This window comes from Fimbriimonadaceae bacterium, from assembly GCA_019638795.1.
GTDB lineage: Bacteria > Armatimonadota > Fimbriimonadia > Fimbriimonadales > Fimbriimonadaceae > JAHBTB01.
This window is the reverse complement of sequence record JAHBTB010000007.1, coordinates 1-55029: the sequence shown is the minus strand read 5'-3', so window position 1 is coordinate 55029 and position 55029 is coordinate 1. Positions and strand designations below refer to the sequence as shown.

Sequence of the window (55029 nt, the reverse complement as noted above, 5' to 3'; positions counted from 1 at the left end):
TCGCCCTTCCTCTTCTCTTGCCTTTGCTCGCCATGGGCGTCGCGTCGGGCCGGAGTGCCCTGGAAGGAAGCCAACTGGCCTCAGGGTGGCAGGCCTGTGCGGGGACGTGGCTGTATACTCTCGTCGTGTTCGCGGTGGCCCCACACCTGTTCGCCGCGATCTGGCGCGAACCATGAGCCGTCTCTCCGCACCACTCAAGTGGCTGCTGATGTTGGCCATGGCGGCCATGACGGTCTACTACTTTGCCGTCCCACCGGCCCAAAGTTTCAAGGAACCTGACCTTGCCCGCGTGGTCATCTTCCACCTGCCCTGCGCCTTCACGTGCACGGTCTACTTTCTCTATGCGTCGTTCTGCTCCGGTTGCTTCTTGGCCAAGCGTGACCTGCTGTGGGAACACCGGGCGGCGGCGGCGACCGCGGCAAGCTTGACGACCGCCTGCGCCACGATGGCGACGGGGATCCTGTTCAGCAAAGTCCAGTGGGGAGAGTGGTGGCACTGGGACGCCAGGCAGACGTCGTTCTTGATCGTCTTGCTCCTGCTCGGGGCCTATTTTCTGGTCCGTATCGCCTTCGACGAGCCGGTGATGCGGGCCCGTGCCGCCGCGGCCTACTCGGTGATCACGGCCCTGCCGATCGTCTTCCTCACCTTTGTGCTGCCGCGCATACCCCAGGTGGCGGCCACATCCCTCCACCCAAGCGACACGGTGCAGCAGGGCAAGTTTTCACCGGAATATTGGACTGGCGTCTTGGGTGTTTTCACCCTGGTCATGCTGTTCACGACGTGGGTGTACCGGACCCACGTCCACGTCGCAGTTCTCGAAGAAAAGGATACGTTTGACGATGGACCCCACAAAGCTTCTGATGGCCGTGCCCCCGCTTCTGGTGTGGTGCGCCCTGTTCGTCCACATGAGTAGGATCGACGCCCGGGTCAAAAGCCTGGAGCGCCGCCGCCAAGACCCATAGTCTTGGCCCGACCACTACACGTGAGGGCCGGCTAAGCGTCCCGTCCCGGCGGTACCCTGCAGCACAATAAGGGAAGGCAGACATGAAACCTGGCATTATCGTCTCCATCGCCCTCGCCGCGGTCGGTGTCGTCGGTCTCGGGATGGTGTTCGTCAGTAACGCGAGTCCCTACGTCACGGTGAAAGAAGCCCAAAACCATGGGGCGGGAGTCCACGTCGTCGGGGAGATCGTTCCGGAGACCCTCCAGGAGAAGACCCTGGACCGTCAGGTGAAGTTCAACCTTAAGGACGCCACGGGCACGATGCCGGTGGTCTACACCGGCCCGCCGCAATCAAACCTCGCCTCGGCCAAGCAAGTCGTCGTGATCGGCACGATGAAGGAAGGCACGTTCCATTCCGAGAAGATGCTCGTCAAATGCCCGTCCAAGTACGAGAGCGAACTCCCGGCCGGCTCCGGGCCAACCAAGGAATAGCCTCCCTTGGAGTCCAGGCGCGGAACAAAGCGCCGACCTGGATGAAGAAGCGAACCTGGCGGCCTTTCGGCCGGCCAGGTTCATCAATGGCAGGAGTTTGACCTGTCCGTCAGGATTGGTCAAGCCGCACGACGAGTCTGGTCGCCATTCCCTAGGTGGAACCGGGAAGTCATCTCCCTCAAGGTGTCCGACATACCGGAGAGGTCGTGTGCCTTCTGCTCGATGTTGTTGACCAAGGTCGACTGAGTCCGGGCGCGCCCCGCCACTTCGTCGGCCTGCCCCGCCACTTCGGCGGCGGTCGCGGTCAGTTCCTCGGCGGCGGCCGCCGTCGACTCCGAAATCGCGCCGATCGCCTGCATCGTCTGATGAAGGTCTTTGGTCTTCTTCGTGATCGCCTGGGCCGCCTCGCTGAGCAAGGAGGTCGCTTCGGCCATCGACGCGGTATGGGTCTCGACCGTGGCCAGCGCTTGCTCTGCCGTCGAGCTGACGTCACGGGTCACGCCCAACTCCTTCACACTGCCCTCCATCGCCCGCAGGGCGTCGTCCACGCCGGAGCGGACGTCCTCGATCAGCGAAGCGATCTCGTTGGTCGCCTCCGACGAGCGTTCGGCCAACTTGCGGACCTCGTCCGCCACGACTGCGAACCCTCGGCCCTGCTCGCCGGCCCGTGCCGCCTCGATCGCGGCGTTGAGCGCGAGAAGGTTGGTCTGCTCGGCGATGTCGGAGATCGTGTCGACGATCGAACCGATCTTCTCCGATTTCTGGCCCAATGCCTCGACGGTCGCCGCCGAGTGCTTCATTTGGGTGTCCACGTTTTGGACACTGGCGAGGGTCGCCTGGAACGCCTTGTTGCCGTCCTTCACGTGGCCCGACGCGACGACCGCGGCGGCACCCTGGGACTCGACCGCTTCTTCAAGGTTTCCGATGACGACGTTGACCTCCTTGATCAGGTTGTTGACCTCGTCGATGCTGGCGGCCTGCTTTTCGCAGCTCACGGCGATGTCTTGGCTCGCCCGGCGTGACGCCTCGCACATCTCGGAGACTTCACCTGCCGAAGCTTCGATGGCCTTGGTGCTCGTGCCGGTCTCCGTGGCCGCTTCAGTCAGGACGCGGCTGGCGTCGGTCAACGACTCCGATTGAAGCGTGAGCTCGCCGATCACGAGCTTCAGGTTTTCGAGCATCTTCCGCATCGCGTGGCCCAGGACGTCCTCATCACCACGCACGTCGACCCGCGTCGTCAGGTCGCCCTGGGCGACCTTTTCGGCCGAAGCAGCCAATTCACGGAGGCTCTCCGACATCTCCTGAAGCTTCGGAAACACGTCGCCCACCTCGTCGTTGGTGCTACGCACCAGGTCATGGTTCAGGTCCCCGACCGCCATGTGACCGGCATTGACGATCAACGAGTCGACGGAGGACTTTGTCGAACTGTAGAACCCGCCGAACGCCAAGGCGGCAAGCACCAGGAACGTCGAGACCGTGGTCAGGAACATGCCCCGCTCGCTCAGTTTCGCGTCAAGCCGGTCTTGGGTGATCTTGCGTGCCTCGGCCAGGCTCGCCTTTTGGATGGCCAGGGCGCTCTCGGTCAGACCACGAAAGTCGGCGGTCCCGTTCGCCTCAATGGCTTTGGCCGCCTCTCCGACGTGGGCAATGAAATCTGCTGACGGCCCCGCGAGCGAACTCTTGAGGCCACCCTTAGACTTGATCGCCAAGTCGATGTCGGATGCGATGTTGTCCGCGTCCAATCGCAGCATCGCGGCGATGACGGCCCGGTCGCCGTCAGAAGCCTTCTTGTCGGCCATGAGGGTCTTGGCTTGAAACGACCGGGGAACGGCCTTGACCATCTGGTTAGTCGCCACGTCAAACGTGTAATAAGACTCGGAGACCGGGTCGAGGACGATCCCCGACGCCAAAGCGACCTTGCCGATCAACTTGGCGCACGAGTCGATCGCCGCGCTGACCGCCGCCGCGTCACCATTCTCCGCCTTGGACAACGCCTCCTTGGCCGCGTTGAACTCCGACTCACAGTCGAAGCCTTTGCCGAACTTCTGTTGGGCGTCCGCGAGCCGCCCGGCCGCTTCACTCACCGCCGGGTTGCTCGTGCCCTCCGATTCGGCGAGCTGGCCCACCACCTCGTTGGCCACGGCAATATAGTCGGCGCCGACCACCTCGGCGTTGGCAAACTCCGCGTCTGCTGCGGCTGCCTTCAGATAGAAGAAGCTGCTGATGCCAAGCGGTACGAGGAACAGGAACGCGATCAGCCCGAACTTTGTCGCATAGCGCATTGAACCCAGCAATTTGGCCGTAGGTAATTTTCTCATGACCACATTTGTGTTTCGGTCACGATATCGGTGTTCCCCACGACTTTTTGCTATGAAATTCTGGCCGACCCCCTGCGCAGGTTCAACGGGAAGTGAATCTGATGTAGTCAGTTTCAGGAAAACTCTCGTCGCCGCAAGCCCGACAAAGCCCGCGCAACTCGCCCCGGTGGTAAGTCCCGTGGTTGACGACGTGCCGAGCGATGTCGCCGACCTCGCTTTCTGTACGATCTCCGTTGAACCGGCGGTAGTTGACTACCTCAGTTAGGGCGCGTCGGGCCAACTCCCCCGTCCACCGCCCGTGAAGGGCGGCCAGGGTGGCCTCGTCCACGGCCGGCATCGGCATCGCCGCCGGTGACTCGCCCTCCAACCGCGACAACCAGACCGCACTGGCGGCGAGCACGTGGCCGAGAACTGCAGTCTCGGTATCAGGCCGGCCCCGGGCCGACAAGTAGCCGAGCCAAGCACGGTTCGCCCAAAGGTCATAGTCAAAGAGCCGGACAAGTTCGGCAGACATCGCCGCAGAGGTTACCGGTCGAAGACGACGACCCCGCGCGCCACACGGCCTTGGAGCATGTCCTGGTAGGCCAAGTTGACCTCGTCAAGGGAGTACGTCCGGCTCACGTGTTAACTCATGGAACGTGGTGGAACCTCAGGCTGTTGGGTGCAAGCCAATGTTTCCGCCACGAGCACATACAGGTCGGTAACGGGCCTGTTTATTTCCAAAAACAGCTTGAACCGATAATACTGGCTCCGCGCTCGGGCGATAATGATCGCCAGGATGCAACAGGCTTCGAAGCGTGCGGGACTATACGTCGGTCAACCGACGGGCTATCGCGCGTTCGTCCCGAAGGCGCTCCCGCCCGACCCGCCGATCGCCTTTGACGACGAGATGCTTGAGCTGCTCTCCAAGGCGGATCGCGCCTTGGGTCGCCTCGACGGCTCCACTGAGGCGCTGCCCAACCCCGACCTCTTCGTGATGATGTACGTCCGTAAGGAGGCGGTTCTCAGCTCCCAGATCGAGGGGACGCAGGCTTCGCTCGCTGACGTGCTGGAGCTTGAGGCGAAGGTTCTCGACCCACAGATTCCCGCCGACGTCTCCGAGGTTGTCAACTACGTCAACGCACTCAACTACGGGATCGAACGCCTCGACACGCTGCCGATGTCGCTGCGCCTGCTGTGCGAGATCCACGCCAAGCTCTTGGCCGGCACCCGAGGCCAAGAGCGGAACCCAGGCGAGTTTCGGCGGAGCCAGAACTGGATCGGCCCGCAGGGCTGCACGCTCAAGACGGCTCGGTTCGTCCCTCCCGCTCCCGACGACATGAAACTGGCGCTCGGCGACTGGGAGAGGTTCCTCCACGACGAGCGCCCGATGCCGCTTCTGATCAAGGTCGGCCTCGCGCACGCCCAGTTGGAGACGATCCATCCGTTCCTCGACGGCAACGGTCGCGTCGGGCGCCTGCTGATCACCTTCTTGCTGTGCGAGCGTAACGCCCTCAAGCGCCCCTTGCTCTACCTGTCCCACTACTTCAAGCAGAATCGCCTTGAATACTACGACAGGCTCCAGGCGGTTCGGGACAAGGGTGACTGGGAGGGGTGGTTGCGCTTCTTCCTCGCGGGCGTCGCGTCGGTCGCAAACGAGGCAACGGACGTAGCACGGAGGATCGTGGCGCTGCGCGAGGGTCAGCGGACGACGATCCAGGAGAAGTTCGGCAGGACAACGGCAGACGGACTGCGCCTCCACGAGCAGCTCTTCCAGCACCCGTTCCTGAGCGTGCACCTCGCGCAGCAACTCACGGGGAAGGGCTTCAAGGCGGCGAACAAGCTCGTAGGCCAGATGGTCGACGCGGGAATCCTGCGCGAAGTGACGGGCCGCGCCCGCAAGCGAGTCTTCCTGCACTGGCGCTACTTCCGCATGTTCGACGACTCCGAGGTCGAGGCAAGCGAAGTAGCGACTCCCGAAGAGGCAGACGAGACTATCGCGCTCTAGCGCTACGTCACCGCACGTCACTCCTCTTAATCGACAACGTGAGGTGCGGCACCGTCTGGCTGCAAGCGGCGACACGCAACGTGGTATATTCTTTGGACGCCAGGCCCGCTGGGAGCTACGTATAACTACGTCAAACACGACGTAAAACGGTAGCGAAACACGGGATTGGAGGGACTCCAAACAGGCGTTCACAGGTTCAACGGGCGGTTAGCTCAGCGGTAGAGCACTTCGTTCACACCGAAGGGGTCACAGGTTCAAATCCTGTACCGCCCACCACCCATTGCCGGCAGTCCGGCAGTATGGCCTCCTGAAGGAGGCCGGGCGTCCCTGACCAGGCCCGCACACGGCCTCACCGAGCTCTGGGTGACGCCTACCCGTGAGGCAGACTGGCCAGCAAGGTGTCGAGTTGGTCGAAGGCCTCCGGCATGGCCGCCGTGGCCCCGTCAGATTCCAGGGCCTCCTTCGACGGGTAGAGGTTGCTGACCACGACCGTTGTCGATCCCTCGGCCTCGGCGAACGTGGCCGTAGTCACCGTCTGGCCTCCGTCCTCTTCGTTGGTCCACACAAGCCGTGACGGCGCGGACACCTCAAGGTAGGTGCCGAAAAACTCCATCGTCGATCCCTCGTGCCGGAACACAAGCCGGTACTGTCCGCCGGGACGGACGTCCAGCTCGCACGAAACCAAGGCCAGGGCGAACGATTGGGGCACCCACCACCGACGGAACAGTTCTGGTTCGGTCCAGGCCCGCCAAACGAGGTGGGCAGGGGCGGCGACGGTGCGGGTGACGACGAGCTCTCGCTCTGACTTTCGATCCACATGAGTAGGGTTGAGATTGCTAGTTTCCATTCTTTCTTTCCTTGAGTTTCAGTTCCTCGACAACGGCGTCCAGCGCGTCGAAACGCGCGGCCCACATCTTGCGGTAGTCCTCGATCCAGGCGGCCTCTTCGTCCAGGCAGCGCGGCCCGAGTCGGCAGGTCCTCACCCGACCCACCTTCTCGGTGCGGACAAGTCCCGCCCGTTCAAGCACAGCGACGTGCTTCTTCATGCCCGTCAAGGTCATGTGGAACCGCTCCGCCAGCGCGGTGATGGACGCGTCGCCCGTCCCGAGCTGAGCCAGCACCCCCCGCCGCGTCGCGTCGGCCAACGCGCCAAAGGACGCGTCGAACGGCACGTATTGCTGAACCATATGGTTCAGTATAACGAACTATGTGCTCAATCGCAAGGGGAGGTCACCGATTGCCCGCAAAATTGCCAGATATGTCACGGCTTCACGCTTTTGGCTTGTCGCGGTGACGTTCTCTACTAGAATGGTGGTATTCCGTGAGGTTTCCGATGAAAAACCTTCTGTTTACTGCCTTCCTGCTCGTCTCGACGACCTTGGCCGACGCCCAGTATTGGGCGGGGAACACCGGCCACGAACTTATTCCTGGCCAAGACGACATCAGCAACTCGACGGTCGCCGACGGGCCGTTCGCCGGTTGGGCCGGGTTCATGTCTGGCGGCCAGTTCCAGAACGGGGCCACCAACAAGTTCGCCATGGAGTTTCTGGCGGGGACGACCGACCAGGGTGGCAAGCAGGGCCGCCGCGGCCCCGCCGGAGTCAATTGCGACGTCGATGACGAGAACCAGCAGATCGGCACGGTCACCTTCGACTACGGCGGCATGGACGGCTACGTCCGCGTCGGCAGTGACGACAAACACATGTCCGGCATGATGATGCGTGGCGGCATCACTCTAGACCCCGGGTTCAAGCTGAGCGCCAACCACCAGTTCCGCTGGGTCCAGGCGTACCAAGAGACCAAGTTCGACGGCACGGTCGGAAGTTGGACGGTAGACAGTCCCGACCCGGCGACTTCCCCGCTCTACACCAACTACATCGCGCCCAATCCGAACGGGGTGGGCAACATGGCCGCCGCTTTGGTGGACGTGCCGTTCGACAGTGACGGTCTGATGTTCAAGACCCTCGACTTTGTGTCCTACCTGGTCTGTTATGACCTAGGCACGAAGGACATCGGCCTGCTCGGCTCGTTCCGCTGGGGTTTCACCCACGAGGGGAACGCGACCGACGGATCGACCGGCCTCAAGAGCGACTACCTGACGATTTACCAAGACGGGGTGTACAGCCAATACAACGACTTCAAAGACGCCCTCGGCAAGATGTCTCCGGGCTGGACGACCTTTGAGGGTTGCGACGGTTGTGTCGAAGTTGTGCCCGAGCCGGCTTCTCTCGCCGGGCTAGGCGTCATGGGCTTGGCCGCGTTGGCCCGGCGTCGGCGCCGCTCAGCCTGACTGGGCCTTCCCGGCCTTCGGCGGGTTGTCACCGACCGGCGGCGCGGTGGGCACCTTGGGATGGCCCAAGCCCGCCGCGCCAGCTTTGGGCGACTTGCTGATATCGATCTTGGGCCCCTCGCACCCAGAAATGAGGAGTGCAGAGGCCAAGACGGCGGCGGCGCAGACGAGATGGCGCAAGGTGCTCATGGCGTGTGTCGGACAGGGTTCATGACGCCCCGGGCGGCACCGCCCGGGGCGAGTCGACGGCTCTAGTCAGGCCAGAGCACGGTGTCGGCGAGGATGACGTAGGCCACTTCATTGCACGGCATCGGGCCGACGTCGGTGACGATAATCGCGGTCGGGTCGGAGCACCAGTCACCGTAGTGGTCCGCTCCGGCAGGTAAGGCGACCGGTTCGATAGATCCGCTGTTGTAGGCGGGCCAGTTCGCCCCGCCCGACCAAGTGCCGCCCTTGAACGGCAACATCTTGGCGTGCCCGTCCACGTAGCCGACCTGGAACTTACCGGCATGGCGCAACTGGCTGTTGCGGTTGATCGGTGTCTGGCTGTAGAAGTAGCGGCTCAAAATCGAACCCATGCACATCGTGTAGAACGGCACGTCAGACGACTCTCCAAACGCGAACATCGTCGCGGGCGACGTGACCGACGTCATGGAGATACCCGGTACGGTGTAGGTGAAGTACCAGCCGTTCGGGCCCCCGTTGTCGTGGTACTCCCAGTTCCCTCCGTTCAGCGGCGGGCCGTACAGGCCGCCTTCGCTGGTGCCCGCGTTGAACGACTGCATCGGCCCCCAGTTCGAGCCGTAGCTCAGGCATTGCCCGCCCGGGATGTAGTCCGGCACGCCGTCCACGGCGTCACAACCCTTGAACTGGTCGTCGAGGCAGACGAACATCTGTTTGCTCTTGATGTACGGCTCCAGCTGGTTGAAGTAGTCGACGATCGAGATGTTGCCGGCGATGTCGTAGTTGTAGTATTCGACGACCGTCGGAGACGTGTCGTCATTGTCGCTGAAGTAAAGGTTTGACGAGAGCGAGATCTGTTTGGCGTTGCTCAAACAGGTCGTCCGCTTGGCCGCCTCCTTTGCCTGGGCGAACACGGGGAAGAGGATCGCCGCCAATATGGCGATGATCGCGATCACGACGAGAAGTTCGATCAAGGTGAACGCACGGTTCATACGAAGCCCCACAAAAACCGGTGCGCCATCGCGCACCTGGGCCGGATGTTAGTCGTTATATAGACTGCAGAGGAATGCCCTTGATAAAATCTTGATATGCCCCTTCTTGATCGGGCCCAAGAGCGGCATGGGAAGGTAACTTCTGGGTCATGACGCTGTTGATCGCCGCCCTGCAGATCGCCGGGCCTCGTTGGACCCTAAAGCAGGCTGAGGACTGGGGCGCCCGCCAAAGGTGGTCCGCCGGATGCAATTTCACGCCGAGCACCGCAGTCAACCAACTGGAAATGTGGCAGGCAGACACGTTTGACCCCGCGACGATCGACCGCGAACTTGGCTGGATGCACTCGGTCGGCATGTCGCGGGCCCGCGTCTACTTGCACGACCTCGCCTACGAACAGGATCCCAAGGGCTTCAAGAAGCGGATGGCCGACTTTTTGAAGCTGGCGGGCAAGCACCAAGTCAAGGTCATGTTCTGCATCTTCGACGACTGCTGGAACCCTCATCCAAGGGTAGGCCGTCAGCCCGCGCCTCGCAAGGGCGTCCACAACAGCGGGTGGGTACGCAGCCCGGGCGACGACCGCCGTGCGTGGCCGGGTGACCTTGCCCGTCTGAAAACGTACGTCCAGGACATTGTCAAGACATTTGCCAAGGACAAGCGCGTCTGGATGTGGGACCTCTACAACGAGCCGGGCAACTCCGGCTACGGCGAGAAGTCGGCGACGCTGCTTCGCGACGTTTTTGAGTGGGCGCGGGAGGTCCGACCCGACCAGCCCTTGACCGCCGGGGCGTGGCAGGGTGGTAGCGACATGGACAAACTCTGCCTGGAACTCAGCGACGTCACTTCATTCCACTGCTACGAAGGCGTCGACGTGCTCGAGAAGCAGATCGCCATCTACAAGAGTTACGGACGGCCGGTCGTGTGCACAGAGTGGATGGCCCGCACCAACAACAGTCTGGTCACGACGCACCTGCCCGTGTTCAAAGCGGCAGACGTCTCATGCCTCCAATGGGGATTCGTCTCGGGGAAGACGAACACGATCTTCCCGTGGGGCTCAAAAGAAGGCGGCGAAGAGCCCAAGGTGTGGTTCCATGACCTTCTCCGTGCCGACGGCACCCCCTTCGACCCCGCCGAGGTCGACACCTATCGGCGCTTGTGCCGTAACGAAGGCGGCTAACCCAACTGAGTCCGCCCGCACCATGGTTTGGCGCGGGCGGACTCGCCCAGTCTCAGGTGACGGTCTCCGTCACTGGTCGGCCGCGTTCAGGGGTTGCCCCGCCGAACCGCGTGGCCCGGGTTGCCCCTCGGCCTTCTGTCCCGCCGGTGCGGCCGGCGTCTGATTGGGCTTGACGCCCTCCCTGAACAACTTGTCCATCTTGACCTTGTCCTCCTTCGTCAAGTCGCTTTGCGGTTCGTTGCAACCGGTGGCGAACAGGCCGAGGAGCAGGCATCCCAGGGCGATCAGGGGTTTCATGTCAGTTCTTGGGCGAGAGGTGCACCATGCACAGGTTCGTCGGGGCGAGGTCGCACTGCTCCGTCTTGTAGAGGGCGGTGAGACTCATCGACTTCACGTGGCCGTCGCTGAAGCCAATGTTCGACTGACCCTTGAGGATCTTCTCTGCCTGGCCCGGAGCCATGGTGTAGCGTGATCCGGGCGGGTCACCGCGCATTTCCGTGCAGGACTTCACCCCGCCCCAACGCGGGGTGGCGCCGCCGATGCTGTCGCCGCCCGGGCTGTAGCTCATCCGGTAGGCGCACGTGCCCAGCTCTTCGTCGGGCGGCCGGCCGGTCGCGTAGTCACCCGTCGGCTCACCCGCGTCAAAGATCAGGGCCTGGTCGGCCACGTTGCCGATCTGCGTCTGGGTCAAGCTGGCCGTCGTCACCCAAGCGCAGGAACCCCAGCATCCGATGCCGTTCGGGTTCGCCATGATCCATCCCATGACGCCGTCGTGGAGCGAACCGACCGCGTTCAGGGCGCGGGCGATGGCGTTATGGTCGCTGACGTTGTAGAACTGCTGCCCCTTCATCCGGGCCCGCGGGATGCTGCCGTACGTTCCACCCACGTACTTCCAGAACGACTCGTAGTAAGGGTCGCCTGTCGCCCCAGAGTTCGGCTCACCCTGAGGGTTGCGGTAGATGTCCAGATTCTTCGTGTACGGGTAGATCATGAACATCCAGATGAACTGGGTCCCATCGACGTCTGTCCTTGACGCCGGTACAAAAGCGTCGTCGTAGTCCGACAGATACATCATGTTGGCGATCGTCAACTGCTTCAGGTGAGAGACGCCCATGCTCTTTTTGGCGGCCATTTTCGCCTGGGCGAACACCGGGAACAGAATTGCGGCAAGAATCGCGATAATGGCGATCACGACGAGGAGTTCGATCAGGGTGAACGCCTGTCGACACCTCGTTTGACTTGGTTTGTGATTATTCATTTCGAGCCCTCTTTGGCTAGAGACCACACCGACCCCAGTCGAGTGGCCCAGGCACTACGTCCGCCCGGGCACGGTGAGTGTATAGAATCACAACTGTCCATACCAAGGAGAAGAAGGCACAAGGACAGGAGGATTCCGACATGCTAAACGACATCAACGCCATGAGTCTTGCCGCCGGCCTCCCGGTAAGGTGTGTTTCGGCAGGCATCTTTACGCCACGGGATGAAAACCGCTATCCCGAGCGCACCCTCGCCGCCTATCAGCTCATCTTCGTCAGGAACGGCTCCCTGCACATCAGCCAAGGCGGCGTGCAACACACCGTCGAGGCGGACCAGACCCTTTTGCTCTGGCCTGGCCGCCGCCACTTCGGCTGGAAGGTGAACCCGATGAACCTGGTCTACTACTGGACCTACTTCACCTTGTCCGGCGAGGCCGAGGGCGCCGACGGCAACCTTGTCGTCCCCGCCGCGACGCGAGTCGCCCGTCCCGACCACTTGGTGGCGCTGTTCCAGCGGTTACTCGACGACCTCGACGTAGCTCCGGGAGGGAGCTTGGCCGCCGACGCGACCGTCCTGTCCGTGCTTTGCGAAACCTCCCTCAAGCTCCCTGGCGAGGCGGCGCACGAAGCCACCGCCACCCTGGCGATACGGGCCAACGCGATCGTCCGCACCTGCTTCCACCAACCGATCACCACCTCGGCGATCGCCGACAAACTCGCCTGTTGTCCCGATTACCTCGGCCGCGTCTACCGCAAGGTCTATGGGATCAGCCTCGTCGAGGCGATCCACCGCCGCCGGATCCAGCACGCCCGCCACTTGTTGACCATCGGCGAGCTTTCGCTGGACGAGGTGGCCCGGCACTGCGGCTTCACCGACAGCGGCTACTTCCGCCGGATCTTCAAGCGCCATGAGAAAATGACCCCCGTCCACTACTTGGCCCTGCACGTCGGCGGCGCCGTCGAACCAGAGCGGCCGGCCCGAAGCGGCCGGTGACCACATGACCCGTCATGCCCTCTTCTTTCGGGGTGTCAACGTCGGCAAGCGGCGGATCGCCATGGCGGACTTGCGCGACATGTTGCGCGGACTGGGAGGGGACGATGTCCAGACCGTGCTCCAGAGCGGCACTGCCGTCATCAGTCATCCTGAGGAGGGTGCGAAAGAAATCGAGCGGATCGTCGAGGCGGCGTTTGCGGCACGGTTCGGGTTCGAGTCGTGGACGCACGCCAGGGGCCGCGCAGACTTGGACCAGGTCGTCGCCCGAAACCCCTTCCCTGAATTCGCGGGCGAGCACCCCGACCACCTCCTCGTCTCCTTCGGGCGAGACGAATTCGACCTGACCGCGGTCGAGGCCGTCCAGAGCCAAGTCACCGGGCCGGAGCGACTTGCCGCTGTCGCCCGGGAACTCTATGTCGTTTTCCCGGACGGCATCGGGACGTCGACATTGCCGCGGGTCAAGGGTTACACCAAGTTGATCGGACAAGCGACGGCCCGCAACTGGAACACCGTGGTCAAAGTCCGGGACGCGCTTTAGCCGTCTCCAATTTCGCCATATCGAAAAGGCTCCTGTACAATGTTGGTGGAGTCGGCATGGATGTTGCTCCGACCACATTCTCTTGCACACCAACAAAGCCATGAAGAACAACACCCGTGCGTTCACGCTCATCGAGCTCCTTGTCGTCATCGCGATCATCGCGATCCTCGCCGCCATCCTGTTCCCCGTCTTTGCCCAAGCAAAGAAGTCGGCCAAGGCGACCGCCACGCTGTCCACGGTCAAGCAGATCACACTGGCGGCCCACATCTACGGGAGCGACTATGACGACGGCACCGTCCTGACCGACAGTGGCCCCTCCTATGCGGAGCCGACTTGGGGGTCGATCATCCAGCCCTACATGAAGTCACAACAGATGGTGTGGGACCCCGCACGGGCGACGCCGAGTCCCAGCCAGTACGAAGGATACGGGTGGGACCAGGTGACCACGATCTCGATCAACGACTCGGGTTACTCGGGCTACTGGCAGACCGACAACGGCGCCTGCGACGGCGGATTCACAAACTATGTCTATGGCCGCAGCCTGGCCGGGATGGAAGACATCTCGACGAGAATCGCGTTTGCCCCCGACGTCTGGGGCGGGACCGCCGTCGGCTGGTACTACTTCCGCGCCTACCAAGCCAACTGGATCGACCCGACCGACACCACCGGCGAGTGGAGTTGGTACAACATGATCTGGGACACCCGCAAGTTCTATAACGGCGACTCGATCCCCACCGGAAAGGCGGACGGCAGCGCCAAACCGATCAAGCGGGGTGCGTTCATCGACTGGAACGAAGCCCCCGGCACGGCCGAGTACTGCGCGTGGATGGAGACGACCGGCAAGCAGATTTGGGGGGCGTTCTGGAACGCAAACTGATCCTCTTGGCTCTTGGCGTCCTTCTCGCCAGCCTGCCCTTGGCCGGATGCGGCAACGACAACCCAGGGGTCACCGACAAGCCTGCTCCCAAAGGCGGCCCGGTCGGCAACGACCGTCATCCGCCCGGCCTGAACGAAAAGAACGCCAAGAACTACAAGTAGGCTGTCGAGCCGCCGTCCCTCGGGGCGGCGGCTCACGGTTTGTGCAGGTCCGTCCCGTTCTCAAGGTTGAACGTCGCCGCAAACGGAAGCGATTTGACGTGGGTGTCGGCAAAACCGTAGTTCGCCTGGTGGTGGCGCTTGGTCGAGACCGCCCCCGACTCGGCGTCCATGTCGTTCTCGGGCGCGTCGTGGTTAGCCAAGTTGAACCAAGGCCGGTACAAGTAGTTGCAGTAGGGCACGCCGCCCGGGCCGGCTGAAGAACGCCGTTCCGCAATGTAGACCGTCTCCGCCGGTGCCTTGACCTGCGGCTCCTTGAGCCCGAACGCAAACCACCCGTTGGTGATGTAGGAGTGCAGGTCAGGATGGTCGGGAAACGGCGCGTCGCAAAGGCTCCCGGTGGGGTCGGGGTCCTCGGGACAATGGGCTAGGGCGTCGCCCGTCTTCGCGTATGGGCGGACCAGCCGCCAAGTCGGGCCGTAGTCGGGTTCCTCCATTGACCCGTCCGCATCGTCCTTCGCAGGGTCGCTGCTCGTCTTGCGCGTCTGCGGGTACCCACCGTCGAAGTCGTCCACGTAGAGGGTCACCGCCATGCCCGTCTCCTTGATGTTGGACAGGCACGACGTCGCTTTGGCCGCCGACTTGGCCGAAGCGAACGCAGGCATGAGGATCGCGGCAAGCAAGGCGATCACGGCGACGACCACCAAGAGTTCGACCAAGGTGAACCCGCGCTCTGCTATGCTCGTTCTAACCGCCATGCCCGCATCCAAAAACCGGACCCTTGCCGTCGGTGGCGTCTTGGCCGTGGTCGCCGCGGTCACCACCGTCGCTCTCTTGACTCGACCCCGATCCAACGTCGACCGGGCCGCACGACGGCTGGTCAAGACGGCCAGCGACCGCGACGCGTCCAAGATCGACCGCTCTATCCACGATATCACGATAGAAGACTTGGTGGCGACCAAGAGCCCCGCCAAACTCGGCGGGCGTCAAGCGCCGTTCGAGACTTCGATGTGGAGGGTGAAGGGCACCCTTGAGACCATCGAATTGAAGAAGGACGGCGATTTCTACATGGTCGTCCGGGGCGAAAAGGGGGGACGCACGGTGGTCGAAGTCCCCGACCCCGACTTGTGCAAAGACTCGGCCTTCCATGACGAGATCGCGGCCGCCCGCAAGAAGCTGGACGAGGCCTACCACCCGACCTCACAAAAGAAGGAGGTCAACAAGCCGGCGACGGTCGAGGGCGTCGGTTTCCTCGGTTGGGGAAGCGGGGCCACCAAGGGCTCGAGCGGACTGGCCGGCCCCCGGATCATGCCGGGGACGTCAATCAGCGTCGAGCCCTGACCCTCTCAACCGGTCACCACTTTTCTTCGGCGTCCACCCAGGGGAACCACTGCGGGCACGGCTGGGTTTGGGCGACGTCTGGGTTGCCCCACACGCTGCCCGCCACCGTCGCCCACCACGCCGGGTGCAGGTGATACTTGGCGTGGGTGTCGGCAAAGACGTAGTTAGAGCCCTTCGAATGGCGGTCGAACCCGGCGTCGCGGTCCGGTCGCACGATCTCCCGCCGCTTACCGGTGCTGTCGACGCCGGTCTCCGCGATGAAGATTTTGCTCGCCGGGGTGGCCATCTCACTCATGTTGCCGCCGTTGAGTGCGAATCGGGCCACGCCGTTAGGCTGACGGTAGTTGTAGAAGTTGAGGGCGTATGACAGCCTTTCCCCCTTGAGGACACTACCGTCGGCCGCCTTCGCGTCCACCGCGTCGTCGGGACAGGCAAAGATCTTCGTGTTCTTCGCGTAAGGCTGCATCAGGTCGGCCCAGGCCAGTTCCGCGACGCCGGCCCCAGCGTGGAACTGGAACACGGTGAACGGAGGGCCGATATAGGCAGGGGCGGCCGGATAGTTCGCCATCGGCAGGGTGTCGTCACTGTCGTTCAGATACAGGTAGAGCGAGGTGCCGATCTGCTTGTTGTTGCTCAGGCACTGCGTCTTCTTGGCGGCCGCCTTGGCCTGGGCAAAGACCGGGAACAAGATCGCGGCGAGGATGGCGATGATGGCGATCACCACCAGGAGCTCGATCAATGTGAAGGCCAGTCCGGAACGGCGCCCCACAGTCGTTTTCGTCGACATACAGGTCAGGTTATGAAACTCTGACCACCGACTTGGTCCGCAGTCAAGTTGACCTTGACACAATCTTGACTTGCTCGTACAGTTCTTCGAGCGGCTTGCGCCGCAGGTCGGGCACGACGCAATCAGGCGACGGATAGCCCACCGGGATAAGGACGAACGGCTTCTCGTTCGGTGGTCGGCCGCACAACTCGCGGAGGAACGTCATGGGTGCCGGCGTGTGGGTGAGGGTCGCCAGCCCGGCCCGGTGGAGGGCCTGGATCAAGAACCCCACCGCAATACCGACTGATTCGGTCATGTAGTAGTTCTTGGACCGGCTGCCGTCGGCCAAGACGTCATAGTCGCGCCGGAACACCACGATCAGCCACGGGGCGTCGGTGATGTGTTCCTTGACGAAGTCGGTGCCAAGCGGCTCCAAGGCGTCCAGCCATTCCTTGGGTGCCCGCCGGGTGTAGAAGTCCCGTTCCTCAGCCTCACAACGGTCCCGCACAACCTGCTTGGTCGCTTGGTCTCCGATGACGCAAAAGTACCAAGGCTGCTTGTGGGCGCCGCTCGGTGCCGTGCCCGCGATCTTGACCGCCGTCTCTATGATGTCCAGAGGCACCGGGTCGCGGGAAAACTGGCGCACAGTCCGGCGCGCGTCGGCCACCGCGTAGTCAACTTCGATACGGGCCCGGCTCTCTTCCCACGTGGGTCGGTCTGGCCGATAGGGGACGTGACCGTCGTTCGCCATCGGACCGGGAGTATACGGCCGCTGTGTATGATCCGGGCATGGAACTACAGATCGTCCGCTGGGCGGACGCCCGGTTCGACCAACCCGTGCCCGGCCTAGACCGACACTGCGTCGACGCCCAGAACGCCCTGGTCGCCCACGTCGTACTTCACCCTGGGGCCACCGTGCCGGTCCACCAACACGCCAGCGAGCAAGTCTCCGTCATTCTCAGCGGCAAGGTCAAATGGATTCTTGGCGAAGACCGGCGCGAGGTTGTCGTCGAGGGAGGCACCGTCCTGGTCTTGCCACCTGATTTCCCTCACGGAGTCGAGACCATCGAGACGACCCACATCGTTGACGTTCTCAGCCCCCACGGCCTGATGGGGGTCGACCGTATGAAGGAAGGACAGGCCTGATCACGTTTTCAGGACGCTGGCCTAAATCCAAACCGCTCGCCAAGGGCCATACAGTCAGCCAGCGACCCCACCCCGTCTGAAGTGGTCTGGTGGGTCAGGCAGGCCGCCGCCACCCCGACACCCTGGGTCAGGCACTCGCCGACCCCGAGGCCCTCGTGCCAACCCGCCAGCACCCCGGCGGCGAAGGCGTCGCCCGCCCCGACCGCCCCGGCGACCATGTCCTCCGGCAAGCAGACACTGCCCTGCCATGTCCCGTCCCCGTCACTTATCCGCCCATACGCCCCTTCCGGCATATGGATGAAGACGGCTCGGTTGACTCCCAAACGCAAAAGTTGGTCCGCCGCGCGCGCCGCGCTCGCCGCCCCGGTCACCTCGACACCGGTCGTCCGGCCCGCCTCGATCTCATTCATGAAGAGCAGGTCGATATGGGGCAGGGACGGGACGACCACGTCGCGGAACCGCCGGCTGTCCTCGCTGACAACGTCCACCGCGGTCACCATGCCCAACTCGCGAGCCCGTTTGAGTACGACGGCGGCCCCGGTCTCTTCTCCGACCGCCTGGTCCATTCCGTCAAGAAGCAGCAGATAGCCGAGGTAGAAAATGCGCGCGCCTGATTTATCGAGGCTCAGGTGGTCGGGCTTCAGCAGGGCGTTTGCCCCCCGATGGTGAAAGAACGTCCGCCTTGCCGTGCCGACCACGCTCATGACGTCGGTCGAAGCAGTCAGACTCTGGTCGGTCTGTCCCAGCATGGAAGTGTCGACCCCGTGACCCTTGAGCAGGGCCCGGACGTAGTCCCCTTCGCCGTCTGCGCCGACCAGTCCGGCCGCGGCAAGAGGGAACTTGACTCCAAGCCTTGCCAAGTCAACCAACAGGTTGAACGGCCCGCCGCCATTGCACACTTGAACCGCCAAGATGTTGGCGAGGCAGTCTTGGGCCGGGTACACGTCGATTGACTTGACCTTGTCGACGATGAAGTTGCCCGCCGCCAAGACGCCGTGCCGCAACTAGACCTCCACCGACTGGCCTGACTCGTGCGAACGCAGGGCGGCGTCGAAGACGCGATGGCTCATGAGGGCTTCCTCGGGGGTCGCACAGCCGAACCGGTCGCCGAGAAGACCCGACCTTTCGGTCAGGAACGAGGCCCACATCTGTTGCATGACGTCGGGAAAACCTGGTTCGAAGATGCCGCCCGTGACGGTGGGAAAGACGGAAGCGAAACCGAGGTCGACCCGTTCCCAACCCTGCTGCTTGCCACCGCGGAACCGCCAAAGCGTCTTGGGTTCTTTGGTCGAGTATCGCGCCCCGCCCTCGGTGCCCAGCACCTCGACCGACCACGTGTTCGTCTCCCCCGGGGCCATCCGCTTCATCTCCCACCGCATCGGCACCATGACCCCGTCGGACTCGAAGTCGATGTGGAGGATGGCGTTGTCCCAGGTGTCACACACGGCCATCCCGCCTTTGCCGTCAGGTCGCTGGCCATACCCCTTCTGCAGTTGGGCGAACACCCGCTTGGGCGTGAAACCGAATCGCAGGGGCAGGTGGGCGACATGCATGCCCAGGTCGCCCATCACGCCGATCGCGCCGCACGTCTGCGACTGCCTCTTCCAGTTCGCCGGCTTCAACGGGTCGAGGTCGCTGGAGTGCCAAAAGCAAGAACGCACCTCCAGGATGCGCCCCATGCCCCCCTTCTTGACCGCGTCCGCGACCGCCTGGGCGCCCGGCATGAACGGGAACTCCGAACAGCACCGGACAAACCGTCCGGTCGCCCGGGCCGCTTCGGCGATCATCGACGCGGCATGCAGGTCAATGCCGAACGGCTTTTCCGCGAGCAAGTCCTTTCCCGCCGCCAGGGTGTCGAGACAAACGTCCAGATGGAGGTTGTGGGGGACGGCCGCATAGACCACGTCGACCTCGTCCAGGGCCAACAGCTCACGGTAGTCCGCCAAGACATGGCGCACGGTCGGGACACGGCGGAACCAATCACGGGCAGACTCGCTGACATCGGCCACCGCCACCAACTCGGCCCCGACGGGCACGTCGGTCAGCGCGAACCAGCGGCCGAAGGCGCTGGCCGCCTCGCGGCCCATGAGCCCGCCACCGATGATCCCGACGCGGACCGTCTCGGTCATGCCAGGTGGCGCGCCGCCTCTTCGGCACTGGCCCCGTCATGGACAATGGCCATCAGCGCGCGGGTCATGCCCGCCGGCCGGGGATGCTGGATGATGTTCCGCCCGTAGACGATCCCCCGGACACCTTGCTTCATCAGCGCCGCCGTCCTCGCCAAGACCACGTCGTCCGCGGCACGCCCGCCGCCCCTGACCAAGACCGGTACCCGGGCGACCCTGACCACACGGTGGTATTCATCCGGGTCGTCGGTGGGGTCTGCCTTGATGATGTCCGCCCCCATCTCGACGGCCTGCCTGACCAAAGGGATGATTTTTCCGGGGTCACCGTCGACCATATAACCGCCGGCATCCTCGTTGGGGCGGAAGACCAATGGCTCCACCATCAGGGGCATCCCCCACCGGTCGCACTCCGGCTTGATCATGAGGATGTTTTCGACGCACTGCGATGTCACCTCTGGTTCGTCGGGGATCAGGAACAGGTTGACGACGACGCAGACCGCGTCTAGGCGGAGGGCTTGGCCGACCGGGTCCTCGATCATTTGGGACGACAACGTCCGAGGCAACAACTTGCCGTACACGTTGGCGACGTCGGTCCGCAAGACAAGGGAGGGCTTTTCCCGGCCGGGGACCCTTTGGAGGAGGTCGGCCTGCCCGACCGTCAGTTGGATCGCGTCGGGGGCGGCGTCGACCAGGGTCTTCACCGCCGACTCCATGTCTTCGATGCCGGCAAGGAAAGAGCCCTCGTTAAAGAAGCCGTGGTCAACCGCGACATCCAGGCAGTTGCCGGACCGAGGGTGGAAGAGGCGGTTGAGGCGGTATTGCTTCATATCGGCGGCGTCGGTCTATTCTGACTCGGAGGCACTAGAGGTCACTCTGGTCGGGCCTGGTGCGCTTGGCCATCGTCCCTGGCAGGTATGTCGTCTGGAACCGTTTGGGCGCGATACCAAAGGCGCGGGTGAAGGCCCTGGTGAACTGCCCGGGGTCGGAGAAGCCCGCGTATTCGGCGACTTCACCGACGCCAAAACCCATGAGCAGCCGGTGGGCGGCCCGCCGCATGCGGCGGTGGTTCACCTCGTCGACAAAGCTCGACCCGGCGCGCTCGCTGAACCGTCGGCGTAGAGTGCGGTCCGACACGCCGACCGCCCGGGCCACCTCACCGAGCGAGAGACGACGGTCAAGGTGCTTCTCGATATAGGCCACCGCCAAGTCGAAGTCGGCAAGCGGCTCGGACGCCCCCGACTGCACCTCGCCGATGGTCAACGCCCTCATCGCCTCCAGGGCGAATTGCACGAGCAGGCGGGAGGAGAACGCCTCCCTTCCTTCCGAGTCGGCGATGAGCGGCGCATAGGAGCCGAGCAGGCCGAAGCCGTCTTTGGCCACCAAATGTCCGGCAAGAAAGGCCCCCACCGCAGTGTCGTCGAATCCCTTGACGTCGGTGCCGAGCCGGTTCACTGACATGCTGACGAAGTAGAGGTGGAGGTCACGGGTCTCGAACGACGTGATCTCGTGGACGACCCCAGGTTCGGACAGGAACACGGTGCCCGGCCGCAGGTCGAACTTCCTGTTACCGTGCTCGTAGTTGCCGCTGCCCCCGAGCACGACACAAAGCTCGTAATAGTCGTGCTTGTGCTTGGAGTTCGTCAATTGGACGTCGAACGTGACGAAGCCGCCGGCCTCAACGTCGATCCGGTGCGCGCCGAGCAGTTCGCGGGCAGCCATTGCCCGACGATACCATGGCCGTAACCGTCAATTCTTTGTCCAAGACCGCCATTGGTTTGAACTCACCGCCCATCCACAATGTCCGTATACACATGGCAATCCCGCCGCTTGACTTTGTCATCCCCGTCGCCGACACCGCCTTGGGCCGCCAGTTCGCCCAGGACGGCTATGCCCTGGTGAAGGGCGTATTCAGCCCCGACGAGGTCAGCGAGCTGGAGCGGGAGTTCGACGCCATCGTGGGTCAGATATCGGCGGCGGGCGAGGACATCAACGCACGTTGGGGCGGCCCCGAGATGGAACGCATGGGAACCCAGGGCATGGTCGTCCTGCACACCCATAACGTCCAGCAGTACTCGGCGGTGTGGGCGAGGGCCTTGTACCAAGAACGGTTCCTCCGGGCCGCGACCGACATCCTTGGGCCGGACGTCGTCCTCCACCACACCAAGCTCTTCCAGAAGCCCGGGGAGCGGGGAGCGCCGTTTCCCATGCACCAAGACTGGAACTACTTCCCGACCATTAGGGACTCGATGACGGCCGCCATCATCCATGTGTCCGCGGCGACCGACACGATGGGTTGTCTGCGCGTCTACCCCGGGACCCACAAGCACGGCCGGGTCGCCGACACCTCGTCCCACACCGAGTCCGACTTCCTAGCCCAGTACCCACTCAGTGGCGCCGTGCCCCTCGAAGCCGAGCCTGGCGACGTCTTGTTCTTCCACTACTTCCTCGTCCATGGCTCCATGCCCAACCGGTCTGAACAGGTGCGCAAGACCGTCCTTGTCCAGATGTACGCCGGCGACGACCGGGTCGAAGACGGCATAGGGCACCCCGACGAACACTTGGTCTTGGCCGGTTGGAACCACCACGCGACCAGGAACCGGGCGGGCCAGGTCAAGTAGTGCGCGGCAGGAGATTACAATCACCGGACATGGACCGTGTCCTGGTGTATGGCGTCACCGGCTCGGGCAAGACGACGTTGGCCAAGCAGATCGCCGCCAAGTCGGGGTTGCCCCTCGTCGATGTCGATGACCTTGCCTGGGTCGCGGACCAGCCTTGGACACCGGTGCCCGACGATGAGCAGCGGAAGCTCTTCGCCGAGGCCTGCTCAAGCGACCGTTGGGTCATGGACACGGCCTACGGCAAATGGATCGACATCCCGCTGGCCCGTGCCCAGCTCATCGTCTGCCTGGACTACCCGCGCTGGCTCTCCTTGGCCCGGCTCCTGCGGCGCACGTTCCGCCGGATCGTGGACAAGCAACCGGTCTGCAACGGCAACACCGAAACATTGCGCCAAGCCCTGTCCCCTGAATCGATCCTCGCCTGGCACTTCAAGTCGTTCGACCGCAAGCGGGAGCGGATGCGCCAGTGGGCCGCCGAGGGGCGCGATGTCCGTGTCATGAGCAACCCACGCCAGACCGAAGCATGGTTAGCCGGTGTACCTTTCCGTTGGTGACAACGGCTAAACTTCCCCCGTGCCGACACCGCCCCCACTGGACTCTCTGACCGGCGAATGGGCCGGGACATCGACGCTCCATCGGTCATGGCTGGAGGGAGACGACAAGGTGCACGCGGGGCCGTCACGCCTCACCGTGTCTGCGACCAAGTCGTACGCCACCGTCACCTACACTTGGCAACTCGACGGCGAGACCCAGGAAGGGGTCCTCGTCGCCACGGCCAATGCCGACGGCGCCACCGCCACTTGGACGGACACATGGCACAGTGACAGCACGCTCATGTCATTTTCCGGAGGGAGCAGCGACGACGGCGTCCTCCGCCTCTCGGGCACCTACCCCGCCGGTGACGGGCCGGACTGGGGCTGGCGCATCGAAGTCGAGACGGTCGGCGGCGGCATGCAACTGCGGATGGTCAACATCGACCCCGAAGGCGGCGAAGACTGGGCGGTCCAAGCCGAGTACCAGCGTGCCAAGTAAGATCGTCGGAATGTCACGCTCCGACCGGTGGCACGACCTTGACCGCGACATGGACCAGATGATCGCCGATGTCTTGGCTATGCCTGAAGAGAAGCAGCACACCCCCGCAGTCAAGGGCTCGTTCACGCCTGCCGAGACCCTGGAGCACATGGCCCTGACCGAAGCCTACTACCTGCCGATGGCACTCAAGGCGTCCCTCGACGGACAGCGGGGCCGGGCCGCCAAGACGTCGTTCCTCTACCCCTTCGTCATCAAGAAGCTAGCCAGCGCCCAGCCCATGCCCACCATCAGTCAGATGTCACCCGCCGAGGAACGTCCCGACCCCCATCGGGCCGCCGACCATTGGAGGCAGGTGCGCAAGAAGCTCAAGGACGCGGTCGGCGACCTGGACGACGACACGACCGTTCTCAAGCACCCGTTGTTCGGCCGCATGGGGCCCGCCGACATCGTCGAGATCCACACCGCCCACCTGGCCTACCACCGCGCCAGGATTTGACTGGTGGGTATAGGCCGAGCCGGTCCGGCTTGGTCACGACATAATCATTTTGAGCCCGGACCATGCGTTTGGTCCGGGCTCCGATTATGTCCGAATCACCCAACCAAAGTGGCTTCGCCGACCTCGGGCTGCCACCCCACGTCTTGGACCGCGTCGAGCGGCTCGGCTTCACCACGCCGACGCCGATCCAGGCGCAGGCCGTCCCCGTCGCCCTCACCGGACGCGACCTCGTCGGTGTGGCCGAGACCGGCACCGGCAAGACGATGGCGTTCGGCCTTCCGATCGCCGCCCACCTGAGCCGCCATGAGACGGCCCTCGTCCTTGCCCCGACCCGCGAACTGGCCCTTCAAATCGAAGAGTCGCTCGTCAATCTGGGCCTGAAGTGCGTCGCGCTGATCGGCGGCGCGTCGATCAGCGTCCAGGTCCACCGCCTTCGGAGCCGGCCCCAAGTCATTGTCGCCACGCCCGGTCGGCTGATCGACCACCTCAACCAGGACACCGTCCGGCTGGACCATGTCGCCGTCGTGGTCCTCGACGAGGCCGACCGCATGCTCGACATGGGCTTCGCCCCCGCCGTGGACCGGGTCCTTGCCACCGTCCCCCGCATCCGGCAGACCATGCTCTTCTCGGCGACGATGCCCGACGCCGTCCTCGACGTCGCCAACCGGCACATGACCGACCCGGTCCGTGTCGAAGTCAGCCGGCCTGGCACCGCCGCCCGCAACGTCCAGCAAGAGTTGTACGTCGTCGAGCACGAGGACAAGCCTGGTCTGCTCAAGAGCGTCCTCGACTCTCACGACGGCCCCACCCTGGTGTTCGCGCGCACGCGCCACGGTGCCAGGAAGCTGGCCAAGTCCGTCCGTTCTTTCGGCCATTCGGCGGCGGAGATCCACGCCGACCGCACCCTGGCCCAGCGCCGCGAGGCCCTCGACGGATTTAAGTCGGGCGAATACCGCGTCCTTGTCGCCACCGACATCGCCGCCCGCGGGATCGATGTCAAAGACATCGCCCTGGTCGTCAATTACGACGTGCCCGACAACCCAGAGGACTACGTCCACCGTATCGGTCGCACCGGCCGGGCCGGGGCCGAGGGTAAGGCCGTCACGTTCGCCTTGCCCGACCAGCACGCCGACGTCCGCGGGATTGAGAAGGCGATGGACGCCAGGCTTCCCCTGTCGCCAGACTCCAAGCTGTCCATGGCCAGGCACGCCCGACCGCCCAGGGTTTTCAGGCCGGCGGGCGGACCCTTCGCCAAGCGTAACCAGAAGCGCCGGGCGTCGGCTTCCCGCTAGCCGTCCCGGGGCTTAGGGCCACCGCTTCGCCGCGGTGACCACCTTGCTGACGCGGTCGAAGAGCGCGTCCTCGGGACGACCGGCGTGGCGCAGATAGCCGCGGGCCATCTGCAACTGCTGGAGGGTGGACTCCCGATACGCCACCTTGCCCCCGCGCTTGACCTCGTCCTCCAGCACCAGAGCCGTCGCACACAGGATGTTTCCGACGACCCTGCGGAACAACTCCTTGTCCTCCGCCGCCGCGGGTTCCGTCTCAGCCAGCGGTCGACCCACAAGCAAGTAGGAGAAGCGCATCTCCCATGGACGGCGGCTCGTCACCGGCTGCCCCATCATCTTGCGGGCCAGCATGAACGCGGTGTGGCCGGGATATCCGGAGTCAAGGAGTTCCTTGGTGAAGTAGTCGGACCCTTGTGACTGCTGACCCAGGCGGGTTTTCACGAGCTCGGGATCAAAAGTCCAGGCCAACCAGTACCACGGCGCACGCAGTTGGCGCATTTGTTCGGCGAGGGTCGGCCCGCGCGATTTGTCACGGGCGACGTCGGGGGGTAGCCCGAGCATCTTGGCGTCGGCCGACTCAAAGACTCGTCCAAACTCAGCGACCTCCCAAAACGGGTTGCCCTCGGGCAGATACGCTCGGCTCAAGATCTCCTTCGTCCTCAACATGTGCTGGTACACCAGCAGCGACCTGAACTTGGCTTTGCTCAGTTGCTCGATGGCGGTCTTGGGCTGCCAATCCCTCTGGACCGCCCGGTCCAAGGCGTCGAGGGACTGCCAGGACGGATTGGCCAGGTAGGCGTCTTCCAACGGAAACAAGCGCTCGACCGCCGGCATGCCCACGTCCGGTGTCCAATGGGCGAGTGTCGAGTGTTTTGCCCCGTGGGCGACGTCCTCGCTCAGCAGGTTCATCGGGACACCGACCTTAAGCCGGCCCAAGTCGACGGCAAGCAGCTCACGTTGCACCCGCCTCGCGTCGGCGATGGTCGTCGGCGCGTCGCCGTCCAGCGAGGGGACCGTCGCGGCGACCTCCTTCAGGAACGCCGCGTCACGCTCTGCCGGCGTCTTCCCGCGCAGGACTTCGTCGCCCGGTTGCATTGGTCGGTCGAAGAACGGGTTCAAGGCCAGCTCGTCGTCGGGGCGCGCGGCCAAGACGGCTTCGGCCACCGCCTGCCGGTCGGCCGAGTCGAGGTGCTTCGCGGCACGGCGTAACAAGTCTTGGCGCGAGAACCCGTACCGGGACAACTCGATACCGTCCGGCGAATGGCACGAAGCGCACGACCGGCCTTGGGCGTCAGGCTTCCGCCACTCCGCGACGACGAACGGTCGGGGCAGCGACAGCAAGACAGCGGCGAGGAGAGTCGTCAAGGCGTGAAAGAACCACCGACGGCAAAGAGGGTCGCGTTGCTGACGCCGTAGACATGCCCGTCCGGACCGATCACCGTGGCGGTGTACGCCTCCCCGATGCCGTCATTGAGCCGGACTGACTCGCTCAAAGCGAATGTCCTCAGGTCCCAGCGGTAGAGCACGCCGTCTTCGCAGTTCAGGATCACAGAATGGCGGCGGATGTCGACGACCGCCGAATTGACGCACCACTCGCGGACGGCGCCAGGAACCTCGGGATGCTCCTCGTCCGGTGTCGGCCCGACGATGGTCGCGACCTCGTCCATTGTCTGGATGCCCGAAATGGGCTCGTTGAAAGACACATGAGGATCGAGCAACGCGATCTTGTTCTTGCCGTCGCCGCCGACACCCGCGTAGTTGTTGTACTTCGAGAGGAGCAAGTAGTTCGACGGGCCATGGTAGCTCGGCACCACCCAACGCGGCACGATCGACGGGGTGTCGTCCCAACCGAATGCGCCAGGGACCTTGCTCGTGCTCAGGTCACCGCTGAAGTGGAGCATCCAGCCCCGGTCATGGTTGCTCGGGAAGGGGTTTTCCAGCACGCCGACGAAGACGTCGCCATCCGGGCCGACAACCGGGCTCGACGTCCCAAAATCGTCGACGATCGCGTCATTGCCGGACTTCGGGTCTTTGAGCGCGACACGCGACTTCACCGCCAAGGTCGTCGCATTGAGCCGGGCCAAGACGCCACGGCCGAATCCGCCCGTGCTCAGGACGACGTACATCTCGTTCGACCAGACCGTCAGGGCAGGGGCGCCGTTCAATTTCACCGTGTTGACGGCAGGGTCCCCGGATAGGTCGTCAGCAAAGGCGTAGGTCGCGTTCCCCTTCATGTCGACTCGGGCGATCCCGGACCGGAGTTGGGCCGGGTTGCTGCCCTCGACGCGGAAACCAAAGACGACCGCGCCGTTCGCCGTCGGCGTCAGCGGCGTGCAGATCTTGACGCTCGAAGCGTACGCGGCGGGGTCTGCCTTGTAGACCGCGTCACCGTAGAACGTCGCGACGGTCACGTTGGCCGACTTGGCCTCGGCATCCCGGAACGCGACGCGTCCACCGCCCAGGGGATAGGCCACGATGTCATGGCCGGTCGATGTCAGGGTCGACATCAGACACGGGTTCATCATCGGCGTCCAGTTATGCGCCGGCATCACGTAGTCCGTCGTGACCTTCCAGTGGAGGGTGCCGGTGGCCCCGTCCAGCGCCCGGACCTCGAAGTCAGAGTCAAGGTTCAGCTTCACCGGGGTGATGACCGTGTTGCGCCGCGTGCAGCAGATCGAGCCGTAGTGAGACAGCAGCGAGTTGCCGAAGTATCGAGGGGTCTGGTCGAGGGTGGCCGTCCAATCGATCCGCTGGAGATGCGGCGTGTAGGCCGTTGACCAGGCCATGTGCTGCGGGTTCCCGCCATGGCACACCCATATCGATGGCCTTTGGGCGACAGGACGGGCCCTCTGCATGGCCAGACAAGCGGCAACAGCGACAGTCAACATGCCCCCGTATTCTACAGGCACACGTGCGGCCAAACAAGATGGGCACCCGCCCGGTCGGCTCGTCCGACGTCCATAATCTCCTCGCCGGGGGAGTGACAAGAGATGAACCGCTTTTTGCTCCTTCCCCGCAAGGTCGTCTCCCGGGCCAACATCTCGTTCGCCGACATCGTGGTCTTCCTGGGGTTCTTTGCCCTCCTCTATGGCACGGCAAAGGTGGGCTCAGGATTTTTCGAGGCATTCACCCCGCCCCACGACCTACCCCAGATCGACCTCTCGCCGAGATCCCTCCTCTACTACACCGCGCGGTCAGGCGTCCGGATGTTCGCCGCCCTGGCGATCTCCCTCGTCATCGCCTTGGCTTCCGGCTACGCCGCGGCCAAGAACAAGAAGGCGGAGAGCGTCATCCTGCCGCTCCTCGACATCGGCCAGTCCGTGCCGATCCTGGGGTTCTTGGCCGTCACCGTCGACGGGTTCATCTCCCTCTTCCCGGGCAGCGTCTTCGGCCTGGAGTGCGCTTCGATTTTCGCCATCGTCACCTGCCAGATGTGGAACATGGCGTTCTCGTTCTACTTCTCGGTCAAGACCCTGCCTAAGGAGCTTGACGACGCGTCCCGCGTCTTCCGGATGTCGAAGTGGCGCCGGTTTGTCTCGCTGGAGGTGCCCTACAGCATGACCGGCATGGTCTGGAACGCGATGATGAGCTTCGGGGGCGGCTGGTTCTATGTGACCGCCAGCGAGGCGATCCAGTACAGCCAAAAGAAGTACTACCTGCCCGGCATCGGCTCCTATGTCGCCAAGGCGTTCGAGGTCGGCAACGTCGGCGCGGTCGTCTGGGCGTCTCTGACCATCATTGTCGTGATCGTCTGCGTCGACCAACTGTTTTGGCGGCCGGTGATGGCATGGGCCGAAAAGTTCCAGGCGCAGCCGAGCGCCGCGGGCGAATACACGTCATGGGCACTCGACCTCCTCCGGGCCGCCCAGATCCCCCTCTGGCTGAACCGAAGGCTGCGCCGGATCCGGTCCGCCCTCTTCCAAGTCACCCTGCCGAAGCTGCCGTCCATCCCTAAGTTCAAGAGCCGCAAGAAGCAGTTTCTGATCAGTGGCGACGTGCTGTTCGGTGTCGTGGTGGGCGGGACAATCGTCGCCGCCCTGTTCTTGGGCACGAGGTACCTCCAACAAGAACTGCCGGTCCAGGAGCTTGGCGTGGCGGCCCTGGGTGGTCTGGCGACCTTACTCCGCGTGGCCGCCCTCCTCGCCCTCGCCAGCGTCATCTGGACTCCGGTGGGCGTCTGGATCGGGTTCAACCCCCGGGTCGCCCGGCGGATCCAGCCCGTCGTCCAGATCCTTTCCAGCTACCCGTTCAACTTCCTCTTCCCCGTCATCGCGTTCGGCTTGGACAGCGTCGGCGTCCATATGTCTCTCACCGCGACCGTCCTCATGGCCCTGGGTTCGCAGTGGTACATCCTCTTCAACTCCATCGCCGGAGCCGTCGAGGTACCCCAAGAGCTGCGCCAGATGGCCGACTCGTTCGGGCTCAAGAAGTGGCTCCTGTGGAAGCGCCTCATCATCCCCGCCATCTTCCCCTCATGGGTGACCGGGGCGATCACCGCCACCGGCGGGGCCTGGAACGCCAGCATCCTTTGTGAGATCGTGATGTGGAAGGACAAGACCTTGGCCGCGCCCGGGCTGGGGACCTACATCACCACCGCTACCGCCGCGAACGATTGGCCGCGCATCGTGCTCGGTGTCATGCTCATGTGCGTGATCGTCGTCGCCATCAACCGCCTGGTCTGGCAGCGGCTCTACGACTTGGCGGAGACGAGGTACAAGATGTCATGAGAGGCGCGACGCCGGCGACGACCCAGGCCGAGCCGCTGGTCCGGCTGGCCAACCTGACCAAGACCTTTCCCCGTCCCGAATCTGGCGGTTCTATCCAGGTTCTCGACAGTCTCGACTTGTCGATTTCCACCGGGGAAATCGTCGCCTTGCTCGGCCGTAGCGGCAGCGGCAAGAGCACGATGCTCCGCCTCATCTCCGGTCTCATCCAGCCCACGTCGGGCAGCATCATGAGCTCGGGCAGGGCCGTGACCGGCCCCAACCCCGATGTCGCGATGGTCTTCCAGAACTACGCCCTATTCGACTGGTTGACCGTCACCGAAAACGTCGAGATCGGCCTCGAAGCCAAGCGGGTGCCCCCCCGCGAGGCCCGCAAAAAGGCCCTTGAAGCCCTGAAGCTGGTCGGGCTCGAAGGCTTTGCCAAGGCATATCCCAAAGAGCTGAGCGGGGGCATGAAGCAACGGGTCGGGTTCGCCCGGGCCTTCGTCGTCGAGCCGCGGGTGATGCTCCTCGACGAGCCCTTCAGTTCCCTCGACGTCCTCACCGCCGAAAACCTGCGCGGGGAGATCGCCGACCTGTGGGAAGACGGGCTGTTTCCCGCGGAAGCCGTCCTGATCGTGACCCACAACATCGAAGAAGCGGTGATCCTTGCCGACCGCGTCGTGGTCATCAGTGCGAACCCTGGCCGTGTGCGGGGCGAAATCCGGATCACCCTGCCGCGCCCCCGGGAGCGGACCGCGCCGGAGTTCCGCGCGATGGTCGACCATATCTACACGATCATGACCAACCCCGAGCGGTCGGTCGCTCCGCCCCAGCCGCCTGCTCCCGCACGCGAGGGCCACATGATCGACTCCACCGCCCTGCCCCACGCCCGTCCCGGCGCCCTCAGCGGCCTTCTCGAACTGGTCGAGGAATATGGGGGGAAAGAGGACGTCGCCAGCGTCGCCGAGCGCCTACGTATGGAGGTGGACGAGCTCCTGCCGATCCTCGACACCGCCGTCCTTTTGGGATTTGCTGAGGTTTATGAGGGTGATGTTATCCTCAACAAGATCGGCGCCCAGTTTGCCAACGCCGAGGTGGAGGAAGCCCAGACGATCTTCCGGGACGCCGTCATGCAGCACGCCCCCATGGTGCGAAGCATCTATGAGGCGATGCTCGAGGACAAGGCCGGGCGGCTCGCCGCCGACATCGTGGTCGAAGTCCTTGACGAGTCGTTCAGCGAAGAAGAGGCCAAGGAACAGTTCGACACCGCGATCAACTGGGGCCGCTACGCCGGTCTCTTCGAGTACGACAGCGACACCGAGGTGATCTTTGTGCACGACGAGACCGAAGCGATGGAGTGAGCGGGGTCAGTCCCCCCGCTGGTTCAGGGCAAAACTCGTCTCGACCCGCCGGATCGTCCCGTTGCTGGACTGCATGAGGATCGACTCGGTGCGCGCGTAGTTCCGCGTGAACCTGACGCCACGCAGGAGGTCGCCCGGGGTGATGCCCGTGGCGGAGAAGTAGACCTTTCCGCGGGCCATGTCCGCGGTTTGCAGGACGCGGTCACAATCGCCGTCCATCATCTTCTTGGCCCGTGCCTTCTCCTCATCGTTACGGAAGATCAGCCGGGCCTGCATCTCACCGCCCGTGCAGAGGACGGCCGCGGCGGTGATGACACCTTCTGGCGCGCCGCCGGTCCCCATCAGACCGTCGACTCCAGACTCGGGGTCGAGCGCGGCGATGGCGACGGACAGGTCTCCGTCGGGGACCAGGTGGACCCGGCAACCCGCGTCCCGGAGTTCCTGGATCAGGGCCTCATGGCGGGGCCGGTCAAGGATACCGATGATCAATTCGTCCACGTCTTTGCCCAGAGACTTAGCCATGAGGCGGACATTGACCCGCGGGGGCAAGGTGATGTCGACGACGCCGGCACACTCTGGGCCGACGACCAGCTTCTCCATGTAGCAGTCCGGGGCGTGCATCAAGAACCCTTCGCCCTCGATCGCCGCGGCCAAGACCGAAATCGCGTTCGGCGTACCGTTAGCACAGAGGTTGGTGCCTTCCAAGGGATCGACCGCGATTTGGACGCTGGGTCCGTCTCCGCTACCCAGGCACTCGCCGATGTAGAGCATCGGCGCTTCGTCGCGTTCACCTTCGCCGATCACGATCGTGGCGCACATCGCCATGTCGTTCAGCTCCCCTCGCATCGCTTCACAAGCGGCTTGGTCGGCCTCGTCGCGGCGGCCCTTGCCCACCCAGCGGGACGCGGCCAGGGCGGCCGCCTCGGTGACACGAAGAAAATCGAGATGTCGGTCTTGATCCACGTTGATCCTCGACGGCACGGCCACCGCTGGCCGCCCGTCCCTTCCATTATTGGCTACTCGGGGACGTACCATTGGTCAGGCGGCCCTCAGACGTTCGCGACGGCTCCGGAGGACATCCATCGCGTCAGTGGTCGTCGCAGTTGTCTCGGTGACAGTCATCAATCGCCTCGCGAGGGCCCCATAGCACGCCGTCGCCTTACCCTGACAAAACCTTCCCGTGTTGGCGAGCGTTCCCGACTCGGCGCTGTTCGAGACCGATCCCAGGCGAGATACGGTGACGCTCGCGTACTGGGCGACGGTCTTGCGGAAGTTGGCGGCGACTTCGTCAGCCACGTCGGCACCGACCCGGTTGAGGACAAACCCCATCGGCGGTTTCAAGGCGTCACGCCAAGCCTTGACGGCCTCCAAGGCCGCGTAAAGCGAAGCGGCGTCGCCGTCCGACACGAGAACCACGTCGCCTTCGCCGGTCCACCAGCCGGCACCATGGTCACAGGCGGGCAGGTCGACGACGACGAGACCGTCGGCGACGGCCGCCTGGGCGTCGTTCACCGCTTGACGCAAGCCGGAAGGGTCAGAGCCGAAGACGGTCAAGTTCTCGACCCTCGCCCAATCTCCGTCGGCGGTCGTGACCCAGGCCGTGGAGGTGCCGGCACGGGCGGCGGCGGCGGCGACGTTCCCCGACACCGTGGTGCGTCCGACCCCGCCTTTTTGGTTGGCGAAGAGCACGGTTCTCACTCTATGACACCTTCTTCCATAGCTTGGTGACCATCCCGACAAGGCCTGGCCCCGACCGGGCCGCCGCGTCCATCGCCAACCGTGCCGAGGACGCGTCGGCGTGCGTGTATGCCGCCCTGAGTGAACGCACGACGTCCCCGATCGGGGCCGGTCGCGTCTCGACCATGCAGTGCAGGGCTTGGGATATCTGCCCCACTGCCCCATGGTCGATGGGGTCGGCGACAAGGCAGACCAACTTCTCGTCTTCGAACCGGAGCGGGAGGGCGAGGGCGGCCACGGCGAGTGCCATCGGTACCCTGGCGATGACCTCGGGGTCCCACTCGACCGACTCCGGCACCGGCTCCATCTCCTGTTCGTCCACCAGCGTGACCGGCTCGGCGGGCGGTTCAAAGTGGGCGTCCTCGTCGACCATCGGGATGCCGGAGATCGGCTCTGGCTCGGCCTTCGGTTCCTCAAACGCCCCGCTGGGGGCACTGAGGCGCGCGTCGTTCTCCAGCATCTGCTGGAGCGCGTCCACGCCGAGGATTTTTAGGTCGCCTTGGTCGGTTGGGCTGGGTGCCTCAGGCTGGGACGGGGCCCCCAGGCTCTCCGACTGGAGGACGAGCCGCTGGATCTCCTCCAGCGACATCGGGGCGTCGGGGTCGTCCTCGGCGGCAGGCGTCTCGGTGGCAGGTTGGGGTGCTTCTATGCCAACGCCTTCGCCAGGTTCGGGGGTCACCGGGTCGGATGCCTGGACCTTGTCGAAGAGCGCGGCGATGTCGGCGTCAGACATCGCGCCGTCGTCGGGGATCTCGACCGCCGTCGGGGCAGGCTCGTCAACCTCCCGCACCTGGCTGACCAAGTCGTCGATTTCTACCGTCGAACTGGGCTCACCGGGGTTCACGGTCTGGTCGACGACCGTGGAGGCTTGAGATTCAAGCTGGTCTAGGTCGATGTCCGCCCCTGCCGTCGCGTTGTAGGCGTCGATCTGCTCCTGGATGTGAGGGTATCGCTGGTGCAACTCGGCTGTCAGTTGCGCGACTTCCTCCTCAGACAGTTCCAGTTCGTCGGCTTCGACCGGCTCTTGTTCTTCCAGGTCGACCGGGTTCAGGAGTGCCGCCGCCAGTTCTTCTTCCGAAATTTCGGGAGGCAAAGGGCCAGCCCCGCCGACTTCAACATGAAGCACGGGCGTCGTGTCAACTGCCTGCACCTCGACGGACGGCTCCGCGATCGGTTGAGGCTGTGGCTCGGGAAGGCTAGACATGGCGTGGCCGAGGACCCTTCATGGAATCATCGGCAGTTCCGGCCTGACATTCCACCACTCGACACCAAATTTGAACCTGACGCCGGGCCCGTAGGAAAAATTGGTGAAGCGAACCCGTAGTCTTACGGGTATCTTGATATACGGAGCGGCACTGACACAGCTGGCTCTTGGAGGAGGACACGAAAATGAAAAAGATTCTCTTTGTGACGATCGCGCTGGCTCTGGTCGGCGGAATTCTTGCTGGCTGCAGCGAGCCTGCCGCCGGTGGTGACAAGGCTGCGGCCGACAAGGCGGCACCTGCCGGTGACAAGCCGGCTGAGTCCAAGTAATTCCGAACAAGAACTAGCGACTTGCCCCCCTATCGGCTTGCCGGAAGGGGGGCTTTTGCTTGGCGCCTATTCCAGGTCACCGTACTTGACGACGTTCGACAAGGGGGCGTCGGAAGCGACGACGCCGCCAAGCAGGCACCCGACGATGTCGCCTTTGACTTGGATGTCTGCTCCCGGTAGCACGACGGAGTCTCTGATCGTGCCGCAAGTGACCCGGGCACCGGCCCCGACCACCACATGTTCGGCCGCGTCACCCTGCACGACAGCGTCCGAAGCGACAAGCCGACCGTTCTTTGTCAGGAACCGGCTCGTCTCCAAAAAGCTCGGTAGCGTCCCCGTGTCAAACCAGTCGCCCTTGTAGACCCCGGCGAGCACCTCTTGCCCTTGGTCGACCAAGGTCTGGATCGCGTCGGTGATCTCATATTCCCCCCGCGCGCTTGGCTGCAAGTCCGGCAAGACGTCCCAAATTTGGGGGCCAAAGACGTACATCCCCGCCATGGCGAGGTTAGACTCCGGCACGGGGGGCTTCTCCACCAACTTGACGATCCGGTCTCCGTCCACGTTGGCGACGCCGAACCGACGGGGGTCGTCCACCTCCTTCACCAGGTTGAGGTTTGCGCATCCTCGATCGCGAAACATCTGCACGAAGGGGGCAAGCGGCTCGCTGTAGATCGCGTCACCCAGGTAGAGGATGAAGTCGTCGCCCGCGACAAAATCTTGGGCAAACCCCACCGCGTGGGCGAGGCCCTTGGGGTCCGGCTGGCGGACAAACGCCAGGTCTAGGCCGAACGCAGAGCCATTGCCAAGCGCCTCCCGCATCGCCGGCTCGTTTTCGCCGACGACGACGGCGACCTCGGTCACCCCACACTCTTTCAGTTGGTCAAAGGCATAGGCCAAGGTCATCTTGTTGGCGATGGGGAGAAGAGGTTTGGGGACTGCTTTGGTGACCGGATACAGCCGCGTGCCCTTACCGGCTGCAAGAATGACGCCTTTCATGAGTTGACGGTAAAGAGTTTGGCACGTCGGTCCGCCTGGCACGTTGGTGATGCTACGATTGAACTGTGTTCAGGAAATCGCACGCATGGATGCTGGCGACCCTTGTTCTATGCGGTTGTGCCAGGAAGCCCCCTGTCCCCTATGTGACCGTCTTTAAGGAAGAGGAGCCCTACATTCCGAAGGCTGGGTCAGGTAACGCTTACGACGACTATCTGATCGCGGCAAAGACGACCGCCGACCTCGTCCCCAAGGAAGACCGTCGCCGCAACTTCACCTCCGGCTTTAAGGTGAAGATGGTCTCGACGCTGTCGCCGGTCCTCGAATCCGTTTCCAAGGCCACCCGACACCCATGCGACTTCGTCTACCGGGCCCACGGGCCGTTCAAAGTTGACACGGTGAGAGAAGACTGGTTCCTGATCGGGCGGGGGTTTGCCTGGAAAACCCAGGCGCTGTTCGACGCCCGGGAGGATGCAGCGGCCATTGACTTGGCCGTCAGCGGCCTTCGCTTTGCCTGTGACCTCACGAAGGGCGACGTCGAAGACGCTTCCGTCGGCTACGGCGTCTTTTCCCAAATCCGACAGGTGGTCCGCGACCACCAAGAGGAACTGAGCCCCGACCTCTTGGTCAAGCTGTCGCAAGGCGTGTCGGACGCCTTGAAACGTTGCGGGGACGCCGCCGAGGTCATCGACCATCAGGAACAGGCGATGCTGGCCGCAGTCCAGACGGTGAAGGACTCCTACCGCGACAAAGAGACGACCAAACTCGAAGACCTCCTCTACAAGGACTCCCACGACGCGGTCACCTACCTGCGGAACCTCAAAGATGAGGACCGGCCCGCCTACTTCGCCGCCTTTGCTGAAGAGGCCCACACCACGGCGGCGTACGCCAAGAGCATCGCGGCCCAGACCCCCAACCAGCGAAAGCCCATCACCTTCCCCGACAAGCAGAGCCGACCGTGGAAGCGCTTCAGCCAGCACTTCTTCTCGCCCGTGTTCACCTACCTGGACCTGCGCGACAAGTTCCTCGCCTCTGCCCGGCTCTGGGCCGTAGACAGCCGGTGCCGGGCCGCAGCCCTCCGTGGCGACGCCCCGGCCGCGATCGACCACCTGGGCACAATCGCCGTCGACCCGTACTCCGGCAACCCGTTCGTCTACTACGCCGCGGGATCGGACTACAAGGTCTACAGCGTGGGCAAAGACGGTCGCGACGACGGCGGCCACTCCGATGACGGATACCAACCCGACATGCCGCCCGACGCCGTGTCCTGACGGTCAGTTGCGGGGAGTGTCCGCGCTGGCGAAGACAGGCACCGCGACCCGGCTCGGGCGCCACACGTAGCCGACCAAGTCTTCGACCGTCACCGTCTCGGTGCCGACCGACGTCGGTCCACCAGGCAGGTATTTGGTCGTCTCCTCGCTCACGACCAACGCCCCCGCGTCGGCGGCCTTCTGCATGTGCGCGGCGACGTCGATGACGTGGGCGAAGTTGACTTGGGTGACGTCCTTTCCCGGGGCCAAGACGCTCCCGGTGTGCAGGCCCGTCCTGAGTTCGATCGCCTGCCCCGTCCGGTTACGGAAGGCGTTGAATTCAAAGAGGCCCGCCATGATCGCCTTTGCTGCCGTGAAGCCTTGGGCGGGGTTCTCGAAGGCGGCGGTGACACCGTCACCAGCCGTCGAATGGATCCGGCCGCCGTTGCGGTTGACGATCGTCTCGACAAACCGGTGGTATTCGGTAAAGGTGAACTCGACCGACAAGGGGTCGGCCAGCACCTTGAGCTTGGTCGAGCCGACGATGTCGGCGCTAAGGAACGTCACAAACCTCTCGTCAGACTTCAGCTTCTCGGTGATCTCCAAGAGTTGCTGGAGCATCTCGTGCCGCTCCTTGCTGGGGTCCCGCAGGCCCAGCACCGAGCGGTTCTTGCCCAACATGGCGTGCACGGTGAAGCCGACAAGCGCCCCACCCAGCAGGCCGACGACGAGCATCGCAGGGTGCAAGCCCATCAAGGCTCCCGCCGGCATCCCCGTGGCCAAGAGCATCGGACGGACCAAGGTGTGGACGAACAAGACCAAGGCGGTCGTCAGGGTCCAGACCCCACCGGACACCGCACCGGCCAGGGCCGCCGTCCGCTCGTGGCGACTGATCGCCGCGTTCCAGATGGCGGCGACCAGACCGACGAAGACAAGGCACCCCAGAAAGCCCGAGTTGTCTTGGGTGACCATCGACCATGCGGACAAGAGCCCCATCGCCCCGCCGACGACGCCCCCCATTGCGTACCGTCGGACGTCGGGGTCGAAGGCGAGGAAGCTGTTCTTCAGCCGCTGGACCGGGCTGGTCTTTTGCTCCGCCTCGGGCAGGCCCCGGACGGCCAACCTGACGTATTCCAAGGGCGCACCAGTGGCCTCGGCGACGGCCGCGACCGCTTCGTCGTCGAGTTCCCCGCCCCGGACGGCGCGCAGACGTGAAGCGAGCGCCAACATCTCGTGGATGCGGTCGTCCGCCAGCACTTGCTCGGTCGCGCGGGTGATTTCGTCGGGGGCCACTGTCGACAATATTCTACTGTCCGTGCCGTCCGGGAGTTACATTCTTAGGAACCGCATCCACTGGGCGGAGGAGGCGGTCCGTCGGCCAACCGGGGCACGATCATCGGGGCAGGCAACGCGTTGTTCCCGCCCGCCAATGTCGGCAACGCGGCCAGGCACGTCGTCCCAAAGACCGAGTAGTCCTTACCCTGGTAGCTCAGGGCGCTGAAGTAGGTGTCGGGGATCGTCGCGCTCTTGAGGGTGATCCACTTGGCGTTGGTGGGGCAGACCGCGGTGAAGGCCCCCCCCGCACCGGTCAGACAACCACCCACCCGGTTGAGGTTGTTGTCGTAGATGTCTACTTGGACATACACCAACCCGGTCACACCGTTAGACGACATGACTTTGCCACTGACGCTCGCCGTCCCCCGGGCGACACGGCAGTCCTGAGTGAGGGTTTTGACGGTCCCACTGACGGTCGATTGGGCCGACACTTTGAAGTTCACGTTGGGGTCGACGGGAACCTGCATGATGCCGGTGCCCGAGATGGACGCCGACCCCGTGCCCTGCAGGGTCCAGTTATGGGCGGAGAGGACCGACCGGCTTCCGACCAAGTCGTAGTTGACGTATTGGACGGTGTAGGACGAACCGGCCGTCAGGTTGAGTGGATCGACCTGGGCGCCGTTCTGGCCAAAGAACTCCAGGTACTGTCCGGCGACAGGAATCGCGCCACCACCGCCGCCACCGCCGCCGCCCGAACTGGTGGAAGGTCCGCCGCCACCGCCACCACACCCCAGGCTGATCCCGACGACCACGGCGAGCACCGCGGCCAAGACACTGTTGCTCCAAGTTTTCAACGTCTGATTCCTTTTGGCGCCGTGGCGCGACACTGCACCCGGTAGACGATGTCCGCGGGTGCTTCCGTTCGGCTATTGTAGCTGGGCGACGGTCACGCCTTCGCCCCCTTCTTGGGCGTCGGCCAAATGGAAAGAACGCACCGCCCGGTTCTGGCGCAAAACGTCTTGGGTGACCTGCCTCAAGACGCCCTCGCCCTTGCCATGGACGATCCGGACGCTGGGGGCCCCGGCCAAGATCGCCTCGTCCAAGAACTTCTCCAGGGTCTCGATGGCGTCCTCGGCCCGCATGTGCCGCAAGTGGACTTCACGCTGGACGGTCTGGGCCCTTTGCAACTGGTGCGACGTCCCCTGCTTCTTGATCTTGGCCGGCGTGTTCTCGACAGGTGTCAACCGGTCGACGGTCACCGTCATTTTCAGCGCTCCCATCTGGACAAGGACGTTGCGTCCCTTGGGCGCCTCAAGGACGACGCCCTTCCCCTCAAAGCCCGTGACCCGGACGGTCATGCCCGGGCTGATGACGGCCGGAGCCCGCGGCTCGGTCTTCGGCGGGTTGGGCCGCATCTCTCGCACCGCGCCCTGGCCGACCTCTTGGACGGCCTTGAGCCGTTGCCGGGCCTTGTCCAAGTTCTGCTGGCTCGGGTCACGCTTGACCGACTCGAAGACGTCCGCCGTCTCCAGACGGATCTCGCGGAGGACCTCCTCCAACTGGTCGGCCGCCTGCTCGCGGACGCGGCGCCTCGTCTCGTCGGCCCGGGCAATGCGCTCCTCGGCCTCCTTCTCCACCTGGCGCAGACGGTTGGCCAAACGGTCTGCCTCGCCCTGCGCCCGCTGGGCGAGGCGTTGGCTCGCCTCCAACTTCTCGATCATCCGCGCCACGTCAAGGGCCTGCTCGCCGAGCCCTTCCGTGGCGTCCTTCACCACGTCGGGGGGGATGCCGTACCGCTCGGCGATCTTGAGGGCATGGCTGGAGCCCGGCGTTCCCAGCAAGAGGTGGTAGGTCGGACGGAGCGACTTGAGGTCAAACTCCATCGCCGCGTTGACGAAGCCCGGCTGGTTTGTCGCGAGGACCTTGAGCTCGCCGTAGTGCGTGCTTGCCATCGTCTTGGCCCCACCACGCTGGAACGCGACCAGAAGGGACCGGGCCAAGGAAGCCCCCTCGGTGGGGTCGGTGCCAGCCCCGACCTCGTCCAACAAGACCAATGCTCCGCGCCGGAGTCCTTTCAGCGCCTCCGCGATGTTCTTGATGTGGGCGCTGAATGTCGAGAGCGACTGTTGCAGAGACTGTTCGTCGCCGATGTCGGCCCATATCTGGGTGAAGCATCCGAGCTTGCACTCAAAGGCGTCGACCATCATGCCGGCTTGGGCCATCGCCACCGCCAGTCCGACCGTCTTGATCCCGACCGTCTTGCCGCCGGTGTTAGGCCCGGTGATGAGGACGGTGTCGTTGTCGTCGCCAAGGCTTAGGCTCAGCGGGACCGCGACCGCCGCGTCGAGCAGGGGATGTCTTGCCTTGGTCAACCGGATGGAGTGGTCCGGACCCCGGGTCGGCAGACATCCTTCGATGTCGGCCCCGAACCGGGCCCGGGCAAACAGGACGTCAAGCTCAGTCGCCGCGTCGAGGCCTGCCTTGACCGCATCGACCTCGTCACCGACGACCGCGCTGATCCGGGCGAGGATCCTCTCCTCTTCGGCGCGCTCCGCCACCTCGGCCTCGCGCACCTGGTTGCCCGCCTGGACGACGTCGTCCGGTTCGAGATAGACCGTCTGGCCGCTCGCGCTGGTGTCGTGGACGATGCCCTTGATCCGGCCCTTGTACTCGGCCTTCAGCGGGACCACCAGGCGCCCGTTCCTCGTCGTGTGGAGCGGGTCGCTCAACCATTCCCGCGTCTTGCCGCTGACGTAGCTCTGGATCCGTTCTTGCCCGCGCTGCACGGCCTGCGCCTTGCGGCGGCGGGCCGCGGCGAGTTCGGGGCTGGCGTCGCTCAGGACATGACCGTCGGACTCCAGGCTCTTCTCGATCAGGGCGACGATGTTGGGCAGGTCAGGGAGGTCATCGGCCAGGGCCTGCAACAGGGGGAGCCCGTCGGCCTCGGCGACCGATTTGCGCGCCGCCCCCATCGCCTTCAGGGTCGTCCCGACCTGATAGAGGCTCCGACCGTCGCAGACCGCGCCCTTACTCGCAATCGTGACCGCCGCCCGGACGTCCCGCACTCCCATGAGGCTCGGCAGGCCCGAGTTCCGCAAGGTGTCGGCCTCTCTGGTCTTGTCCAGTTCGGCCCAGACCTCGTCGGCGTCAAATGAAGGCACCGCGTCCCCGGCCCGGGCCCGGCCAAGGTCGGTCTCGCAAGCGGCCACCAGGCGAGCCACGACCTTGCCCCATTCCAGGACGGCGAGTGCGTGCTCCACGGCTCCATTGTGACGCGGCCCCGCCGCCTTCACCCAGCCTGGCTACAATATGGCCATGCTGACCGCCCTGATCCTCACCGCCCGTGTCGCGACCGTCACGCTGGAAGCGACCGACGACGTTTGGGTCTATCCCCACGCCAGCGAGCAGGTCGAGGACCCGTTTCTGCGGACATGGGGTTTTGAGGGGGCCGCTGTCGAGGAACCGGACCCTGGCATGACGGTGAGTTGGAGCTTGGTCAAGTTCGACCTGGGATCGGTCAAGGTCGACGGCAAACTGACCCGGGCCGTCCTCGTCCTGACCCACGCCGCCAAGGTCGGCATGACCGTCAAAGAGAGCGCCGACGCACCCCTGGAGGCCCGCTCCGTCGAACCCGGGTTCACCGAGCGATTTTGGGACTTCAAGGAAGCCGCAAAGTTCTCGCCCAAGGGTGCCGCGAGCGAGATTCTGGGGACAGGGTCGATCAAGTCGGTCGAGGAAGGCAAGCCGACCAAGATCGAGGTCGACCTTATGGCCGGCCCCGCCTCGTTCGCGGGCGTTCTGTCGTCACGCCTGGCCTCGACGGACAAGAAGGTCGCCTTTGCCCTTACCAGCAAGGTCGACCCCGAGGGCAGCGACAACGCCAGGATCTACAAGTACTATTCGCACGCGGCCGACAAGGCGGAGTACCGGCCGAAGCTCGTCCTCACTTTCTCGCCTGAGTGACCGACCGCCGGCCGAGCACGATGGCGTGCTTGGTGTCCTCATAGGCGCGCTCGACCACCCGGGCCCGCTCGTAGACGGCGACCATCCGGCTTGCCAAAGAGCGCTGGGTGTTCTCCACCTCTTCGGTCAGGACCCGTATGGCACGCTCAGCGTCGGTGATCTTGGCCACACTGTCGCGCACCCAAGCCGTGAACTCGCGGTCGGCCAAGTCCTCGGTCTCCGGCGGCAAGGAGAAGCCCCCCGACCGCCAGAACTGGCGTGCCATCCGCTCGCGCCAGGCTAGGAGTTGGTCCCGGTCGGCCTGGTCGAGGTCGGAGACCACCTCCAGTTTGCCCGGCACGATGTCCGCCGCGGTCCGCAACCCTTGCTCATAAAGGGCGTTCAAGCGACGGGCGCTGAGGTCATTCACGTCGGCGACAAGCACGCTGTACTTCGACAAGAACTGGTTGACCTCGTTCCCATATGACCGGGCCAGGTATCGGTCACGGATCTCCGACCTCTTCTCTTCGGCCCGGCCCGCGTCACGGAGCAGTTCGTCGAGCTGTGCCCGCTTGCCGGCCAGTTCGGCCGCGACCGGATTGGCCTCCCAAGCTTCGCCAAGCTGTTCGATCTCGGCTCGAAGGGACGCCCGTTCCGCCCGCACCTCCCGCACCCTGCGTGCCCGGCGTCCGGCTTGGAAGAATAGGGCGGGATAAGCCAAGACGACACTCAATGGCCCCATGATCATGCCGACTTCGGTGCCAGCCCCGGCCGCCGCAATAGCTGCTCCGCCTACCCCGAGCACCGCGCACGTCCGTCCGACTTGGACGATCCAGTCCCGTCGGCGCTCGCGGGCCTCTGCCTCAGACAAGGCCGACACCGGGATGGGGCTCAGGTTGTTGACCTGGGCCTCGGCCGGCACAGTCGTCTGCACAAGGGCGGGAAGGTGTCCCGCGCGCGCTGCCGCCTCGGCAAGTTCGGCCAGAGCCTCGTCTGCCGTTGTCAGTACCGTTCCCTTGGCGTCCACCGGCACGCCGAAGACACGCATGCGCGACCGCCGTTCAATGCGGCACCATGGACAGGCGGCGAGCCCAGACCAATACACATGGCCAGGCGAACAGGCCGTCAAGTCCTGCTCGAGCTCCCGCAAAGACTCGGCCCACACCTTGGCGGTCGGCCGGGCCGACGCGTCAGTGCCGAACGCACGCTCAAAAAGAGTCTGGACAAGAGGAGGCAACCAGGTTGTGGTGACTCCTGGCGGAGGGCGCAAGGGAACGTCCCGCACGGTGGTGTGGGCGTACCAATGGTTCGCGACCGATTGTTCGAGCGTGGGCTCAAGCCCGCCGCAGGGTCGGCCGGCGAAGGGGTGCCGCCCGAGCATGAGCGTCTGGAAGACGAGCACGGCCAAGGCGAACAAGTCGTGACGCTGGTTGCGCCGGACGGCCTCCAGGTCGCGGCCCTGGAGTTCGGGGGCGAGATACTCCGCTTTGCCGACCGGGCATGCCATGACCGTACCGTCGACCTCGACTTGGAAGCTGTCCACGTCGATCAGCTTGACCATCGCTTGGCCGCTGACGAGCACGTTCGACTCGTTCAGGTCGCCGATGACGAGGCCCGCGCGATGGACGGTGGCCACCGCCGTGGCCAGGTTCCGCGCGACCCGTACTAGAAACCCCCAGTCTCCCTGGGGCATCTGACGGAGTCGTGACCGCGTCTGGTACACGCTGAAGAGCGGCGTCCACCCCTTCAAGTGCTCCATCAGGAAGCCGACCGCTTGTCCGGACGAGTCCACCACCAACTGACGTGGCCAAACCGCCACCTTCTCTAGTCCAGAAGAGGCCATGGCGACCAAGGCGACGACTTTGCGCACGTGCTGGTCCAAGTCGTCAGCGTCCTTATAGACCTTGGCCAGCACCCCGTCCCGACCCGCCACGTGCCGCACGGTCGCCTCGCCGCCTTCGCCGACACGGGCATGGAGTTCAAGGGGGGCACCGCCGTCATCGAACAACAGGCTCACTCGCGCCACCTCGCCACCAAGAGGGTCGTGTCGTCGTCGGTCTTCGTCGTCACCGGTGCGCTCGTCAGCATGTCGCCGATCCACTGGGAGGCCCGGCGGTCTTCTCCCTCATGCACCTCGACGCCGATCCGGCGGCACACGGACTGGAAGAACGGCTGGTGAGGCTGTTTGTTCTTGAAGTCAAGGACGAGGTACTGGAGGCCGTCCGTCGTGAGGCATATGTCGTGCACCGGGCAGGCAAGCCTCGTCTGCTGGGAGCGGGCCACCGCCGCGTCGTCGGTCACAAACGTCGTTGTGTTGACGAACTCGCTGAACTGGGGCCAAATGACCGTCCGAAACGCCTCTTCACCGGCGGGACGGCAAACCGAAGCGCCGTCACCGACCTGCAGGAACAGCGATTTCATGGGGCCGGCGACCACGGCGACGAGGGTGGTGGCCAGATCGCCGACCGGACAGCCATGGAGGTTTGCCGCGTGGCACAGGGACGTCTTGACGACGTCGACCAACCGGCTCTCCGGTACGACCGGTGCGGCGGTCAGGAACGCCTGGACCGCCGTGCGCGCCCCGAGGCCGCCGTGCCGGGCCCCTCCGGCCCCGTCGGCCACCGCCGCGACCAGCACGTCGCCCACGACCGCCGCGGCAAAGGCGTCGTCACCCGCATGGCCCTCCCCATGGACGGCCCCGGCCCGGCTGGCGGCGGCGTACACCCACGGCATGGTTCACGTCTCGATCTCGCCCCACGCGGCGGGGCTGGGTAAGTTCAGGGCCGACCCCGGCTCGGATTTGCTGACGGGACGTAATGACTGCGAAAGCCAGACAAACATGTCGCGGTAGCGGGCCTGGCGCAGCCGGACCGGCGCACGCGGCGAGCTGATCTGCCGCAGGACGTTGAAGTCCGCGTTCTCCGTGCCGACGGTGAAGAGTTCGAGGCCTCCCCGCCTCACCTCGGCCTGGGCCTCGTCCACTGCTTCCCGCCAATCGTCCGTCGGGGCCCCGTCGGTGACCAGCCAGATCCAAGGACGGTAGTAGGGGACTCCGGCCTCGCGGTAGGCGCTCTTGCGAAGGCGCAGTTGGTCGAGGGCGAACCGCGTCGCGCCTCCCAGCGGGGTGTTGCCGCCCGACTTTAGCCGGGGCGGGAACCATTGGTCGACCGTCACGAAGTCTTGCACCAAAGCCACCGGGCCGAACGTCACGATGGCGATCTCGACCCTTTGGCTCGCCAAGGGGTCCAGAGCCAACTCGGCCTTCATGTCTTGGAGGCCCTGGTTCACCTGGTCGATGACGGGCCGCATGGAACTCGACGTGTCCTGGAGCAGCACGACCGGGCACCTCCGCTCGGTGTTGAGGAACATGTCCTCGCCCAGCGGTTCCAATTCAAGGTCGTCCATCGGTCGCCTACCCTTCCTAGATACCACGGGTAGGCGGCGAATGGTTCAACTTGGCCACCCAAGTCGGGGCTATTGCGGTCGCCAGTCCTTTCTCGGCCCAACTCTAGGCAAACTGGAACTCAGGCGACCCAAAGATCAGCCGAGAGACCGCCTGGGCGACCATATTGGCGTTGCGGGCCGTCACCGGCCCGTTGCCCGCCGCGTCCGAGGCGGCGACGGTGAGTTGCCGGAGTTTGTTCGCGTCAAACGTCGCGTCAAAGATCGACACCAGCTTCTTCACCGCCCCAGACGGCGTCGGGTCTTCCTCAAAGAGCGGCATCGCCCGGTAAGCGGCAGGCCGGAACGCGGCCTTGCCATTGGCCACCTGGTACCCGCCAAAGAACGAGTCGGCCAGTTTGATCCGCTCGACCATGGTCGCCGTGGAAATCCACGCCTCACCTGTCTTCCAACCCGAGACGTCGGGCGGGTAGAGCAGTTCCATACCCATGTTCTTGGTGGCCCGGGCCAGGAGGACCGGCACGGCGCCGCGGCGGCCCGGCGGCATGTCTTGGCCGAGGGCGGCGGCGACCGTCTGGCCCATCCCCAGCTGCCGTGCCGCGTCGATGCTGAAGTCAATGGGGTTCTTGATCAGCTTCCGGACGCTCTTGGGCGAGTAAAACTCGTCACTCTCCATCACGGCGCGCGCGAGTACCTTGATGTCCAGACCGCTGGACCTGAACTTGGTGGCGACACGGCTGACGTAGGCCGGGTCGGGGTCCTCGAAGGCGAACCACTCGATGAACTTGTGGGCGATGAACTGGGCCGTCCGCTCCTTGCCACAAAGCAGTCCGACAACGTCGTCGCCGTTGAACGTGCCTCGGCTTCCCAAGACAGACTTTTGCCCGTCGTCGTGTTGGCGCAAGACATAGACGAACTGGCTTGGCTGGCGTGGCAGTCTCTGTGTCGGGATGACGCGGCCGTTCCGCTGGATCCCCATCGTCCAGCCCGTGAAAGCTCGGGCCGCCTCTTGAATGTCCTTCTCGGTGTAGTTCCCCACGCCCAGGGTGAACAGCTCCATCACTTCTCGGGCGAAGTTCTCGTTTGGCTTGCCCTTCACATTGAGGCAGTTGTCGAGCCAATAGAGCATCGCCGGGTCTTTGCTGATGGCAAGGAGCAAGTCTTCAAATCGACCCGCGCAGTTGGCCCGGAGCGTGTTGACATGTTGGACCATGGCCTCCGCGCTGTCGACTTTCTGGGCGCTGGTCGCGAAGTGGTTGTGCCAGAAGACGACGAGCTTTTGCTCCAGAGGACGCTTGGTGGCGAGGAGACGGGCGTACAGCCAGGCCTGGACAGACTTCGGGTTGATCAGCTTCTTGTCGTTTCGGAAGGGGTCGATCGACGTCTCAAACCCCTCGTCGACCGACTGGAAGTCAAGGAGTCGGTCGATCGCGCCCTTCAGGCCGTCGCGGCCGTAATAATCGACCTCGGCTTCGCTGGCACCAAGGCCAAACCGCCTCAGCAGGTGGGCGACCTTTTGTTTCTCGGTCAAGGGCTCCATGTCTCAAGTGACGCGGCACCGCCGCGATTGTTCACACCCCTAGTATTGGCAAGGGCCCCGTGCTGGATCAGCCCGGGGCCCTTGAGGTCGCGGGCGCAATGCACCCGGTTGTGGTTCAAATCTCCTTGGCGTTGGTCGCCTTGTAGGTCGCCTCGTTGACGAAGCGGTACAGGGTACTGCCCTGATAGTCGGCCAGGAGCGCATAGCGAGTCTGCTCGCCGTTCTTCGTCTTGCGCACCATTTTCTTCTTCTTCACGTCTGAGTCCGGAACGTCGACATGGGAGCGCGTCTTCAAGTTGTAAAACTGCATCGATTCCTCCAGCATCTTTCCAGAATTGAGATTCGCCTGTCCGGGCGGTCTAACCCTGGTTCGAATGAACCTGGCAAGGATGCCTGGTTCAGCGCTAGTTTGAACGAGGGTTTTCGGCCCGCGCAAGGCCCAGGGCAAAAAACACCGGTCAAAACCGGTACCCTGGTAGACAAAGCATGGCCGAGCGTCCTGATTTCGAGGCTTTTGCCCTGTCAAAGCTCAAAGAAGCAGGCCACCGCATCACGATGCCGCGACAGGCCGTCGTCCGGGCCCTTGCCCGGGCCGGACGCCCCTTGACCCCCAACGGGATCCATGCCGAGGTCGCTGCGGCGGGCGGAAAGCTCGATGTCGTGAGCGTCTATCGCATCCTCAGCACCCTCCAAACCCTTGGTCTGGTCCACCATATCGGCACAGTCGACGCCTATTCGCCGTGTCGCCTCGACGAAAAGCACGAACACGGTTGCGAGCACCTGATCTGCACGTCATGTGGCCGGGTCGAGGAGCTCCCGGTCAGCCAGTCCAGTTCTGACGAACTGGAGGCCCAGTCGGGACTCGCCGGGTTCGTCGTGGAGTCCATACGCGTGGAAGTTCTCGGCACCTGCACGGACTGTCTGCCCCGCCCCTAAACGGAAAAGACCCCGGCCACCGAGGGTGGCCGGGGCACTCAGGTCACACCGGGCGCTTACTGCAAGGGCATGTCGACCGAGTAGGTCTGGGACACGCGGTTCGTGTAGCGGGTGTACACGATCGCGATCTTGTCGCCCCACTTCATGCCTTTCATCGCCGACCGGATGTCGTCGATCGAATTGACCGCCTTGCCGTTGATGGTCTGCAGCACGTCGCCGGCGCGCATCCCGATGCGCGAGGCGAATGTCCGCGGCTCGACCGAGACGACCACGACTCCCTTGCCGCTGTCCGGAACCGAGAACTGCTTGCGCATCGCGTCGTCGAGGGCTTGGACGCTGACGCCGATCTTCGGCGAGCCGCTGTGGTCGCTCGGGGCCTCGTCCTGCTTTGGCGAGAAGAAGTCCGGGCCGTCGTCCGCGAACGGGTCGGGGAGACTTCTTGGTGTGGTCTGCACCTGGGCGGCCGGGCCGGTGGGGACGCCGGCGAGCTTGATCTCAGCCGACTTGGTCTCCGATCCTCGGCGGTACTTCACCGTCACCGAATCGCCCGGTGACTTCTTGTACAGCTCGGTGCGGACGTCCAAGTTGTTCATCATCTTGCGGCCGTCGAGTTCGGTGATGACGTCGTCTTCGCGCAGACCCGCCTTCTCGGCCGGCCCGCCCGCGCTCACCGACTGCAAGACCGCTCCGCCTTCCAGGCCCATCTCCTTCAACTTGTAGGGCTTGACGTCCATGGGGATCGCGCCAAAGAAGCCGCGGGTGTACTTGCCGTTGGCGATCAGCTCGTCGGCGACGACCTGGACGACGTCGCTGCTGATCGCGAAGCCGATCCCAATGCTGCCGCCCGTGCCACCGAACATGGTCGAGCCCGGCTGGGTGAAGATCGTGGTGTTGACGCCGACGACTTGGCCGTCGATGTTCAGGAGGGGCCCTCCACTGTTGCCCGGATTGATCGCCGCGTCGGTCTGAATCATGCCGACATAGCCACGGCGGCCGAAGCGCGGGTCGGTGACACCGCCTCCTCGGTCAAGGCCACTGATGTGTCCAATGGTCACGGTGTCGTTCAAGCCGAATGGAGAACCGACCGCGATGGCAAACTGGCCCGGCCGGACGAGCCGGCTGTCGGCGATGACCAGCGGGGTCAGGTCTTTAGCGTCGATCTTGACGACGGCGAGGTCGAGTTGGGGGTCGTTCGCATGGATGACCTTGCCCTTGAACTCGCGACCGTCATGGAGGGTGATGGTCGCCTCGTCGCTCGGGCCGACCACATGGTCGTTGGTGACGATCCACCCGTCGGCGCGATAGACAAACCCCGACCCTTCGCTGGCGCCGCGACCGTCGCTGACCCGCACGAACACCACGCCCTTCGCCGCCTGGTCGGCCACGTCGCTGAGGGCTTGGTCGATCTGGTGGAGGGCGCTGGCGCCCTCAGAACTGGGCAACCCGGCCGGCTGGACGGCCAAGACGGGGCCATGGGACATCGGCAACGATGTGTTCTTGATGTTGTTGGCGACGGCGACGCCGCCGATGATCAAGGCGCCGGCGGCGATCCAGGTCGCCGGCATTCCCAAGGTTTTCTTCCACGCGCTCATCTTTCGTCTCTTCCTTTATCTGGACTCATGCGGGTGAACACCCGCTTCCGCAATCATTTCCAACCGGATTCGCCCTGACGCCCGTTCCCAGGCCCAGGTCATTGGCCCGAAAACTGGTCGCCAAAGGTTCGCGCGACCTCTTGGAGGACGTCGTCCGGAGTGTCGCCGTAGGCCGTGAACCCGATCCCATAGGCGTCGACCGCCATCGGCCGTTCATTGCCGTCCTCCTTGGACTTTCTCGTGTTCCATTGAGAAACCGTCACGGTGGCCACTCCGTCGGACAGCACCACCGAGAAGACCGGGTTGCTCTCCGACCCGCTGACCTGCTGGGCCACGACTTTGAGCCCGAACGGCAACCTCTTGGGAAGTCTCGGTTCGAATCCGAGGAGGGCCATGGCGAATTTGCCGTCTTTGACGATTTTGACAAACGACTCGCGCCGGACGACGTCGCGGGGCTCGTGGAAGCTGAACGGCGGCAACCGGTCGCTGTAGAAGGTCACCTTGATCGTGTCGACCCATTTGACCGTGTCCTCGTCGATGACCTCCGACCGCAGGAGGAACGCCTCCTTCGCGTCGATCGTCATCCGCCGCACGGGCATCCGGGGGTTCCGCGGCCGCAACTCCACGACGTCGGCCCGGCGCCGGGCCACCTCGGTCGGGTCGAGCAGGCGGACCCGGTAGTTGGCCTTGATCGCGGCCATCCGTTCCTCCTGGCCCATCCTCAGCCTTTGCGGCGAGGGCTGGGTGTAGACCGTGTTCAGGTCGGGCAGGTAGGAGCGCAAGACGTCCCCGTTGTCGATGTACTGCATGCCCTGGACACTGATCGGTTCGAGGATCGTGATCTTGGCACCGACCCCCATGCTGGACTCGACGTGGGCGAGGAACGTCGACCGGTTCACCGGGCTCCGCCGTCGTTGGATGGTGACGACGTTTGCCCCGAACGGGACTTCGTAGAACCGGCGGAGGATCTCGGTCGCCTTGTCATCGGTCCATGGCTGCTTCCCTTCAGCCGGACGGGGCACGGCCGACATCAGGGAGACGGCCAATGCCGAGCTAATCGCGACGGACAGACGCCGGGATAGTCGGCGCATAGCCTCCGAACGGGTCAGAGCCAGACACGACCATCGGACTGACCCTGGCTTCGGCGGCCCGGATTTCGGGCGCCGCGGCAGTGCTGTGAGGCGTGTTCTGAGCGGCGGAGACAGCGAGGAACGCGGCGACGAGGGCCGACGCCATCGCGACCAGGCCGGGGACCGGGCTCTTGGCCGCCCGTTTCTGGCGCGTGGAGAACACGGCGGCGTGGGTCCGGCGGACAAGGTCTTCGCTCGGCTCGACGACCGGCGAGGCGGACAACGCCTGCTTGATCCGTCGGAGCGACTCAAGTTCGTCCGAGCACGGGGTGCACGAGCGCAGGTGCTGCTGCACCTCGATCATTTGGTCGCCGCCGAGTTCGCGGTCGAGAAAAGCGGACAGGAGGGAGCGCACGCGGGTGCAGTTCATGCCGTCACCTCGTACTGGCCGGGATAGAGCCGTTCCAGGTACTCCTTCAATTGTCGGCGGCCCCGGTGGATCCGTGAACGCACGGTGCCGACCGACGTGTCCATGATCTCGGCGATCTCTTCGTAGGACATGCCTTCGACGTCGGCTAGGACGACCGCGGTGCGGAACTCGGGGTTCATCGACTTGAGACCCAGTTGAAGCGGTTCTTCGAGCGTGGTCTCCATCAGAGAGGCGTCCGCCAGCGACGTGTTGTCGCTGATCTCCCAGGCCGAACCGACATTGGAGCCTTGGTCCAGGCTCACCGTCCGCAGGCGTTGCCGGCGGCGGACGTCGTCAATGTGGATGTTCACCATGATCCGGTACAGCCAACTGACGAACGGCAGGCCCTCGTCATAGCGGTAGAAGAACCGGTAGGCACGTACGTAAGTTTCTTGGACGAGGTCTTCGGCTTCCGTGGAGCTCCCGCACAGGCGCAACGCCATGTTGTACGCCTGCCGATAAGATTCGGTCATGAGTCGTTCAAACAGAGGGCGACGGTCCTCCCTTCCCTGCACAAACGTTCTCACCCACGAAGCAATCATAAGAATCCTCTTGTGACCCATTACGGCACCAGGCGTGCCGCTCGTTCCCACATTAAACCAGAAGTTGGGCAAAAACCATGTCGAAGACCGCGCCGGCGTTGATGTTGCCGCCGACGAGGCGGTGGGCCTCGATGACCGCCGCGGTCTTACCGGGGTCCTCCGGCCTATGCCGCGCCCACCAAGTGGCCAAGAGCTCCAGCACCACCAGTTGGGCAGGCCTGATGCCGTCGCCCGACCCTTCGGCCAGTTTGGCCGCGATGTCGCGGGCCTCCTCCGCCAGGGCAGGGGCGGCCCCCACCGGACTCTGAAGGGTCCGGAGGAACAGGTCGTGGAGCGCATCATAGGCGGCGGGAGACTTGCGGACCCGTTCCAGGTCGCCTCGCGTCCGGGCAAAGGCCCGCTCCGCGTCACTCAGCGGCCCGGCCACGGCCTCAAGGTCGGCCGGGAGTTCACAGGCGACGCACAGGCACCGTGACCGGACCGTCGGCATGACCCGACCCAGGTCGTCCGTCGTCATCACGACACGGGCGTAGGCGGGCAGTTCCTCCAGCGACTTCAGCAACGCGTTCCCCGAGTCAAGGTTGAACCGGTCGGCCGGGTCGAACCAAACGACCTTCGTCGGGGCGATCAGAGGCCGGGTACGGAAGAAGTCGATGGTCGGTATGCCGGTGAACTTGGGGTCGGGCTCGTTGGGGACGTAGTGGACCGCCCCCAGCCGGATGAACCGGCCCGCGCCATAGGGGACGATGTGCTGGAAGTCCACCGCGCGCCCGGCCGCGAATGCCCGGCAGACCGCACAGTCTCCGCAACCGCCCAAGGCGTCGCTGTTCGGGCACAGCCAAGCCGCGGCCAACTCCGCGGCCAGTCGAGGGGCCGTGCCGCCTGCCTCGCCGTAGAAGAGCACCACCTGCGGCCCTGGCGGAGCGGCGGCAAGTCTGGCCGCGACCCGTGCCGCCGCCCCCGCCACCGGCTCAGAAACGGACGAACTCATGGACGTCGATGACAAAGACGACCGCCCCTCCCACCGGCACGTTGACCGGGCTCGGGATGAAGGCGCCCGGGGGCGCACTCTCAAACGGCATCACGTTGACCAGCTGCTCGCGGGACTGGCAGTTGGCCTGGATCACCGACTTGAGCCGGGGCACCTCGCTGTCCTCGGTGCCGATCAGAAGCGTCGCGTTGCCCTCGCGCAAAAAGCCGCCGCTGGACCCGATCACGGTGAACTTGAACCCCTGTTTGACGAGTTCGTCCGTCAGCCGGCCCTTGTCTCGGCAGTGGATGACGCACACGACAAGCTTCATGAGACTCCAGTATAAAGCCTAGGGGCCCGGATCACGCCCTGATTCGAGACAAGGGGCGCCCAAGCGCCCCCCGTCCCGATGCTCGCTCATGGGTTGGCGTTGGGGTCGTTGGGCGTGTCGGACTTGCCGCCACTGCCTTGGCGTCCCGCATTGAGGTACTCCGCTTCCCTCTTCTTCGCCTCTTCCAGTTCGGCGCCCTTGCCCTGCCTTTTCATTTCCTCGTCGAACTTGGCCGGAGTCGACTCGGCCGCGATCGCCTTGGCTTGGTCAGGGGTGACCTCGGTCGGCTGACAGCCGACCAAAGCCACGACCGCCACGGATGCCAGAGCCCACGCCTTCATTCGCCGAGGGCCCACATCGGGTAGTTGATGTTGATGTTCGGCGCGGTGATGCCGAAGTTGCCGGTCGAGGTCGTCCCCAGGGCGCACTCCGCATTGGTCGGGTACGTCCAACCCGCCGTGGGGCTGCTCGCGTCCACGCCCAGGTACTCCGACTTACTCGGCGTCTTACCCAAGAAGTCGCCCGCCGTCAGGAACTTGGCGTGGCCGTCGGCAAAGCCGATCGAGATGCCGCCCGACGGAGCCTTGGCCGTGTCGACCTGGGTGCCGTTGGTGCGGGCGATGCAGTCGGCCAGACTGCCCTTCATCAGCCGGTAGCGCCAAAACTCCTTGATCGCCATCGGATACACCTTCACCGCCGGGGCCACCCCTTCCGAGTCCACCGACGCACCGGCCAAGAAGGCGGTCGGCTCCAGCGGAAGTTCCAGGATCAGCGCGACGTCGGCCACGCTCGGCAGGCCGGTCTGCGAACCGCCCCGGAACGGGTTGCGGAACTGACGGTTGAACGTCGCCGAACGGTTATAGGTGTCCAGCGAACCCGTGATGCCGCCGTTCAGCACCCAGCCGTAGACCAGTTGGCCGTTGTTCGCCCACTGGGTGGGGTCCTTCACCCGCATCGGGTTCTCAAAAATGGACACGTTCTTGACGTAAGGCATGATCCACTTCTGCCAGGAGAAGTGGTTCGCGCGGTAGTAGTACCGGCTCGTCGTGCACCCCACGCCGATGCCGTTCGGCGGGAACGGGTTGGAGTTCAGTTCCCCGTTGAGAGACGACTTGTCGATGCAGTCGTCGTTCCGCGGGAACATGTCGTCGTAGTCGCCCATGTAGATCTGGACGCCGACGGCCAGCTGCTTCACGTTCGAGATGCCGGACGTCTTCTTGGCGGCGACCTTCGCCTGCGCGAAGACCGGGAACAGGATGGCGGCCAAGATCGCGATGATCGCGATGACCACGAGGAGTTCAATGAGGGTGAACGCTTTCTTCATAAAATGGCTCCGACTAACAGAGTGCAAACACGGGACTGGCGAAGTATATTTCGTCCGCCCCAGGTTAACGCAAGGTTAACAGGGGGCCTTCGGCCCCGCCCAGTCCGCCAAAGAGTCGTCCATCCGCTCAAAAAGCGTCGCCAACGGCGTCCCCGCGTCCACCCCCTCGCGCAGCCACGGCCCACCCCACAAGATGTCCACCGGCATCAAGGTGTGCTCGTACTCATACGGCGGGTCTTGCCAGGCAAAGGCGTCGGGCCACAGCCGGCGCACCGTGTGCAACAACGCCACCGTCGCCCGCACCGGCTGGAACGTGCCCGGGTCGGACACATGGATAAAACACCCCTGGCACACCTCGCCCTTGTGCTTCTGGAAGGTCGGCTGGAACTGCACCGGCCGGAACACCACGCCCCCCAGACCGGTGGCGTTCAGTTCCTCGGCCAACCGCCAGCCGTCAATGTAGGGCGCGCCAAAGATCTCAAAGGGCCGCGTCGTCCCCCGGCCCTCGCTCAGCTTCGTGCCCTCCAGCAGGCACTGCCCCGGATAAACCAGGGCGGTGTCGGGCGTCGGCATGTTCGGGCTCGGCAGCGCCCAAGGCAGCCCCGTCGCGGGAAAAAGGTCGCGCCTGTCCCACCCGTCCGTCTCCACCACGTCGATCTCGGCCCCGGGGATGTACCGCTCCACCAACAGACGGCCCACCTCGCCCACCGTCATGCCGTGCCGCACCGGCAACGGGTACAGCCCGACAAAGCTCGCGTAGGCCGGGTCGGCCCCCGGGCCCTCCACCGTCACCCCGTCGATCGGGTTGGGCCGGTCGAGCACCAGCACCGGCACCCCCGCCTCCCGGCACGCCTCCAGACACAGCGCCAGAGTCCAGATGAACGTGTAGTAACGGGCCCCCACCTCCTGCACGTCGTAGACCAACACGTCCACCCCCTCCAGCATCGCCGGGGTCGGCTTGCGGTGCTCGCCGTACAGCGAATAGAAGCGCAGGCCCGTGCGCGGGTCGGTGTAACCCTCCCACTCGATCATGTTGTCCT

General features: G+C 64.4%; 61 protein-coding genes and 1 tRNA gene (1 of these 62 only partly in view). 24 read left to right on the top strand and 38 right to left on the bottom strand.

Annotated elements, in window-relative coordinates:
- From KF857_09690 to KF857_09680, 3 genes are all read left to right on the top strand, one after another.
- Window positions 1-176, top strand: the 3' portion of a protein-coding gene (locus KF857_09690) for a heme exporter protein CcmB (protein MBX3112269.1). It extends 502 nt beyond the left edge of the window; 176 of the gene's 678 nt are visible here — the last part of the coding sequence; the start codon falls outside the window, past its left edge; its stop codon occupies window positions 174-176.
- The gene (ccsA, locus tag KF857_09685; GenBank protein MBX3112268.1) at window positions 173-913 is read left to right on the top strand and encodes a cytochrome c biogenesis protein CcsA; all 741 of its coding nucleotides are present in this window, start codon (window positions 173-175) and stop codon (window positions 911-913) included. The genes KF857_09690 and ccsA overlap by 4 nt, the downstream gene beginning before the upstream one ends.
- Window positions 914-1044: 131 nt before the next feature.
- A complete protein-coding gene (locus KF857_09680) occupies window positions 1045-1434 on the top strand; it encodes a cytochrome c maturation protein CcmE (protein MBX3112267.1) in 390 nt (129 codons plus the stop codon).
- 119 nt (window positions 1435-1553) lie between these two features.
- On the opposite strand, the gene KF857_09675 is transcribed toward KF857_09680, so the two are convergent.
- Window positions 1554-3752, bottom strand: a complete 2199-nt coding sequence (locus tag KF857_09675; GenBank protein MBX3112266.1) for a methyl-accepting chemotaxis protein — start codon at window positions 3750-3752, stop codon at window positions 1554-1556.
- A gap of 82 nt (window positions 3753-3834) precedes the next feature.
- Entirely contained in the window at window positions 3835-4266 is a 432-nt protein-coding gene (locus KF857_09670) for a hypothetical protein (GenBank protein ID MBX3112265.1), read from the bottom strand.
- Window positions 4267-4530: 264 nt separating this feature from the next.
- Here KF857_09670 and KF857_09665 point away from each other — a divergent pair, with 264 nt between their 5' ends.
- Together KF857_09665 and KF857_09660 are read left to right on the top strand one after the other, a co-directional pair.
- Window positions 4531-5739 carry a Fic family protein gene (locus tag KF857_09665; protein MBX3112264.1) on the top strand — a complete coding sequence of 403 codons (1209 nt, stop codon included), beginning with the start codon at window positions 4531-4533 and terminating at the stop codon, window positions 5737-5739.
- Window positions 5740-5940: 201 nt separating this feature from the next.
- A tRNA-Val gene (locus tag KF857_09660) sits at window positions 5941-6015 on the top strand.
- A 94-nt stretch (window positions 6016-6109) separates the two neighbouring features.
- Here the strand turns inward: KF857_09660 and KF857_09655 are convergent.
- Window positions 6110-6556, bottom strand: a complete 447-nt coding sequence (locus KF857_09655; GenBank protein ID MBX3112263.1) for an SRPBCC domain-containing protein — start codon at window positions 6554-6556, stop codon at window positions 6110-6112.
- Between the two features lie 19 nt (window positions 6557-6575).
- Window positions 6576-6926 carry a helix-turn-helix transcriptional regulator gene (locus tag KF857_09650; GenBank protein ID MBX3112262.1) on the bottom strand — a complete coding sequence of 117 codons (351 nt, stop codon included), beginning with the start codon at window positions 6924-6926 and terminating at the stop codon, window positions 6576-6578.
- A gap of 146 nt (window positions 6927-7072) precedes the next feature.
- On the opposite strand from KF857_09650, the gene KF857_09645 reads away from it, so the two are divergent.
- Entirely contained in the window at window positions 7073-8029 is a 957-nt protein-coding gene (locus KF857_09645) for a PEP-CTERM sorting domain-containing protein (GenBank protein ID MBX3112261.1), read from the top strand.
- On the opposite strand, the gene KF857_09640 is transcribed toward KF857_09645, so the two are convergent.
- Window positions 8021-8218 (bottom strand): hypothetical protein, encoded by a 198-nt coding sequence (locus KF857_09640; GenBank protein MBX3112260.1) that lies wholly within the window; start codon window positions 8216-8218, stop codon window positions 8021-8023. The two genes, KF857_09645 and KF857_09640, sit on opposite strands and share 9 nt — an antisense overlap.
- A gap of 62 nt (window positions 8219-8280) precedes the next feature.
- Window positions 8281-9204 (bottom strand): prepilin-type N-terminal cleavage/methylation domain-containing protein, encoded by a 924-nt coding sequence (locus tag KF857_09635; GenBank protein MBX3112259.1) that lies wholly within the window; start codon window positions 9202-9204, stop codon window positions 8281-8283.
- A 149-nt stretch (window positions 9205-9353) separates the two neighbouring features.
- On the opposite strand from KF857_09635, the gene KF857_09630 reads away from it, so the two are divergent.
- Window positions 9354-10379, top strand: coding sequence for a cellulase family glycosylhydrolase (locus tag KF857_09630; GenBank protein MBX3112258.1), 1026 nt, complete (start codon window positions 9354-9356; stop codon window positions 10377-10379).
- Window positions 10380-10448: 69 nt separating this feature from the next.
- Here KF857_09630 and KF857_09625 read toward each other — a convergent pair whose 3' ends face one another.
- Together KF857_09625 and KF857_09620 are read right to left on the bottom strand one after the other, a co-directional pair.
- Entirely contained in the window at window positions 10449-10676 is a 228-nt protein-coding gene (locus KF857_09625) for a hypothetical protein (GenBank protein ID MBX3112257.1), read from the bottom strand.
- 1 nt (window position 10677) lies between these two features.
- Window positions 10678-11637, bottom strand: coding sequence for a prepilin-type N-terminal cleavage/methylation domain-containing protein (locus KF857_09620; GenBank protein MBX3112256.1), 960 nt, complete (start codon window positions 11635-11637; stop codon window positions 10678-10680).
- Between the two features lie 140 nt (window positions 11638-11777).
- Between KF857_09620 and KF857_09615 the strand changes: the two genes are divergently transcribed.
- From KF857_09615 to KF857_09600, 4 genes are all read left to right on the top strand, one after another.
- Window positions 11778-12629, top strand: a complete 852-nt coding sequence (locus tag KF857_09615; GenBank protein ID MBX3112255.1) for an AraC family transcriptional regulator — start codon at window positions 11778-11780, stop codon at window positions 12627-12629.
- Between the two features lie 4 nt (window positions 12630-12633).
- The gene (locus tag KF857_09610; GenBank protein ID MBX3112254.1) at window positions 12634-13167 is read left to right on the top strand and encodes a DUF1697 domain-containing protein; all 534 of its coding nucleotides are present in this window, start codon (window positions 12634-12636) and stop codon (window positions 13165-13167) included.
- 100 nt (window positions 13168-13267) lie between these two features.
- Entirely contained in the window at window positions 13268-14044 is a 777-nt protein-coding gene (locus KF857_09605; protein ID MBX3112253.1) for a prepilin-type N-terminal cleavage/methylation domain-containing protein, read from the top strand.
- A 5-nt stretch (window positions 14045-14049) separates the two neighbouring features.
- Complete coding sequence (locus KF857_09600) at window positions 14050-14205, top strand: hypothetical protein (protein MBX3112252.1); 156 nt, start codon at window positions 14050-14052, stop codon at window positions 14203-14205.
- Between the two features lie 32 nt (window positions 14206-14237).
- On the opposite strand, the gene KF857_09595 is transcribed toward KF857_09600, so the two are convergent.
- The gene (locus KF857_09595; GenBank protein ID MBX3112251.1) at window positions 14238-14960 is read right to left on the bottom strand and encodes a prepilin-type N-terminal cleavage/methylation domain-containing protein; all 723 of its coding nucleotides are present in this window, start codon (window positions 14958-14960) and stop codon (window positions 14238-14240) included.
- On the opposite strand from KF857_09595, the gene KF857_09590 reads away from it, so the two are divergent.
- The gene (locus KF857_09590) at window positions 14959-15543 is read left to right on the top strand and encodes a hypothetical protein (GenBank protein ID MBX3112250.1); all 585 of its coding nucleotides are present in this window, start codon (window positions 14959-14961) and stop codon (window positions 15541-15543) included. The two genes, KF857_09595 and KF857_09590, sit on opposite strands and share 2 nt — an antisense overlap.
- Window positions 15544-15556: 13 nt before the next feature.
- Here KF857_09590 and KF857_09585 read toward each other — a convergent pair whose 3' ends face one another.
- On the bottom strand, window positions 15557-16330 hold the full coding sequence (locus KF857_09585) for a prepilin-type N-terminal cleavage/methylation domain-containing protein (protein ID MBX3112249.1): 774 nt from the start codon (window positions 16328-16330) through the stop codon (window positions 15557-15559).
- Window positions 16331-16373: 43 nt separating this feature from the next.
- The gene (locus tag KF857_09580; protein MBX3112248.1) at window positions 16374-17060 is read right to left on the bottom strand and encodes a nitroreductase family protein; all 687 of its coding nucleotides are present in this window, start codon (window positions 17058-17060) and stop codon (window positions 16374-16376) included.
- 38 nt (window positions 17061-17098) lie between these two features.
- Here KF857_09580 and KF857_09575 point away from each other — a divergent pair, with 38 nt between their 5' ends.
- Entirely contained in the window at window positions 17099-17455 is a 357-nt protein-coding gene (locus KF857_09575) for a cupin domain-containing protein (protein ID MBX3112247.1), read from the top strand.
- 8 nt (window positions 17456-17463) lie between these two features.
- Here KF857_09575 and KF857_09570 read toward each other — a convergent pair whose 3' ends face one another.
- The 4 genes from KF857_09570 to KF857_09555 are packed head-to-tail and all read right to left on the bottom strand — an operon-like array spanning window position 17464 to window position 21300.
- Window positions 17464-18459 (bottom strand): carbohydrate kinase family protein, encoded by a 996-nt coding sequence (locus tag KF857_09570; protein ID MBX3112246.1) that lies wholly within the window; start codon window positions 18457-18459, stop codon window positions 17464-17466.
- The gene (locus KF857_09565) at window positions 18460-19584 is read right to left on the bottom strand and encodes a Gfo/Idh/MocA family oxidoreductase (GenBank protein MBX3112245.1); all 1125 of its coding nucleotides are present in this window, start codon (window positions 19582-19584) and stop codon (window positions 18460-18462) included.
- Window positions 19581-20408 (bottom strand): hypothetical protein, encoded by an 828-nt coding sequence (locus KF857_09560; GenBank protein ID MBX3112244.1) that lies wholly within the window; start codon window positions 20406-20408, stop codon window positions 19581-19583. The genes KF857_09565 and KF857_09560 overlap by 4 nt, the downstream gene beginning before the upstream one ends.
- 34 nt (window positions 20409-20442) lie before the next feature.
- Window positions 20443-21300, bottom strand: a complete 858-nt coding sequence (locus KF857_09555) for a helix-turn-helix transcriptional regulator (GenBank protein MBX3112243.1) — start codon at window positions 21298-21300, stop codon at window positions 20443-20445.
- 92 nt (window positions 21301-21392) lie between these two features.
- Here KF857_09555 and KF857_09550 point away from each other — a divergent pair, with 92 nt between their 5' ends.
- The 5 genes from KF857_09550 (at window position 21393) to KF857_09530 (ending at window position 25019) form a co-directional block, all read left to right on the top strand.
- Window positions 21393-22199, top strand: a complete 807-nt coding sequence (locus tag KF857_09550) for a phytanoyl-CoA dioxygenase family protein (GenBank protein ID MBX3112242.1) — start codon at window positions 21393-21395, stop codon at window positions 22197-22199.
- A 29-nt stretch (window positions 22200-22228) separates the two neighbouring features.
- Window positions 22229-22753 carry an AAA family ATPase gene (locus tag KF857_09545; GenBank protein ID MBX3112241.1) on the top strand — a complete coding sequence of 175 codons (525 nt, stop codon included), beginning with the start codon at window positions 22229-22231 and terminating at the stop codon, window positions 22751-22753.
- A 19-nt stretch (window positions 22754-22772) separates the two neighbouring features.
- A complete protein-coding gene (locus tag KF857_09540; protein MBX3112240.1) occupies window positions 22773-23231 on the top strand; it encodes a DUF1579 family protein in 459 nt (152 codons plus the stop codon).
- 10 nt (window positions 23232-23241) lie between these two features.
- Window positions 23242-23727, top strand: coding sequence for a DinB family protein (locus KF857_09535; protein MBX3112239.1), 486 nt, complete (start codon window positions 23242-23244; stop codon window positions 23725-23727).
- An 86-nt stretch (window positions 23728-23813) separates the two neighbouring features.
- Entirely contained in the window at window positions 23814-25019 is a 1206-nt protein-coding gene (locus KF857_09530; protein ID MBX3112238.1) for a DEAD/DEAH box helicase, read from the top strand.
- A gap of 12 nt (window positions 25020-25031) precedes the next feature.
- Here KF857_09530 and KF857_09525 read toward each other — a convergent pair whose 3' ends face one another.
- Window positions 25032-26381, bottom strand: a complete 1350-nt coding sequence (locus tag KF857_09525) for a hypothetical protein (protein ID MBX3112237.1) — start codon at window positions 26379-26381, stop codon at window positions 25032-25034.
- Window positions 26378-27802 (bottom strand): hypothetical protein, encoded by a 1425-nt coding sequence (locus tag KF857_09520; GenBank protein MBX3112236.1) that lies wholly within the window; start codon window positions 27800-27802, stop codon window positions 26378-26380. The genes KF857_09525 and KF857_09520 overlap by 4 nt, the downstream gene beginning before the upstream one ends.
- A gap of 204 nt (window positions 27803-28006) precedes the next feature.
- Here KF857_09520 and KF857_09515 point away from each other — a divergent pair, with 204 nt between their 5' ends.
- A complete protein-coding gene (locus KF857_09515) occupies window positions 28007-29743 on the top strand; it encodes an ABC transporter permease subunit (GenBank protein MBX3112235.1) in 1737 nt (578 codons plus the stop codon).
- Entirely contained in the window at window positions 29740-31083 is a 1344-nt protein-coding gene (locus KF857_09510) for a nitrate/sulfonate/bicarbonate ABC transporter ATP-binding protein (protein ID MBX3112234.1), read from the top strand. Before KF857_09515 ends, KF857_09510 begins: the two co-directional genes overlap by 4 nt.
- Before the next feature lie 6 nt (window positions 31084-31089).
- Here the strand turns inward: KF857_09510 and glpX are convergent, their stop codons facing one another.
- From glpX to KF857_09495, 3 genes are read right to left on the bottom strand one after another with little or no spacing between them, the layout of a single operon-like run.
- Entirely contained in the window at window positions 31090-32118 is a 1029-nt protein-coding gene (glpX, locus tag KF857_09505) for a class II fructose-bisphosphatase (GenBank protein ID MBX3112233.1), read from the bottom strand.
- Between the two features lie 3 nt (window positions 32119-32121).
- Window positions 32122-32781, bottom strand: a complete 660-nt coding sequence (locus KF857_09500) for a hypothetical protein (protein ID MBX3112232.1) — start codon at window positions 32779-32781, stop codon at window positions 32122-32124.
- Between the two features lies 1 nt (window position 32782).
- Window positions 32783-34024 carry a hypothetical protein gene (locus KF857_09495; GenBank protein MBX3112231.1) on the bottom strand — a complete coding sequence of 414 codons (1242 nt, stop codon included), beginning with the start codon at window positions 34022-34024 and terminating at the stop codon, window positions 32783-32785.
- 185 nt (window positions 34025-34209) lie between these two features.
- On the opposite strand from KF857_09495, the gene KF857_09490 reads away from it, so the two are divergent.
- The gene (locus KF857_09490) at window positions 34210-34353 is read left to right on the top strand and encodes a hypothetical protein (GenBank protein ID MBX3112230.1); all 144 of its coding nucleotides are present in this window, start codon (window positions 34210-34212) and stop codon (window positions 34351-34353) included.
- Between the two features lie 66 nt (window positions 34354-34419).
- On the opposite strand, the gene KF857_09485 is transcribed toward KF857_09490, so the two are convergent.
- Entirely contained in the window at window positions 34420-35349 is a 930-nt protein-coding gene (locus KF857_09485; GenBank protein MBX3112229.1) for an NTP transferase domain-containing protein, read from the bottom strand.
- A 65-nt stretch (window positions 35350-35414) separates the two neighbouring features.
- Between KF857_09485 and KF857_09480 the strand changes: the two genes are divergently transcribed.
- Window positions 35415-36617, top strand: a complete 1203-nt coding sequence (locus tag KF857_09480) for a hypothetical protein (GenBank protein MBX3112228.1) — start codon at window positions 35415-35417, stop codon at window positions 36615-36617.
- A gap of 3 nt (window positions 36618-36620) precedes the next feature.
- On the opposite strand, the gene KF857_09475 is transcribed toward KF857_09480, so the two are convergent.
- The 3 genes from KF857_09475 to KF857_09465 form a co-directional block, all read right to left on the bottom strand.
- The gene (locus KF857_09475) at window positions 36621-37889 is read right to left on the bottom strand and encodes an adenylate/guanylate cyclase domain-containing protein (protein ID MBX3112227.1); all 1269 of its coding nucleotides are present in this window, start codon (window positions 37887-37889) and stop codon (window positions 36621-36623) included.
- A 44-nt stretch (window positions 37890-37933) separates the two neighbouring features.
- On the bottom strand, window positions 37934-38725 hold the full coding sequence (locus tag KF857_09470) for a hypothetical protein (protein MBX3112226.1): 792 nt from the start codon (window positions 38723-38725) through the stop codon (window positions 37934-37936).
- A 72-nt stretch (window positions 38726-38797) separates the two neighbouring features.
- Window positions 38798-41131: an endonuclease MutS2 gene (locus KF857_09465; GenBank protein ID MBX3112225.1), complete on the bottom strand. Its 2334-nt coding sequence runs from the start codon at window positions 41129-41131 to the stop codon at window positions 38798-38800.
- Between the two features lie 55 nt (window positions 41132-41186).
- On the opposite strand from KF857_09465, the gene KF857_09460 reads away from it, so the two are divergent.
- A complete protein-coding gene (locus KF857_09460; GenBank protein ID MBX3112224.1) occupies window positions 41187-41834 on the top strand; it encodes a hypothetical protein in 648 nt (215 codons plus the stop codon).
- On the opposite strand, the gene KF857_09455 is transcribed toward KF857_09460, so the two are convergent.
- From KF857_09455 to KF857_09435, 5 genes are all read right to left on the bottom strand, one after another.
- On the bottom strand, window positions 41815-43830 hold the full coding sequence (locus KF857_09455) for a hypothetical protein (protein ID MBX3112223.1): 2016 nt from the start codon (window positions 43828-43830) through the stop codon (window positions 41815-41817). The genes KF857_09460 and KF857_09455 overlap by 20 nt on opposite strands.
- Window positions 43827-44546 carry a protein phosphatase 2C domain-containing protein gene (locus KF857_09450; protein MBX3112222.1) on the bottom strand — a complete coding sequence of 240 codons (720 nt, stop codon included), beginning with the start codon at window positions 44544-44546 and terminating at the stop codon, window positions 43827-43829. Before KF857_09450 ends, KF857_09455 begins: the two co-directional genes overlap by 4 nt.
- A 3-nt stretch (window positions 44547-44549) precedes the next feature.
- Window positions 44550-45218: a VWA domain-containing protein gene (locus KF857_09445; GenBank protein MBX3112221.1), complete on the bottom strand. Its 669-nt coding sequence runs from the start codon at window positions 45216-45218 to the stop codon at window positions 44550-44552.
- 103 nt (window positions 45219-45321) lie between these two features.
- The gene (locus KF857_09440; protein ID MBX3112220.1) at window positions 45322-46755 is read right to left on the bottom strand and encodes a DUF1800 domain-containing protein; all 1434 of its coding nucleotides are present in this window, start codon (window positions 46753-46755) and stop codon (window positions 45322-45324) included.
- Between the two features lie 115 nt (window positions 46756-46870).
- A complete protein-coding gene (locus KF857_09435; GenBank protein MBX3112219.1) occupies window positions 46871-47080 on the bottom strand; it encodes a hypothetical protein in 210 nt (69 codons plus the stop codon).
- Window positions 47081-47241: 161 nt separating this feature from the next.
- Between KF857_09435 and KF857_09430 the strand changes: the two genes are divergently transcribed.
- Complete coding sequence (locus KF857_09430; protein MBX3112218.1) at window positions 47242-47691, top strand: transcriptional repressor; 450 nt, start codon at window positions 47242-47244, stop codon at window positions 47689-47691.
- A 56-nt stretch (window positions 47692-47747) separates the two neighbouring features.
- On the opposite strand, the gene KF857_09425 is transcribed toward KF857_09430, so the two are convergent.
- From KF857_09425 to KF857_09385, 9 genes are all read right to left on the bottom strand, one after another.
- The gene (locus tag KF857_09425; protein ID MBX3112217.1) at window positions 47748-49283 is read right to left on the bottom strand and encodes a trypsin-like peptidase domain-containing protein; all 1536 of its coding nucleotides are present in this window, start codon (window positions 49281-49283) and stop codon (window positions 47748-47750) included.
- A gap of 98 nt (window positions 49284-49381) precedes the next feature.
- The gene (locus KF857_09420) at window positions 49382-50305 is read right to left on the bottom strand and encodes a hypothetical protein (GenBank protein ID MBX3112216.1); all 924 of its coding nucleotides are present in this window, start codon (window positions 50303-50305) and stop codon (window positions 49382-49384) included.
- 31 nt (window positions 50306-50336) lie between these two features.
- A complete protein-coding gene (locus KF857_09415) occupies window positions 50337-50783 on the bottom strand; it encodes a zf-HC2 domain-containing protein (GenBank protein MBX3112215.1) in 447 nt (148 codons plus the stop codon).
- Window positions 50780-51349 (bottom strand): sigma-70 family RNA polymerase sigma factor, encoded by a 570-nt coding sequence (locus KF857_09410; GenBank protein MBX3112214.1) that lies wholly within the window; start codon window positions 51347-51349, stop codon window positions 50780-50782. The genes KF857_09415 and KF857_09410 overlap by 4 nt, the downstream gene beginning before the upstream one ends.
- Before the next feature lie 67 nt (window positions 51350-51416).
- The gene (locus KF857_09405; GenBank protein ID MBX3112213.1) at window positions 51417-52355 is read right to left on the bottom strand and encodes a hypothetical protein; all 939 of its coding nucleotides are present in this window, start codon (window positions 52353-52355) and stop codon (window positions 51417-51419) included.
- Entirely contained in the window at window positions 52336-52665 is a 330-nt protein-coding gene (locus tag KF857_09400) for a cyclic-di-AMP receptor (GenBank protein MBX3112212.1), read from the bottom strand. Before KF857_09400 ends, KF857_09405 begins: the two co-directional genes overlap by 20 nt.
- An 86-nt stretch (window positions 52666-52751) precedes the next feature.
- The gene (locus KF857_09395; GenBank protein MBX3112211.1) at window positions 52752-53006 is read right to left on the bottom strand and encodes a hypothetical protein; all 255 of its coding nucleotides are present in this window, start codon (window positions 53004-53006) and stop codon (window positions 52752-52754) included.
- Entirely contained in the window at window positions 53003-53989 is a 987-nt protein-coding gene (locus KF857_09390) for a prepilin-type N-terminal cleavage/methylation domain-containing protein (protein MBX3112210.1), read from the bottom strand. The genes KF857_09395 and KF857_09390 overlap by 4 nt, the downstream gene beginning before the upstream one ends.
- 75 nt (window positions 53990-54064) lie before the next feature.
- A partial coding sequence (locus tag KF857_09385) for a DUF1343 domain-containing protein (protein ID MBX3112209.1) occupies window positions 54065-55029 on the bottom strand: 965 nt, incomplete at its 5' end.

Excerpts from the sequence above, each read along its gene's own strand:
- ccsA (MBX3112268.1), top strand. The coding sequence starts at position 173 with ATGAGCCGTCTCTCCGCACCACTCAAGTGGCTGCTGATGTTGGCCATG.
- KF857_09680 (MBX3112267.1), top strand. The coding sequence starts at position 1,045 with ATGAAACCTGGCATTATCGTCTCCATCGCCCTCGCCGCGGTCGGTGTC.
- KF857_09675 (MBX3112266.1), bottom strand. The coding sequence starts at position 3,752 with ATGAGAAAATTACCTACGGCCAAATTGCTGGGTTCAATGCGCTATGCG.
- KF857_09670 (MBX3112265.1), bottom strand. The coding sequence starts at position 4,266 with ATGTCTGCCGAACTTGTCCGGCTCTTTGACTATGACCTTTGGGCGAAC.
- KF857_09665 (MBX3112264.1), top strand. The coding sequence starts at position 4,531 with ATGCAACAGGCTTCGAAGCGTGCGGGACTATACGTCGGTCAACCGACG.
- KF857_09650 (MBX3112262.1), bottom strand. The coding sequence starts at position 6,926 with ATGGTTCAGCAATACGTGCCGTTCGACGCGTCCTTTGGCGCGTTGGCC.
- KF857_09645 (MBX3112261.1), top strand. The coding sequence starts at position 7,073 with ATGAAAAACCTTCTGTTTACTGCCTTCCTGCTCGTCTCGACGACCTTG.
- KF857_09640 (MBX3112260.1), bottom strand. The coding sequence starts at position 8,218 with ATGAGCACCTTGCGCCATCTCGTCTGCGCCGCCGCCGTCTTGGCCTCT.
- KF857_09635 (MBX3112259.1), bottom strand. The coding sequence starts at position 9,204 with ATGAACCGTGCGTTCACCTTGATCGAACTTCTCGTCGTGATCGCGATC.
- KF857_09630 (MBX3112258.1), top strand. The coding sequence starts at position 9,354 with ATGACGCTGTTGATCGCCGCCCTGCAGATCGCCGGGCCTCGTTGGACC.
- KF857_09625 (MBX3112257.1), bottom strand. The coding sequence starts at position 10,676 with ATGAAACCCCTGATCGCCCTGGGATGCCTGCTCCTCGGCCTGTTCGCC.
- KF857_09620 (MBX3112256.1), bottom strand. The coding sequence starts at position 11,637 with ATGAATAATCACAAACCAAGTCAAACGAGGTGTCGACAGGCGTTCACC.
- KF857_09615 (MBX3112255.1), top strand. The coding sequence starts at position 11,778 with ATGCTAAACGACATCAACGCCATGAGTCTTGCCGCCGGCCTCCCGGTA.
- KF857_09610 (MBX3112254.1), top strand. The coding sequence starts at position 12,634 with ATGACCCGTCATGCCCTCTTCTTTCGGGGTGTCAACGTCGGCAAGCGG.
- KF857_09605 (MBX3112253.1), top strand. The coding sequence starts at position 13,268 with ATGAAGAACAACACCCGTGCGTTCACGCTCATCGAGCTCCTTGTCGTC.
- KF857_09590 (MBX3112250.1), top strand. The coding sequence starts at position 14,959 with ATGCCCGCATCCAAAAACCGGACCCTTGCCGTCGGTGGCGTCTTGGCC.
- KF857_09595 (MBX3112251.1), bottom strand. The coding sequence starts at position 14,960 with ATGGCGGTTAGAACGAGCATAGCAGAGCGCGGGTTCACCTTGGTCGAA.
- KF857_09585 (MBX3112249.1), bottom strand. The coding sequence starts at position 16,330 with ATGTCGACGAAAACGACTGTGGGGCGCCGTTCCGGACTGGCCTTCACA.
- KF857_09580 (MBX3112248.1), bottom strand. The coding sequence starts at position 17,060 with ATGGCGAACGACGGTCACGTCCCCTATCGGCCAGACCGACCCACGTGG.
- KF857_09575 (MBX3112247.1), top strand. The coding sequence starts at position 17,099 with ATGGAACTACAGATCGTCCGCTGGGCGGACGCCCGGTTCGACCAACCC.
- KF857_09565 (MBX3112245.1), bottom strand. The coding sequence starts at position 19,584 with ATGACCGAGACGGTCCGCGTCGGGATCATCGGTGGCGGGCTCATGGGC.
- KF857_09560 (MBX3112244.1), bottom strand. The coding sequence starts at position 20,408 with ATGAAGCAATACCGCCTCAACCGCCTCTTCCACCCTCGGTCCGGCAAC.
- KF857_09555 (MBX3112243.1), bottom strand. The coding sequence starts at position 21,300 with ATGGCTGCCCGCGAACTGCTCGGCGCGCACCGGATCGACGTTGAGGCC.
- KF857_09550 (MBX3112242.1), top strand. The coding sequence starts at position 21,393 with ATGGCAATCCCGCCGCTTGACTTTGTCATCCCCGTCGCCGACACCGCC.
- KF857_09545 (MBX3112241.1), top strand. The coding sequence starts at position 22,229 with ATGGACCGTGTCCTGGTGTATGGCGTCACCGGCTCGGGCAAGACGACG.
- KF857_09535 (MBX3112239.1), top strand. The coding sequence starts at position 23,242 with ATGTCACGCTCCGACCGGTGGCACGACCTTGACCGCGACATGGACCAG.
- KF857_09530 (MBX3112238.1), top strand. The coding sequence starts at position 23,814 with ATGTCCGAATCACCCAACCAAAGTGGCTTCGCCGACCTCGGGCTGCCA.
- KF857_09520 (MBX3112236.1), bottom strand. The coding sequence starts at position 27,802 with ATGGCCTGGTCAACGGCCTACACGCCGCATCTCCAGCGGATCGATTGG.
- KF857_09515 (MBX3112235.1), top strand. The coding sequence starts at position 28,007 with ATGAACCGCTTTTTGCTCCTTCCCCGCAAGGTCGTCTCCCGGGCCAAC.
- KF857_09510 (MBX3112234.1), top strand. The coding sequence starts at position 29,740 with ATGAGAGGCGCGACGCCGGCGACGACCCAGGCCGAGCCGCTGGTCCGG.
- glpX (MBX3112233.1), bottom strand. The coding sequence starts at position 32,118 with ATGGTACGTCCCCGAGTAGCCAATAATGGAAGGGACGGGCGGCCAGCG.
- KF857_09495 (MBX3112231.1), bottom strand. The coding sequence starts at position 34,024 with ATGTCTAGCCTTCCCGAGCCACAGCCTCAACCGATCGCGGAGCCGTCC.
- KF857_09490 (MBX3112230.1), top strand. The coding sequence starts at position 34,210 with ATGAAAAAGATTCTCTTTGTGACGATCGCGCTGGCTCTGGTCGGCGGA.
- KF857_09485 (MBX3112229.1), bottom strand. The coding sequence starts at position 35,349 with ATGAAAGGCGTCATTCTTGCAGCCGGTAAGGGCACGCGGCTGTATCCG.
- KF857_09460 (MBX3112224.1), top strand. The coding sequence starts at position 41,187 with ATGCTGACCGCCCTGATCCTCACCGCCCGTGTCGCGACCGTCACGCTG.
- KF857_09450 (MBX3112222.1), bottom strand. The coding sequence starts at position 44,546 with ATGCCGTGGGTGTACGCCGCCGCCAGCCGGGCCGGGGCCGTCCATGGG.
- KF857_09445 (MBX3112221.1), bottom strand. The coding sequence starts at position 45,218 with ATGGACGACCTTGAATTGGAACCGCTGGGCGAGGACATGTTCCTCAAC.
- KF857_09440 (MBX3112220.1), bottom strand. The coding sequence starts at position 46,755 with ATGGAGCCCTTGACCGAGAAACAAAAGGTCGCCCACCTGCTGAGGCGG.
- KF857_09435 (MBX3112219.1), bottom strand. The coding sequence starts at position 47,080 with ATGCTGGAGGAATCGATGCAGTTTTACAACTTGAAGACGCGCTCCCAT.
- KF857_09430 (MBX3112218.1), top strand. The coding sequence starts at position 47,242 with ATGGCCGAGCGTCCTGATTTCGAGGCTTTTGCCCTGTCAAAGCTCAAA.
- KF857_09425 (MBX3112217.1), bottom strand. The coding sequence starts at position 49,283 with ATGAGCGCGTGGAAGAAAACCTTGGGAATGCCGGCGACCTGGATCGCC.
- KF857_09415 (MBX3112215.1), bottom strand. The coding sequence starts at position 50,783 with ATGAACTGCACCCGCGTGCGCTCCCTCCTGTCCGCTTTTCTCGACCGC.
- KF857_09405 (MBX3112213.1), bottom strand. The coding sequence starts at position 52,355 with ATGAGTTCGTCCGTTTCTGAGCCGGTGGCGGGGGCGGCGGCACGGGTC.
- KF857_09400 (MBX3112212.1), bottom strand. The coding sequence starts at position 52,665 with ATGAAGCTTGTCGTGTGCGTCATCCACTGCCGAGACAAGGGCCGGCTG.
- KF857_09395 (MBX3112211.1), bottom strand. The coding sequence starts at position 53,006 with ATGAAGGCGTGGGCTCTGGCATCCGTGGCGGTCGTGGCTTTGGTCGGC.
- KF857_09390 (MBX3112210.1), bottom strand. The coding sequence starts at position 53,989 with ATGAAGAAAGCGTTCACCCTCATTGAACTCCTCGTGGTCATCGCGATC.